Source organism: Xanthocytophaga flava (assembly GCF_030068545.1).
In the GTDB taxonomy this organism is placed as follows: domain Bacteria; phylum Bacteroidota; class Bacteroidia; order Cytophagales; family 172606-1; genus Xanthocytophaga; species Xanthocytophaga flava.
In genome coordinates this window covers 1-51,631 of the sequence record NZ_JASJOR010000045.1, presented here as the reverse complement: position 1 = coordinate 51,631, position 51,631 = coordinate 1, and the positions used below count along the sequence as shown (strand labels likewise).

The window sequence follows — 51,631 nt, the reverse complement described above, 5'->3', positions numbered from 1 at the left end:
TTTGTCTAAAATTTTAATAACTTGCTCACTGATGATTGTTTTCATCCTCAAAGGTTGGTTTGGTGGCTTGGTCGCTCCAAATTTCAACCTTTTTGTTTTCTATTGCTACTTTTCCTCGGGTAGAGTAGTCTCAATCTACTTCAAAATCCATAAAAAAAACAAAGAATACAAGATTTGCGTTTTTGCACAATCCTGTATTCTTAAAAAATTACTATCTAACCAAGTATTACTTAGAATCTCTTCTTCGCAGAAAGTTTTCCAGTCCCAATCGATACCCTTCCAGGCCAAATCCACAGATAACACCCGCACAATTGCGGCTGATATAACTGTGATGACGAAACTCCTCCCTCGCAAATACATTGGAGATATGCACTTCTATAACAGGGGTAGTAATAGCAGCTACTGCATCAGAAAGTGCGATAGAAGTATGTGCATACCCGCCAGGGTTAAACAGAATGCCATCTATAGAGAATCCGACCTCATGTAATTTATCAATCAGTGCACCTTCTGTATTAGACTGAAAGTAAGTAAGCTTTATATCCGGATATTGACTTTGCAAAATTTCATAGAAAGTCTCAAAAGACATGTTTCCATAAATGCTACGTTCACGACGCCCCAGAAGATTCATATTGGGCCCATTCAGAATCAGAATTTCCATAATTAATACATAAATAGAATTGAAAAAATAACTTTACGAATCAGGCTGGCAATATAAAAGAGATTTTGAAAACAGGGAGATTTTGCCTCAGAAAAAGATTGTACTTTCGTGTTTTGAATACAGAAGCTGTTTAACATTCCATTTGCAAGCACAATTCCCTACAATTCTATGTGGTCATCGGCAATAAAAGAATATAAAAACTATCTCCATCTGGAACGAGGTCTCTCTGAAAACTCAATTGAGGCATATATACATGATATAGAGAAACTACACCAGTTTCTGGAGATCAAAGAAATGAAGGTTGGCCCTACCGAGGTTACCGACCGACACATCCGAGAATTTCTGCAATATCTGGGAGAGTTAGGTATGACACCGTCCTCCCAATCCCGTTTTTTGTCAGGGCTCAAGGGCTTTTTCAAATACATGTTTGCCGAAGATTTGATCAAAGACGATCCTACCCAGCTAGTCGAAGCACCACGGCTGTCTCGCAAACTTCCTGATACACTATCCGTACAAGAAATTGACCAGTTGCTGGCAGCCATCGATCATTCTACTCCGGAAGGAACCCGCAACCGGGCTATGCTCGAAATACTGTATGGATCAGGACTACGTGTAAGCGAACTAATCGAACTGACTTTGTCCAATGTGTATACAGAACTGGGATTTTTACGGATTGTAGGAAAAGGAAATAAAGAAAGACTGGTTCCGATGGGAAGCGAAGCTACCAAATACCTGACTATCTATCTGGAACAGGTGCGCTGCCATGTTACCCCTCAGAAAGATCACGAAAACTATGTCTTTCTGAATGCCAGAGGTAAAGGATTGTCAAGAGTGTGGGTGTTTCTGATCATCAAGGAACTGGCTCAGATCATTAACCTCCAAAAAAATATCAGTCCACATACATTCCGTCATTCCTTTGCTACCCATCTGATAGAAGGCGGAGCCGACTTACGGGCTGTACAGGAAATGTTAGGACACGAATCGATTACTACTACTGAAATATATACCCACCTGGACCGGGATTATCTCAAGCAAATCATGCACGATTTTCATCCGCGTAGTTAACAAAAAATCCTCTGCTGTATTGCAGAGGATTTTTTGTTATATAAAATCAAGAACTTTTATCTATTTCTATTAGTCAATAAAAATCTGGAATCCAAAGCTAACACCTACACTTCCCTGGCTATCAGCACCTTGGTAGAATAATAGATTATAATTTATAATTCCATCTACCGATACATGATCATTGATAAAATAAGCTGCACCAGCCCCTAACTTAACATTGCTGTAATTGCTTTTAGTTTCGATCACTCCATTGGAAGTATCATCTTTGCTTTTAGAACTTTGATAAGAATAACCCGCATGAACAAGTGGCTTCACCGTGCCATCACCAAAATAATACCGGGCAAATGGCCCAATACCCCAAGTTGTTGTTTTATATTTTTCACCAGGGATAATGGATTCTGTAGAGCTGTAAGCAATAGTAGGTGTTAATCCTATAGCCAGATTATCAATGACAAAATAGCCAACCGTAGGGCTAAAAGAAATACTGGTATTGCTATCATCAAAGTTCAAGTTTGCAATTGAACTTCCTACCATAAAATTACCCTGATCAGTTTGTGCAAATGATCTTTCTGTTGTTAACACTAAAAAGCTAAAAATGGCAATGATTAAAATAAACGTTTTTTTCATTGTAAAATGAATAGAGTGGAAAATTAAACAAACTTTTACTCTCACTTTTATTAGAATTGAGAATAAAACAAGTATTAGTATTGGATATTTGAAGAGGTAAACATTCTTATAGGCATATTTGCATAATTTCTACAGTCAAAGCATAGTAAGTACATATTCCACTGAAAATCTTCAGGCTGAGACCTTGTTATCGCTTTTAAAAATCCTTCAATGTGACAAAGGACTTTTAAAAAACCAAAGTTTTTTTAATCAAGAAAAATCTGAAAACCCAAACTTACAGCCACTTCATTACTTTTATTACTACCTAGTATATCATAATCCATATAATGTCCATAATTTACAATGCCCTCTAATGCAATTGACTTACTCAGAAAATAGGCAATACCACCGCCTAGTTGGATAAACTTATAGCCTTGCTTTACTTTGTGGTCACCCTCTAAAACAGGATCATTAGGATCAATAGGTAAATCACCAAGCTTTACAGTATTTCTATAATACAAGAAACTGGCATTGAGCAACGGTTTCAGCTTGCCTTCTCCAAAATAATATCTCACAAATGGGCCAATACCGAATGATGTACTTTTGGTTTTGCTATCATTCATAAGAGTGAATGTTTTATATTCAAAAGCAGGTGTTAAACCTACTACTAAATTAGTAACAACAAAGTAGCCAACTGTAGGACTGAATGAAACACCCAAATAATCACTTTGAAAACTTAAGTTTCCAATGCTTCCACCAACCATAAAGGTTCCCTTATCTGTCTGACAGTAGCATAAACTTCCTGTTGCCACCCAAACAGTAAAAACAGCAAGAAATAAGGCAACGTTTTTTCTCATATTTCTACACTTTAAAATTAACACGATTACACTATAAGTTTTTATTCTAGTTATGCTCAGTAATATAACACTTACTTCCCAATAAAAAACTGCACACCAAGATTAATGCTTATTTCTCCTTTTTTATCATAAGTCCCTTCATAATCCATATAACGTCCATAATTTAACAATCCTTCGATAGCTATTCGATCATCTATAAAATAAGAAACTCCGCCTCCTATTTGTAGAAGTTTATATTCGCTCTTAATCTCATGGCTCCCCTTTTGGAAAAACCCCGGATATATATAAGCTTCAGAAGTTGTTTTTACACTATACTTGTAATACAGAAAACTTGCATTAACTAAAGGTTTAAGTTTATGTTCACTAAAGTAATAACGAACGAAGGGTCCAATACCCCACTGCTTTCCTTTTTGTGTACTTTTGGAATAAGAGTTCGGATAACTTTCAGATTGATTGTAAGACATATAGCCAAAGGAAGGAGTCACCCCAACAACTAGATTATCTATCAGAAAATATCCCCCTTTTACATCCAGTAATAAATCTGTATTATTTTTTCCAAATTTAAATTCACCAGCAGAAGTACCTACCATAAATCTGCCTTTTTGTGTTTGAGCCAGGGAATCAGTTAATGAGAGAAGAGAAATAATGAAAAAAGAAAGGGTAATGTAGAATAATTTTGTCATAAGTTACTGATAAGAAATACTTGAATAGTTTGACTGCACAAATATAATACAGATTTAACATAATCGGATTAATGCCATTTCCTTCAAAAATGTAAACACATAATAGATTACTTACTGAAAGATTTTTCAGGTATACTTATTGTCCAATGAAAATCTGCACACCCAAACCAATGTTAACTTCACCTAATTTAACATCAGTATTTTCATTATAATCTATATAACGTCCATAATTTACAATCCCTTCCAGAGAGATATTATCATTCAGAAAATAAGCAATACCTCCTCCTGCTTGAAGTAATTTATATCCCCTTTGAATTCATATGCATATCCCTCAATAGGCCCTTCTGGTGTCATTATAGTCGAATATGTAACATTAGATTTACGGGAATGATACAAAAAACTGGCATTGAGCAACGGTTTCAGCTTACCTTCTCCAAAATAATATCTCACAAATGGACCCATGCCTAATACATTAATTTTTTCTTTAAAACGGACATTATCAGTAGCCCAACTATAGGAATAAGAAGGAGTTATCCCAATAACCAGGTTATCTACAATAAAGTAGCCAGCCTTGATGTCAAAAGCAAGGTCTGTGTAATTCTTACCAAAATTAAATTTTCCAATTGAAGGTCCTGCCATAAACCTTCCTTTTTGCGTTTGAGCAGAAATTGTGTTAAAGGAAAGAATAGAAGTAATAAAAGTGTAGAAGGTAAAGTAGAATAAGTTTTTCAAGGTCGGTAGCGGTAAAATTAGTTTAACAGTAACTATATATATTTCCTATACAGATAAAGAATGAATTTATTATACCCGTTCTACGCAAAAATTGGGCCACTTATGTTATATATGATTGCTATTTAACCACAAGCTACCTTCATAATTTATAATAGATTTTCTTTTAAATAGGTTTTGAGGGAGTTAATGCTGAAATGCTGCCTCTTATCCTAAAAACAGATGGATGATCCTCATAAAATCAACATATTTAACTTATACTAAATATGTAATCGATTATAAGAAAGCTGATAAGCAACATGAAGTTACACTAACAGTACAAGCAGAAAAACTTCGGGCAGATAGTACAGGTAATGAGAAAAATATCGCGATCAACGACTGGATAGATGTGGGCGTTTACCACAAGGATGATCAGGGTAAGGACAAACTCATTTATCTGAAAAAACACAAGGTTAACAAAAAAGAAAACACCTTTGTGATTACAGTTTCAGAAGAACCTTCCAAAGCAGGCATTGATCCTCTTAATAAGCTAATTGACCGTCATGCTGAGGATAATGTAAAATCAGCAGAGGAAAAAACTGCTAGTTAACATAGCTAACGCCCTTTATGTACTTTCATAAAGGGCGTTCTTGTACTATCAGATTATTTACGTTTCTTTTCCAGTGCCACAGAGAACGTCAGATTATTAGAATATAAAAAGGTATCAAAAGAGCTATTAGTACGGTGAAGAGAGGTTTCATACATACGATAATCCAAGGCATACTCTCTATGCGGGCGTTTCCATTTTAGGCCTGCACCTAGTATTACCTGTGCTCCAATTTTCCGATTTACACATTCCTTACTCAAACTTCTGGCAGGATAATTTACTTTCATTGTTGATGAAAAATTAAGGCTCATTCCCACGCCAGCATAAATATAAGGTGTAATGGCCCCTCGCAACAAGTCATATTTTAATGTCACTGGAATGTAAATCAGGTTATTGCGAATTTCACTTATATCAACATTAGGTTTTACCTGTTTAAAATTTCCAATCTTCATCATTACAAACTGAAGTTCAGGTTGCAGGTATAATTTCCTATCCATATCTACCAGCTGAAAGGAACCAAATACAGAAATCATTGGCATAGATGAGGTAGGAACACCTTTTATAGCCACATTACTGGCTATAAAATTTACATACCCTATATTTGTTCCAACCCGAACCCCAAAAAAATGTTTTCCTTTTGGTTCCAGATACTGATAGGTTTGATTCCGGATCTCACTGCACTTGTTATACGTTACCACAAACTTTGTCATATCTGTACGAATGTAACGCAGTTCGGCCAAAGCCCCTTGGTCTATCACACACTTAGTCATAATGGAATTTAACTGTTTCTGATATTTCCCATCTGCACGATATCGCTGTCCGTTGATATAGGTATCCTTTTGTCCTTCCAGTTCCAGCATCCCATCAGGTGGAACTTCGGCAAAATAACGATCTTTACCCTGACTACCTCTCCAGAAATACAGATTCACCTCTCCTCCTACCAACTTTTGCAGAAATACATGAATAGAATCTTTAGACTCGGCATCGGCTATTTTCCTGGATACATAAATCTTTCCACTTTCAAGAATATACGCGCGAATATCTATAGGAGCATAAGTAACAACCTTTTTACCAGGGAAAGCTTTAACCATACAGCCAGAAGAATTAGATTTATCTGTCCTGTCTTTGATCAGAACAGCTATTGTATCTCCTTTGGATGTTATGATCTTTCCAGGATTAAATAAGCTTTGTGCCTGAATATTTATTGAGAAAATAATAAATAAAATAATAGATATACTTTTTAACTTGAGCATGGTAGAGTTGGGAATTCGGGTTATACTATAAAAGAAGAAAATTTGTATAAAAACTACAAACAAACAATTTATCGATTAATAATTATATCCTATTCATTGTAAACATGACTGTGAAGAATAGGGCTGGTAGCTTCTATAAGTAGGAAACTATTTTCTTCCACTCTGACTTAGCAATAACAGAACCAAATACAATTTTATGAGAACCATTAAACAGATTCATACAGCAACGTACGCCCCTATTGCGGATTTGATCACCTATTCACCTTTGCCCTCCCGGACACTCCAGCAGATAGATCCGTTTTTGTTTTTAAACCATCATGGACCACAGATATATCCAGCCAATAATCGAGGGCTTCCGTTTGGTCCTCACCCACACAGAGGAATGGAAACAGTAACATTTATCATAGATGGCGACATCATGCATAAGGATTCCGGAGGACACGAAAGTGTAATCAATGCTGGGGGTGTCCAATGGATGACAGCCGGACGAGGCCTGATCCATGCAGAAGTGTCCTCTTCAGAGTTTAAAAAGAATGGAGGTAATCTGGAGATTTTACAGTTATGGCTTAATCTGCCTTCTCGCCTGAAGATGACAGAACCATTCTACAAAGGCTTGCAAAAAGAAGAGATCCCTACCATTACTCATGATAATGGAAATATTGTATCTCATCTAGTATCGGGTACATGGGAAGGTCACAAAGGTGCATTCGAATCGCATATTGATGTTTCTTTATGTACAATGGAATACAAAGCGGGAAGTCAGTATTCACTATCGATTCCAGCCTCTCACACTATCTTTTTCTATGTAATCAGAGGCCAGTTCATAGTGAATGGACAGAAAGCCGCAATGCACAATTTAGTTGAATTCAATCATGATGCAGAACAACTTACTATCCAGGCACAGGAAGATAGTATATTGCTTCTTGGGCATGCCGAGCCAATAGGAGAACCAGTAGTAGCACAAGGCCCTTTTGTGATGAATACGCAACAGGAAATTATGGAAGCATACAATGACTACCGAATGGGAAAATTTGGTAGCTGGTCACACTAACAAATTAAACAGCCCTGTACACACTCATGTATACAGGGCTGTTTTTAGCTAAATGGCTAATACTTCACAATCTTCTTCACAGACACATGATCTGAGAACACAGCCCGCACAATGTATACCCCAGATGCATATTGACTGATATCAAATGTATAAGCATTGGCTGGTGTACTACTCGAAATACTTGTTTCAGCTATTTTCTGACCAAGTCCATTCAGAATCTGAATACGCTGCAACCCTTCTGGTTGTGGATAAAACTGAACATCAACATTACCATCCGTAGGATTAGGCATTACAAGAAACCCTTTTTCCTTCAGATTTTTATTGATTATGACCGTTCTCAGGTTTACATCATCCAGATAAATATTATTTTCATATTCTGTTGTATTCCGGAAAGCAATCCACAACTCACCCACACCTATATAGTCTCCCAGATTTACAGAATCTTTACGCCATTCACTGGCAGTTGGTTTAAAAGCTTCTGTTGTTGGTTCTGTTCGGGTCACCAGGGTGCTGCCATATTTCTTGTATAGACTGGTGTAGGTCTTTCCACAATCCGTACTTACCATTACCTGCAATGTATCCCATACCAAACCCCTGGAATTACTGGATACAGACGTATAGGTAGCAGCTGCTACATAGAATGAAAGATAAACAGAATCTACCTCGGCAATACTCAGAACAGGAAGCAGTAAATCATCCGTTTCATCATTGCTTGCATAGTCATAATTATTGACTCTTACACTGGAGTTACCTGTTTTAGCAATGCCAGTTACTTTTTCCCAGGTAATACCACCATCATTATTTACTATATTCCATCCCGTTGGTGGAAACGTACTTCCTTCAAAACTTTCGTTGATTGTTGCAACAGGACCATAATATTGATAGGTTGTACTTAGCGTGTCATTACTTATTTCCTCATCTGTTTTAGCATTAGGAGACGAAAGACTAATGGTTAATGTATGCTCTCCTTCTGAGGTTGTAATTGTCTGTAAAGTAATACTGGTAGTATTCGCTTTAGCCAAAGATCCAGTCCAGTTAGAGGTCGCTACTACTATATCATCTACTTTTACTGTAATAGTTAATGAAGTCAGTGTCTGACTGCCCCGATTGCGAATCGTAATGACAGGAGAAAAAGAATTAGTACAAAGGCGACTATCCATATTATCGATGGATTTTAGTTCTGCATTATTGGTAGTAGCTATAGCTTCCTGAGTACCATCAGAAGTCAATAATGAAGATCGGTAGGCAATGACAGCAGCTTCCATACGAGAAATCTGTCCAGCCGTAAACATCACTAAACAAGCATCATAGCTATAATCCATATAGTTCTGATACATAATACCATTACCATCTGAAGTACAGTTATCGTGTATCACCCCCGAATTGCATTTGCTGGAAGCATCGGCTTGATCAGGGGTATCTTCTACATAATCTGAGCCAGTACATGCCCCATCATCATCCCCCCAGATATGAAATAAGTTAAAGTAATGTCCGGTTTCATGAGTTAGGGTTCTACCACCTTCAAAATCTGTATATCCTGTATAGCTTTTACCAGGTAAAGTTCTGTAATCAATTACAACACCTTGTTCTACGGCAGGCAGGTCACCCGGAAAGGTAGCGTATCCCAGTATACTGCCACTAGTTGTTGCAGTAATCGCACAAATCCACACATTAAAATATTTATCTGGATCCCAGCTGTCAACACCTTTGCTGGCGGTATATTTCACATCATTGGTATTAGAGGAGAAAGAACTTTTGGTAGTTGTGACTCTCTCTATTCCAGTAGTTGGATCGCCGGATTCTGTTCGCTGCGCTAAACTGAATTGGATACTGGATTTTCCAAACAAGGATTTAAAGTATTCAGGAATCTTAGTGGAATCTGAGTTTTCTCCGGCAAAATCTGCATTTAATATATCCAACTGCTGCTGTATCTGAGCATCCGTTACCTGATTAGGATTTGACATTACAATATGAAATACAACGGGTATGGTATACACTGTTTTTGCATTGCTGGCCTCACTTCCTGTTCGTGCAGATGACAACCGATAAGAACCCTTTCGCACATTCTGATTAAATTTCTCTGTATTTTGTTCAAACTGCAATTTAAACTTGGAATCCAGGGCAAACTTCTGTTTTAATCGTTCCATTGTTATACAACGTTGTACACTACCTGTACTCACAGATTGTCCTGAAACCTGCATTGTTACTCCCACTAGTAAAAGTAAAATAGAAAAGTATATACACCTCATGGTCTTCTGTTTAGCTAAAATAAATCTCTTCGTTTGTTTTGTCTGTATGACAACTGATACTGCTTTTACTCCCGTCTGATGTTTGCTGATTTTTTAAATATTTTAGAGTAGCCTACATCTTTCCGCTATGCATGGTCAGTTTTTAGGAGTTTACATTAAAAGTAAAGATAACATAAGCGAAAACGAAAGACGTTATCTGATAAAGCCTGACTCATTCAGACTTTGTGAATGAGTCAATATTATAGTACAATAGATCGGAACAGGGTTTCTAATTGACAATAATATTACATACTACTTTTTGATAGTCAATTAGTTGCAGACATGAATAAATCTATTTACTATTGAGCTTTCGGTATCACTCAAACAACATTCTTCATTTTAACTATTTTTTCCTATCGGTCTTACGTGGTGCTTTTATTGACCAAAATACATCTTCGACGTCACAATGAAGTACTACAGGTAATTCAATAATGAAGCTCTTTAGTAGGTTGTCTTGTATGTTCTGTTTACAGAATGGTACCAGACAACTTTTGTGTGTAAGTAATAACCAATCTTCCTATCGCTTACCAGAGACCTGGAGGTAATGTACAAAATGCGTAAAGTTTATCTAAGCATCTCATACCCAACACACATTTAGGAATAGAATAGTTTAATAAAACATAAAGTCTGTAGCACTCATTTTTTGCATTCTATTTTTCATTACTTTGCGACTTTTAGTAGTCATGTCAATCTACCTTTGGCTACACGTGTGAACACAATTTGTTGTATTTTTATCCATCGCACATTTTCTAGTATAGTTAATTTTTTTCATGCAACCGTTTGACTTTAATTTATTCAGACAACAAGTAAAAGAAGCAACTCAAAACGCATTGATAGAAGCTACCAGACAATATACTGGTGAGGTTTGCGCCTTTGCGTTGTACTCAGATGAAGGGGTGCTTACACTTTCACCAGCGGTAAATACCCTCTCGTATTTGCAAAAACAACAAGCAGAAGACCCGGACAATACAGAGTATTATCAGTGGAGTCCGGCAGAATGGAAAAACGAAGGAAATCTCGCTATTGAAGACTTTAATCAACTGTCTGCGCTACTGCGAAACACAGTGCTAGGCAAAACGTATACAGAAAGCTTTCCCCGTTTTCGGGAAAATGTATTTGAGACGGTACTATCTGTACTGGAAGAAATGAGAAAGGAAAACTGGTTTCAGAATATGATCCTTGTCTTTACACTCACAGACTATGATAATCCCAGACAGGAATCTAACTGGATCAAACGGTTAAACGACGCTGTACATGCGGAAAATTTCAGGCTATGGCGTCATAGTTGGGGCTAAAACAGACAGGAGCTGGTGTTGAGCTTTAAAAAAAGTACTTAATAACAGCTCCTGTCTGTTTTGATTTTCCGGAAATCAGGATATTGTATAAATATAGATAGAAAGCAAGGTTCCTAATGTACCCAGTGCAATCATTAGTCCAAAGAAGGTCCACTTGGTAGTTGGTTTGTGAATCACCAATGCCACCCCACCCATTACCAGACATAACTGTAAAAACAACGAAGCCAGATCAAACTGGTCACCAATATAGCCAGCTTTATCTGCCAGCTTTTCCCATTCCTGTGCTCCGGTAATCTGGCCCATCTTTCCATCTTTCTCCTGTACCCAGTTGGCTTCGCCTACCTCTATAGACCCACGTAGTATTTCATCTTTCTCCTTTTCATAACGTGTTATCTTCTGCTGCATTTTATGAATGTTCTCATATAAGGCAGCTGTATCCTTACCCTGAATGGAATTTGACTTCAACAATGTTTCCAACAATCCAATCTGACCTTCCAGCAAACTTTCTTTGATACTCTTAGATTGATACCATTGATAGGCAGAAGACTTTTCATTAATAGCTTTTAACTCATCTCCACCTGCCTGTCCTGACCCAATCTGAACAACGGCCAGTATAGAGGCAAATATTGCCAGTACCAAGCCACAAATTACTTCAAAACGATTTTGCAAAATGTCTTTATTCATATGATCTGGTTAAATTTTTGCCCGTAAATATAGAGATAAGTTTATTTTAGACTATCCCATTTGAGCTTTTCTTCGGTTAAAGTATCCTATTTATTCAGTATGATGTATTTCGGTTTTAGAAAGTATACCTCCTGCTTAAAGCCACTAATTCAAAAAGAATCATATAAAAACACAAGAGCTTCAGTGATGATACCACTATTCATCACTGGAGCTCTTGTACTATAACTATCTATAAGGGAAATTAATGGGTATGAATGTGTTCTTTCTGTTTTTTCTCGTATACAGCCTCTGCAAGCCACAAAAACTCCTTTGCAAAATGATCCAGATTTTTCAGATAATGTTCGTCTATCAGATTTCCTTCTTCATCAAACTTTTGTGTCATATGAGGAACCAGTAACATATGAGGAGCTGCAATAGCGAACAAAGCAGGTATTAATTGTTGCATCTGCATAGCAGCCCGCATCCCGCCTAAACCGCCGGTAGTGACTGTGACAATGCCAATAGCCTTCCTTGCGAACTCTGTTTTGTTATAGGTGTCCACCATGTTTTTCAGAGCAGGTGTATAACTTCCATTGTATTCAGGTGTCACAAACAAAAAAGCATCTGACTGATGAAGTATCTTACCCAATTCAATAACGGAAGGTTGCGGATTGGGATGTCGCTGAGCTACCTCTTCAAACAAGGGAATAGGATAATCTGCCAGATCAGCAATAGTCAGGTTCACATGGCTGAATTGTGCAAAATAGTTCTTCAGCCCCAGTGCTACCCGATGTGATTGTCTGCCAATACGGGTACTGGCAGATACAATGGTTAAGTTCATGTTCTATAGGTCAGAAAAGTGTCAGAATTCATAGTTTATGACTATGATATAGAACTACGAACTCTGAACCCTATAAAAAAGTTTCCAACATCTGTTTCTCACAAGTCAATGCATCGGTTACCTACACTGTAGGCTTTACAGCATTGCTTGAATTCAGAATAGTATTCACAATTTTGATTTCATCTTCAATAATCGTATGAGGCATATTAGGATACAGCTTGGTAGTCACCTGTGCTCCCATTCTCTCAAATACCTCCGCACTTTCCAGCACTCTGTCTTTTGGAATATGTGAATCGACATCACTGCATCCCAGAAATATAGGTGTACCCTCCAAAGAACCTGTATAGTCTCTGGGTGTTCCGGAAGGGCCAATCAATCCCCCACTCAAACCGAATACACCGCCATACTGACGGGCATTCCGAGCAACAAACTCCAGTGCCAGACAGGCTCCCTGTGAGAATCCAAGTAAGTAAATATTTTCCGAACGAATTCCATTTGCCAGTGCCTGTTCTACAATCCCACCTACAGACTCCAGAGCAGAAGACAGGTAAGGTTCATTTTGTTCAATGGGCATCAGAAAGGAATAGGGATACCAGGTATTATCCGTTGCCTGTGGAGCCAGAAAACTCATATGAGGCTGGGAAAAATAAGAAGATAAACTCATAATATTCTGTGCAGTAGACCCACGTCCGTGTATCATAATCATTACTTTTTCTGCATCCAGTAATGAAGCCCCACTTTTCAGATAGTTTTTGGTTTGATGAATCATAGTACTATAAATTTGAAATAAGAGAGTATATCACCAGAAACGCATTTCTGATAACATATATAAAAATGTATATTCGTTTATCACTGCGAAAACGCAATGCCATCTGTAGCTATCTTTAAAAGGAAAACACTGCAATGGCAGGCTTTGTTTCTGGGCTGCCATAACAAGCAGCAGTCAATACGATTGCCCTGCTCTTTACCAGTAAACCTCTGTTTATGTTTTTCAGGAATAAGTTTTGATCTCTATCGGGTCCAGATGCTTCTCAATTTCTGAGCGTCTGGGCTCATACCACTCCGGCAGCTTCAAGTGTTGCCCTAAAGCCGTCACGTCCTCATCTACTGCAAAGCCTGGTACATTGGTAGCCACTTCAAATAATACACCACCGGGTTCACGAAAATAGATAGACCGGAAATAGTTTCTGTCCTGAACCGTAGTAGGATGTATATTCGCTGCAAGAAGTTTTTCTCTGATTTCCAGCTGAGTAGCTTCGTTATCTGTACTGAATGCCACATGGTGTACAGTTCCTGCTCCCTGTAAACCTTTCAGATCTGTTGGACTAAACAATATATCTACCAGATTACCAGATCCTCCTTTTCCAGCTTCCAACCGTATCCTATTCCCCTCCTGCACAACCAACTGATGCTGCATGGTTTCGGTAAGTAATTCCACTGTTTTATCAACCTGGTTTTCATGCAATGTAACTGTATGAAAGCCTCTGATCGATTTATCCAATGGAATACTACCATTTGACCATCCGGGTCGGGTATCATTTTTAGTTGCTACCAGCTCTATGCCTGTTCCGTCCGGATCTTCAAACTGAATGTACGTTTCATCAAAACGACTGGCAGGCTTCTCGAATGTGATATGAAACCGATTCAGGCGATTCATCCAGAAATCCAATGCATTTTCTGGAATAGAGAAAGAAGTATATGTTAACTGATGAGCTCCTTTTCTACCACGCACCATACCCTTGTACGGAAAGAAAGTCATAATAGTGCCCGCATGACCTATCTCATCTCCGTAATACAAATGATACACTTCTGGTGCATCAAAATTGATGGTTTTTTTTACCAGCCTCAATCCCAGAACACCTACATAAAAATCTACATTTTTTTGTGCACTACTGGCAAATGCAGTTACATGGTGTAAGCCATTTATAAGCGTTTTCATATTCGTTATCTTCGATTCAATGTTGTATAAACATTCTATGTATATACAATTAATAAGCCCTTTTGTAACTTTTCCGATGTCTCTGCCAAACTCGGGTTTATCCCAGATAAAAGCGTATTTATCCGTGATTTCCGGACACACCTATCTGACAAAGCGACAGGTCATAGACTCTTTGCCTATTTTCAGGCTTCCAGCGCCTGCTTGAGATCTTCAATCAGATCATCCGGATGCTCTAGCCCAACAGACACTCTTAGCAGATTTTCAGGAGACGTGCTGGCAGCACCTTCTACAGACCTGCGATGTTCTATCAGACTCTCTACTCCTCCCAGGCTGGTGGCCTGTATAAAAAGCCGGGTATGATTAGCTACCTTCAAAGCCTCTGCACTTCCACCTTTTACCTGAAAGGAAAACATTCCTCCAAATCCACTTTTCATCTGGCGTTTGGCAATTTCATGTCCGGCATGGGTTTCCAGACCCGGATAGTGAACCTGCTCTACTTTTGGATGAGCACTCAGAAATCTGGCTAACGTAAAAGCACTTTCAGAATGGGCTTTCACCCGTAATGGCATGGTTTTGATCCCTCTGGTTGTTAGCCAGCATTCAAAAGGAGAAGGCACAGCCCCACCCAGCGATTGTACTTTTTTAAGCCGGTCGGCCAGTTGTGAATCTTTTACAATCAGCGCACCACCCAGCACATCACTATGTCCTCCAAAGTATTTGGTAGTGGAATAATGTACTATATCAGCTCCCAGTTCCAGTGGGCGCTGCAGCACAGAAGTTGCCCAGGTATTATCAACTGCACACAATGCCCCATGCTGATGAGCTATTTCTGTCAGAGCCGCAATGTCGGTTATCTTTAGTAATGGATTAGAAGGAGTTTCCAGCCAGAGTAGTTTTGTGTTAGCCTGAAATGCATTTCGAACCGCCGACAAATCAGTCATATCCACACGAGTGATCGTCAATCCCCACGGGCCAAAAACCTCAGTCATCAAAACACCAGCAGCAAAATAGGCGTCATCGCCCAGAATGACATGATCGCCAGTCTGTAAAATCTGGAGCGCAGCCGTAATACCAGCCAGACCAGATGCAAAGGCAAATCCATGTGTCCCTCCTTCCAGTGTTGCCATACTGTTCTCGAGCAACTGACGGTTAGGATTATTTACCCGTGAATACACATAATTTTTAGGATAAGAACCATCCTCTCCCCGTTCAAAAGTGGTAGAGAGATAAATAGGTGCTGAAACCGCAGCCGCATTTTCATCCGGAAAGTGCGTACTCTGAATAGCTAGTGTTTCAAGATGCATACTAAATTACCCGTATATAGTTTATAAGTAACATGTCAAATCAGGCTGGAATATACCAAATTACTTTTCTCTTCCAGCAAAATCCGTATGAATGGTCAATACCTTGTATTAAAATAGTACCAATCAGCCAGAATACTATAACATACTTTAATAGTTCAATTTTGTGGTATATAAACCCTGTATAACATAGTATAAGAATTAAAATACAAATGATAGATTTGCAGTATGAAAAACAAAGTTGTCATCATCACAGGTGCTTCTTCCGGGATAGGCAAAGCACTAGCAGAAATATTTGGCCGTGCCGGCGCTAAGATCGTTATCACAGGTCGCAATGAAACCAACCTACAGGAAACGTCCCGTCTACTTTCCTCACAAGGATTTGAAAACTTTCCCATTGTTGCAGATGTAAGCATTGAAAAAGACAATCAGCGTATGGTCGACGAAACGATACGTAAATATGGTCAGATTGATGTGCTGATTAACAACGCTGGGATTTCCATGCGTTCGCTCTTTGAAGATGTAGACCTGGATGTAATCCGAAAAGTAATGGACATCAACTTTTACGGAACGGTATATGCTACCAAATATTGTTTACCTTATCTGTTAAAAAGTAAAGGCTCTGTGGTAGGCATCTCTTCTATTGCAGGTTTCAGAGGGTTGCCAGCTCGTGCAGGCTATTCAGCCTCCAAGTTTGCGGTAAATGGATTTCTGGAAGTTTTACGCACTGAAATGCTGCACAAAGGTGTTCATGTGCTCACTGCCAGTCCAGGCTTTACGGCATCAAATATCCGCAATACAGCACTTACCAGTGACGGTTCTGTACAGGGAGAGTCACCGAGAGAAGAGGAAAAGATGATGAGTGCGGAAGAATGTGCGGAACATATTCTAAAGGCAGTTCAAAAACGTAAAAAATATCTTATTCTTACCGGACAGGGTAAACTTACTGTTTTTCTGAATAAGTGGTTTCCAGGTTGGATGGATAAGATTGTCTACAATGTTATGGCAAAAGAAAAGGATTCTCCCTTCAAGAAGGAGTAAGTAGCTTTCCGGTTCATACATGAGTCATCCCGAATTTTGAGTAAAAAGTTGTCATTGAAAAAGTAAGCATAGATGTACAAAGAGAATTGCGCTCACTTCAATCGTGTGCGGTGGTGTAGGTGCGCTGGCAATCCTTTTCCCGCGAGGTTGGCCTTTGGCCTTGCGGGCAGGAGGATCGGGAAAAGGTGCCCTTTTTTGCTAACGCACAGATCTGGCTCACCAAACTCTCGTTTGGTGCCCTGTTTTTTGGGCAAGCAAAAAATGAAGGAGCCTGTGGAAGAAGAATGTTTGGAGCAATAAACAAACGCAACTAAAGAAATTTCTCAGAAATTACCCCAAGCCCGCACTTGTCAAAGGAATAGGCTTGGGTTTTGCTCTCATCCAATATTCGGGATGACTCATGTTCGTTACTTCAGGCATGTAACACTAATAGTGGCACCTTGGTATGATAAGCCATTTGTTTGGTCTGGCTAGTCGTAAAAAGCTGATCCCAGAATGTACGTCGATAGTTTATCATCACAACAATATCTGCTGCCATTTTTTCTGTAAAGGATCGTATGCCTTCTTCAATATTTCTTCCCTGCTGTATATGAAACGAAATCTTATCGTAGTTTAATTGCTGATAAAAATTCTTCCAGTCCTCATCTGAAACTTCCTTCGTTCCATTAACAGGAATATAGACAAATGAAATTTCCGCCTTAAACATCCGGGCTATTTCCACAACCATCCGGATATCTGGAGAAGGTTCTTCCCACAGATCCGTTGCAAACACGATTTGTTCTATCCCTCTGAAATGAGCTTCTGCCGGAATAATCAACACAGGACAAGTGGCTTCTGTCAGCACTTCCACACTATTAGTACCCAGAAACACCTGTTTTAACCCATATGCCCCGTCCGTTCCCATAATAATCAGATCCGCATTCATCTCTTTAGCCAGGTTTGGCAGCACATCAACCAGAAAACCATTCAGCACTTTTGCTTCATAGGTTACATTGGGATAATTATGCCGGAGCTTTGTACATGTCTCCTTAAGCTTTGTTTCCAATTCCTCTTCCATATAGTCTAGTGAGGCAGCTTGTGCGTATCCTGCTTCAGGAGCGGCAATAACCGGCAGATAATAGGTATGTACTAAAACAACCCGGGTCTGTTTGCGGCTGGCAATGGCATTGACAAAACTCATCGCATTTTCAGCTATGGTACTGAAGTCGGTAGGGATGATGATTGTTTTCATGGTACAAAGGCTTGTGGTATACTCAAATTTGCTATATATTCTTCAGCTTTGCGAATTTACTCCTCACAAAAAAAGATGATTTTTCTCACCACAAATTCGCTGATACCTTCACTCTGTTTTTATAGTTCTGCCAGAATGAACTGTTTTCTAATAGAAGCAGTTAGCCCAACAATACAACCCAAACCACTATCCCAATGCGAATACTTGCTATACCTGGAAGTCCGCGTAAAAACTCTTCCAACAAAGCTATTTTGCAGTTCACCAGAACATTATTTCCTTCAGACAGCACATTTATCCTTTACGAAGGTTTGGCAGATCTGCCTCATTTTAATCCGGACCTTGATGGTGGGCAGGTAGAAGATAGCGTGGCCCAGCTACGTCATGAACTCAAAATAGCAGATGCAGTGATTATTTGTACACCAGAATATGCGTATGGTGTACCAGGATCGCTAAAAAATGCACTCGACTGGATTGTCTCTTCAGGAGAATTTATGAAAAAACCTACCTCTGTAATCAGTGCCTCACCCTCATTTATGGGTGGAGACAAAGCGTTTGCCTCCCTGACTCTGACATTAACAGTCATGGATGCCCATCTGGTAGAGGGATCTTCCCTGATGATCGGGTCTGTTGCACAAAAATTATCCGCGACTGGAGTAGTTACAGATTCAGATACTATTACCGCACTCAAACAAGTGGTGAAAAATCTGACTCAGGCGGCACTGGCACAGGTTTAGTTAGTATACGAGCATAACACTCTTACTTACAACAAAACGCATAACAACATCTATGGATTTTAAAGAAGTCGCAGAACAATTACACAAACCAGAAGGCGAATTGGGCAAACAAGTTGGGGAGAAGATGAATCATACCAACGAAATCATGAATCTCTCCTGCATCAGATTATTACCCCCTGAGTCAAATGATACTATTCTGGAAATAGGTATGGGTAATGGACTTTTTTGTAAATACCTGCTGGGTAGTGCACCGGGCATCCGGTACACAGGCTGTGATTTCTCAGAAACCATGATTCAGGAAGCCACTCAGGTCAATCAATCATTTGTAGAAACAGGTCAGGCTCACTTTCTGCTGGGAGATGCAATGGCATTACCCCTGGCAGATAACCTGTTCACCAAAGCATTTACTGTCAATACACTGTACTTCTGGCAAGATCCGCCGAAGGTACTGGCAGAGATACGAAGGGTATTACAACCCGGTGGCAAGTTGTTAATAGCCATACGCAGCAAAGAAGTTATGCAGCATCTCCCCTTTGTCTCTTTTGGCTTTCACTTGTATTCCCCGGATGAAGTCAGTGAGTTGTTGTCCCAAAATGGGTTTGCAGCCATTTCCATCCACGAAATACCCGAACCTGAGCAAACGATCCATGGCCAGGTACTAAAAATGGATTCTGTAATTATCAGTGGTGTTAGAGCATCCTAAATTTTAAAACAACTCCGGGCGGTACTCAAAGTGCATTGTATCATAATGATACCACTTTCCGCCCCAGATAAAATCATATTTTTCAAAGATCTTCACGATTTCCATGGGAATCCGGTTCTTGTATTGAATTCTGGCAGTAGAGTCTTTTACTTCCCATTGCCAGTAGTTGGAGTGTTTTACATTGATATCGATAGCAATGGCATAGCTATGATTACTCATACGGGTAGTGGCCGCAATTTTTCGCCAGCTGAATGTACCACCCGGATCAATCAGGTATTTGTGTAAATGTGGAAGAGCCTCCAACTCTTTAGAAATAGCCTGTAGCTTTTCAGCTACTCCATTTACCTTTGTTACCTTTAGTTTTGTATGGGAAGTTTTTGGCAGCCAGTCGATCTCTACCAGATTTTTCTCTACTTCGTCTTTGGAACCACCATACATCTTTAGAAAGAACGGTTCATATCGGATACGGCCAGGATCCTGATCTATAGTTGGTATAGTGTATTTTTCGCCTGGTGTATACGGCTGTGCCATCTGGTCTTCCAGATCGGGATTGTTCAAGGCGTGGTTAAACGTTTTCGTTTTGCCATCATCCCATAGCATACGCGCTCCATCTTTCCAAACAATATAGTTTCCATCTACTTCTTTCAGATAGGCAGGATATGCTTTCACTAACTTCTGAGCCAAAGGCAGGTTTGTCTGCGCCTTTATCCCAAAAGAGATAAGCAGCATTCCATAAAACCAATATCGTTTTATCATATATTTTATGTATTTATACTTCCAGAAAGGTTATGGGATCGGTCAGTAACTTCTCAACCTCTCGCCAATCCATTCGTAAACGCCATTCATTGGGGAAGTAGTTATTGGCCCGGTGTCCGATCTGTTTTACCCATCCCAGTGGAATATTCTGATAAACAATCAGTTTCCAGCCTTTCCCAGTTTCCAGCGCAATATCCTCTTTCTTCAGGAAGCGTAAGGCCTTTTCCAGATCTACTTCTTCGACAGCAAAATGGCGCGGATTCATATCATCAAACAAGGCCAGAGCTGGCAATGGGTTTGCCTGATCTCTGATGATTTCGGCCACATCTACTCCGGCATAGACAATACGTGTATGTTGTGCCAGTTGTTCGGCATGGTCATACATACCTGCAGGTAGAATCACCATTTTTTCCTGCCAGCGTAGCCATTCCCAGTCATCTCGTTCCTGAATCCATCCGGACACTATCTCTACCTCTTTCCGTGGGGCTTTCAGCCAGGTAGGCTTCTTAGGTTTCCGGAAGCTTCTTTCCTGCCCTTCTGTTTTCTGCAAAATAGCCATAAACAACCCCTCTCCTTCTGTCCGATGCGGATAAAAGCGATAGCCATTGATATCACAGGTACTGGAAACCGTAATATTCCATTGATCCGGAACTACTACCTCCACTCCTTTTACCTCATAGTTCTCTGTTAACCACTGTAGTACCTGTTCGTTTTCATTTGCATTATATGTACAGGTACTATAGATAAGAAAGCCATCTGGCTTCAAGGCATTCCATACATCTGCCAGAATCCGGTGTTGCCGCTCAGCACATAGTTGTACATTGGCCTCTGACCATTCTTTTACAGCATCCGGATCTTTGCGAAACATTCCTTCACCAGAACAGGGTGCATCAATTACAATTACATCAAAAAAGCTTTCCAGATCCCCAAAATCCTGAGGATCGCTATTGGTCACAATGATATTGCCTCTTCCCCACTTGGTACTATTTTCTGTCAGGATCTGTGCCCGTGAACGAATCACTTCATTGGAAACCAGCAAACTACCCTGAGGCAATAAAGAAGCCAGATGGGTACTTTTCCCTCCCGGCGCTGCACACAAATCCAGCACAACAGGCTTTGCATCCAGTGACCCGGCAATAGTCTTCCAGGCTTGCTCCAGAAACATCGAACTAGCCTCCTGTACATAATAAGCTCCCGCATGCCAGCGTGGGTCCAGCGCAAACACAGGACGCTGTGGAATATATAACCCCCTTTCAGCCCAGGGCACAGCCGAATACGTAGCTGGCGAGTGAAGACCTTTCTGAGGGTTTAGCCGAATACTGACAGGCGGCTCTTTTTCCAAAGCACTCACAAAAGATACATACTCCGAACCGAGGGTGGCCTGCATTCGGGACAAAAAAACTTCCGGTAGATGATTAGACGTCAGCACAAGCGTAACAGCAAGAGATTTGAAAGATAATACCTGTTAGGTACATCATTTTTCTTTGTGGTGCGAAAGTACAAAATAAAAGGTAACCACATTTTTTTCCTCTATCTGTTTACTAATTGCGTATGAAAAGGTATTAATATTCAAAAGCACAGGCAGTAATGATTTAGAATGGCTACCGAACTTACACAGGAGTTAGCAGAAAAAATAAAAAAATACGCTTAAACTATTGTTCGCTTGTGTTTTTTTTTGGTTATTTGAAGTAAAACTTACATTTGTAATTTTTTGACCCATGCGCAGCACGAAAATATTCAAAGACTTGATGGAGTATCAGCGGCTTCCTCTGCTCAAACAGCTACAACAGTTAAACTCAGAAGGAACAATTTTATGTGAACGGTATTTTTTTAGCCGGAGGGTTTCTTTGTTGTATCTTCGCGGTTTCTATGTAGAGGTGTGGTATGATACGATTCGCGAAGAAGTAGTGAAGGTATTGCCATTCAGTTCTTTGCAATGTTTACAGCCTTACCTGGACCTCATCAACATTGATGATGCTCTGCGGAAAGCTTACTAAGTCTTCTAACAAACCCTTACATACATCTTAGCCCTGCCTATAGGTAGGGTTTTTCTTTTATAGTTGTTTTACAGATTTGAGATGGAAGGTTAGCAAGAGACGCCGCAAGAAGAGATAAGATATAGGCATAAAAAAATAGCCCATTTCCGGGCTATTAAACTCATCTATCAGGACTTCATATTTACAAATTGTAACGGCAGGCCAATGTCTGACGCGCGGAGTTTTGCTATTACCGCCTGAAGATCATCTATCTTTTTGGCGGTGACCCGGATTTGATCATCCATCTGGGCAGGCTGTACTTTTAAGCCACTGTCTTTGATAATCTTTACAATCTTTCGGGCAGTATCCTTATCAATCCCCTGTCTCACCTGAATTTTGCGTCTCACCATATTTCCGGAAGCAGCTTCCAGTTCACCCATATCCAGCGACTTCGGATCAAGTCCCTGTTTAGCCATCCGTACCATAATAGCATCCTGAATAGCTTTCATACGCATTTCGTTTTCGGTCAGTACCTGAATCGTATTTTCCTTTTTATCCAGCTCTATTTCAGATTTAGAGCCATGGAAGTCATAGCGGTTCAGTATCTCTTTCTTGGCAGTATTAATCGAGTTGTCCAGAGTCTGACCATCAATTTTGCTAACAATATCAAAAGAAGGCATAAGCGGAATAGAAAAAAATGAGACATACATTAGGCATTTGCCATTCTGGACAAGTCAGCAAGCTGAATGGTTCCTTCATAAATGGCTTTTCCTATAATCACCCCAAAAATATTCATTTCTGCCAATCTTTCCACATCCCCTATGTTACTAACCCCGCCACTGGCAACCAGTTTTAGCTCGGGTGTCTTGTCCTGAATATTTTTATATAGCTCAAAGGAAGGGCCTTGTAGCAGCCCATCTTTGGCTACGTCAGTGCTGATCACATATTTGACTCCTTTGCGTGAGTACTCTTCCAGAAAATCATAGATCCATACTTCGGTAGTCTCTTCCCATCCGCTTACAGCAATGCGTTCATTTTTAGCATCAGCGCCCAGAATAATTTTCTCATTGCCATACTGCTTTAACCAGCTTTCAAACAATTCGGGTTTACGAATAGCAATGCTGCCTCCTGTCACCTGTTGGGCACCGCTTTCAAAGGCAATGCGTATGTCCTCATCTGACTGAATGCCTCCGCCAAAATCGATATGCAGGGAAGTATGGGTTGCTAGCTTTTCCAGCACCTTATGGTTTACCAAACGCTTTTGTTTTGCCCCGTCCAGGTCTACCAGGTGCAACCGTTTCAGTCCGGCATCGGCAAACATCTGTGCTACTTCCAGCGGGTTTGAGTTGTATTCTTTCTTCTGAGAATAATCACCTTGTGTAAGGCGAACACATTTGCCATCTATCAGGTCTATGGCGGGAATTATATGCATGGGCTTGTATAGGATTGGTGCTACAGTTTATGACAGAACGGCAGCAGAGACAAAAAGAATTTAGCCCGCAAAGGTACTCAATTCTGTCTCCTATGCAATAATCAGCCTATGGGCATTGCTTTTAGAAAATACAACCATTTATAAAATACAAAGACCTCCTTAAAAAAGAGGCCTTGTAAATGCACACTATTAGTTATACTACAACTAATATTTTCTAAATTCATCCTAGTGTATTTTTAATGCATATAGCTATATCTCCTGTGGAATAAAAATGGAGAAAATGCTTCCTTTATTCATTTCACTTTTTACTTCTAAACGCCCCTTGTGTTCTTCAATAAACGCCCGACACATCATTAGTCCAAATCCCAAGCCCTTCTCACCTTGTGTACCACGGCTGGTCTGATGCCGCTCAAACACACCCTCCATAAACTCCTGACTCATACCTTTTCCGGTATCTGTTACCTCTATCTGTATAGCAGCCTCCAGTTGACTTGCCTGAATGGTGATCTCTCCTGAGTCCGTAAACTTGTTGGCATTGCCTACCAGGTTACGCAACACAAACCGGAGCATTTCTTTATCAGCCTGTATCTGTATTTTCTTATCTACCCGGTTTGTAATCTGGTTGTCCTTGGCTTCAGCCATAGGCAGTTGTTCCTGACGTACCTTGTCTACCAGTTCCCACAGAGTAAAAACAACTTTTGTAACCTCGTTTCCTTCCTGCTGGGCAAATCCCCACTGTACCAGACTGGTTAGCATCTGGTCTGTGATATAGAGCATGCGGGATGTTTTGTCTATGATAGATTTGAGATCGTCCTCTATACGTTCCTCTTCTGACAAAAGCGAAAGCATACCACTGATCAGGTTTAGCGGGCTACGCAGATCATGGGAAATAACGGACAGAATACGGCTATTGATTTCATGCAAATGGTAGATCTTCTGTGCCTGCTCGTGTGCCTGATCCAGCAATGCTATCAGACTTTCGTTACGTTGTTTTAGTTCCAGCTTTTTTACAATTTGTCCGGCCAGCACCTGTAATATCATTTCCTGCTCTTCAATAATGGCATGTTCTTCATAATCCATGATGCATAAAGAACCAATCTGATGTTTTTCGGAATCAACCAGAGGAATATCGGCATAAAAACAAATACGGGAATCATTTTTAAGCAGATGGTTGCCACACAAAAGCTTTTCTTTTTTTATGTCATTGGTTAGAAACAATCCTTCCTGACGAATCAATTGGGTACAGAAAGGTATTTCATAGGGTAACTCAGACAAATTCAATCCTTTCTCCGCCTTCACCCATTGTTTCTCGCCCTCTATCGTTATCATCAACACAATTGGCACTCCGCATATCAAAGACACAAGCTGGAGTATTTCTTCAAAATTTTTATCCATAGAGCTGATATCCAATGAAGAATAAGCAGCAGCAGTTTGTAGAAGACTTGCATCCTGGTCAGGATTCCTGGAAATTATCATATCATTAGCTGGCAAAGTAAAAACATAGCATCCCGGAATTTATCTGAAGTGATACTCCTTTTAGCAGTGCTATCTATTCTTAGATACCCAATCACAGAATTGGGTAAGTGGCAAAATACCAGAAAAAAGACAAATCGAAATAAATATCCTATGAATCAGCTTTGTATGTCTACGAACTTTAACATCAGTAAAATGAGAAAGTATAGAGTAAATTTACTTACGAAAAAAGGCGAACACATGTATGAATCAACTTAAAGAAGTACAAGAAGTGAAAACACTTTTGCTACTTTTTATATGTTTAATCTCTCTCAGTCAACAGAGTCTATGTACCTTTTTTATAGTATACACAAAGCTCCTTATTGTAGAAATACTCCGAACACAACACAAAATGTTTAATTTTACAATCGATCAATAGTAATATAAATAAGAAATCAATCCATCAGCAGTACATTTATCTCTAACTGATTCCAAATGGCAATAACAGTGAAAACCTTCATTTTACAGGTATATTCACTACTTTATACTCTTCGCATATTGCAGATGGGGATCAGCAAAGATATTCCCTTTCATTTGCTATTTTGTAGAATTCCTATTCCTTATCCTGAACGCTTATTCCAAAACCGGTAGCATGATTATGAGTGTAGCCATGCTTGAGATCTCCATCTACACATATAAATTATGACCTATCCATAATATTGTAAGTTTTTCATTCTGAAGCAATTGACTAATTACTTGTGTTTTTAATTTCTTTGTAGTATCATTTTGAAATAGCACACTTTGTATTTTCAGAATACACCAGCATCCTATGAAAGAGATAGTAAAAACACCACAGTACGAAATTGCCATAGACGAAACAAAGAACAGAGTATATCTGAAGGTGATTGGATATTGGAGAAACCCGGAGTCTGTAGCCAATTATGTTTCAGACTGGCGCAAGACATTGGCCTTACTAAAACCCAACTTTACACTACTGACAGATTTAAGCACCATGCTTACACATCCGGCAGAGGTATTAGGCATTCATAAACAGGCACAGGAGCTGCTTACAGAAAATGGTTTACGCCATACGGCAGAGGTTGCCCCTAAGGATTTTGTAACGGCATTTCAGCTCAGCAAGGTAGCCAAGTCCAGCCAGATGCCCGTACGGCAGTTTCCGACAGTTGCCGAAGCAGAAGCATTTCTGGATACGTTGATTTAAGGAATAGCACTAGAGGAGAATACTGTATAGCTCCTCTGGTACTATTTATGCCTGAATAGTTCAGTGAGGACTATTTGTCTATTTATTTTTATTACCTACCTCACAAATAGATGTATTCTCATAATATCCAGGCGTAAAATTAATGCGTATAATTAGTTCAGCTGGTATATTACGAACAACTCCACCTATTCTTTCTCCCTTTGCAGGTATCCAGGTGGGCATTTGTTGCACTAACCGGAGTGCTTCTATATCGCAAGTTGCACAATTGGGCAGGTGTTGTATAATTTTATACTTTATTATTTTTCCTGCAGAGTCTAAGTTTGATTCAATAGAGATGTTATTGAATTCCGATAGAGAATCTGGTGTAAAATTGGCAGGTATCTGAATTCTTTCCTTGATAAAGTTATCCAGACAACCTTTTCCACCTGGAAATTGTGGCCTTGTACCTAAGACTTTGGGCACGTACGAAGAATCCATCGAACATAGATCAATTTCATAGACAACCTCTTTAGATCTGTTTAGTGTTCTAAGAGTCTTCCTCTTCTTCCTTTCAGACTTTTGATTTTGTGCATATGTATGCAAGGAAAAGATAACTAAAAGCAGACACCAGAATGCTTTCATATAGACTCTGATTAAAATGTTAATGTTATTTGATCTACCTTCTTTTCTTAAAAATCTTCCTGTATGTGTATATAGCACTCAACGTTATAATTATAACTAAAAGAATAAGAACCAGAATGATGATAGGGTCAAAGCTTACTGTTACAAATTCCATTATGTTAGATTACAAGTAGTATGACATCGCAAAACCTCTCTGATTGACGAAATACTTTGCAAAGGAAGTTTATTTTATGGAATTAGGAAAAGGATTGCATCTAGTTGAAAAGCCTTCGAAGAAAAGTAGAATTTACCTTTTTTTCACCTGCAAGTGATTTATTTTCCCTAAAGTAGACCACCTCATTATGTACTTCTTAACCAGGTACTATTTTCTAAAGTTAACACTGTACTACAATGAAAAATATAAAGATTATTTCTGTGAGTAGATTCTTAACTATCTGTTCTCTACTGGTGATTTCAATATCCTGTTCATCCAAAAAACAGAATGCGATAATTACTATTGCCCGAATTAATCAAATGAAAGATTCTATACAGCGAAAAGCTAAGCCTACACTGCCTATAAAACGCAATGTAGAGGCTGACACCTGTGATCTCTGTACAGATTGGAAGACGGCTCTTGCCTGCAAAAAATATGTAACTACATTAATGGTTCGTGAAAATCTTTCTCTTTCTCAGTTAAAAATGATCAAAACACTTACCCATCTGGAATATTTGAGTCTGGAAGAAATTAAAAATCTAAACCTAAAGGTGTTGATTAAAAGTTTGAGTAAACTGAAGAAACTTAAAGAAATTCATATAGCAGAATGTAATATAAGAAGCCTTCCTGAGAATATATATACATTGAAACGGTTGAAAGAATTACGAATTACTGATTCCTGCCTGACTTATGTTTCCCCTACTATTCAATTACCGGATTCATTGGAAACCTTGTCTATAGGAAAAGGTATTTCAACGCTTGTCTTTAATCAATCCTACCAGAACCTGAAAGTACTGGATCTTTCCAATAACAGACACTATGCATCAATAGATAAGAGTATTTCCTACCTGAAGAATCTATCTGAATTAAACCTTCAATATACCCCGATTCTTTATATCCCACATGAGATGGAACAATTATCCAATTTAAAATTATTGCGATTAGGAGCTACTTATCTGGTTCCAAATGCTCAGGATCGCCTACGGAAGTTTCGTTTAGCTAATCCTATCTGCGAAATATACCTGGATATTCCCATGACAATAGAATAGATGAGCCAAGTAATCATTTTAAATTACATTTCCTGTGCTCAAAATAGCCTACTACAGAACTCTATCTTACTATTTTCTTCTTCAAGTTGGTTTTGTTACCACTCTGAATAATAGCAAACAAAATCTCGGAAGCTATCAGAGATATTTTCAATACAACTTATCCAGCAATAATCCTCGTGAAGAAGTGATGTGTATAAAACTATCCGGTTTTTGTATTTTCAACTGTGCATGCCTACCTACCAGCTTTGATATAAATAGGTTGATAAGCATAAAAATGTACTAGATATGTCGAAAGCCTGTTAACATATATGTAAAATCCCCAAGGGACTATAATAAGTTATCCCCTGGGTATAATAACAGAATGCATTAGAGTGACAGATTCCTAAACTATCTCCTCTCAATTACTATCATACATCTAGCCAGATGTACTAAAACAATCTTTAATGAACAAATGATCGTATAAAATCCAGGCTGGTTGTCCAGGTAAGGCTTTTATAGCGGTCGTTGGCTAATTGCGTATGGTGGGTTGTGAACATTGAATACATATACTGCCCTTGTTGCCATTTTGCATATAACTCATTTTCTCCTGCCGGATAATCGGCTCTTTGCTTTTTGATAAACTGTGCAAAGTCTTCAAGACTGGATAGTTGATACAATCGGAATTCCTGATTTGTTGCCTGTTTTACATCCTGCCATAACATCCTGGGGCTAACTTGAAAACTGGCAATCTGTAGGTTTCTGGGTGCGGTTTCATCCAACGCGACTTCTGCTGTGAAGGCAGCAGTATCATCCATTGTTGTAAAATCCAGTTTCCAGTCAGCCTTGTCTCCCCAATACCCAATACTCTTCTCCTTCAGGTTTAGAATTGGTGTATTGTATTGTAATATATCAGCAAAAGCCCCATTGAAAATAGACGTGGCCTGTATAGGTTTACTGTCGAGATACATTCTAAATTCTCGCCGCAAATCAAAATTTCTGTTTTCCCCAGGTACCAAATCTGTGTAATCAGTACAAAAGTCAGAGGGAATAAATCTGGGCACACCCGCTTGTATAGCTCCATCTATAATTCGCTTCTGTAAGTCCACAATTACATCGCCCAGGCCAGCCAGAGCCGACACAATGCAACTGCCACCTGCACTTGCTTTGGCAATAGCATCCACGTTAGCCAAATCTACTTCCTGAACAGTGGCTCCCATTTGTTTGAGGGTATTCATTTTTTGCGGATCAGTAGATGTTCGGATAATAGTACGCACTTCTACATCTCTTTTCAGTAGTTCACGGACAATCCTATTTCCCAAATTGCCGGTAGCACCAAATACTATTATTATTTTTTTCATTTCAGTTCGTTTTTAAATAGGTATGTGAGTTAATTTATCAGGATTTGTGTGATAAGAAGTTCCGCACCGCATCCACTACTTGTGCAGGTTGCTCTTCGAACAGGTAATGTCCACTATCCAAAATTCCGATCATTTGTAAATTATTGGCCACATAAGGCAATCCCATTTTCATGTAGTTGTAACTTATATAGCTTCCAATTCCTAACACAGGCATGGCAAGAGGCTCATAAGTTTTGGCATCTTCTATATCCTGCAGAAATGTCTGATACCAGGCATTGGCAGCCCGGATACTCTCCGTATCATTATAGAAAGAAGCATATACCTCTCGTTCAAAAGAGGACATGTGGCGATCATCAATCATAACATAGGGAAAAAGCCAGTCCAGCAGGTACTGAAAGCGTCCCTCCAGTAGCTTTTCCGGCAGTCCTTTTACCTGATTAAATCCCATCCACCAGGCATACGGCATGGCAGCATCCATCTTTTCGGTAAACGTACCCGGAGCGGGTATCAAAGGCATCTGCAACATCCCTTCGGCTGGGTGTGAGCCATCCAGTACAATCAGCTTTTCTGTGAATTGAGGATAATTAAAGGCAAAACTCATAGCAACCATTCCGCCAATGTCATGCCCCATGATATGCACCTTTGCCAATCCCAGCTGTTGTACCAAGGCTACAATATCAGCCGCCATTGTTTTCTTATCGTAGCCGGAAAGGGGTTTGTCTGAGCTACCCATCCCTCGTATGTCTATAATGATGACACGGTATGTTTTGGCGAGTTCTGCTGCCACAGGGTGATACGAATACCAGGTTTGTGGCCATCCTGGCAAACAAACCAGCGGCATGCCAGTCCCCCCTTCTACATAATGCAACCGCACTCCATTAACGGTTGCATAGTGGTTGGTAAAACCTGGGAGATTTTTAAGTAAATCCTCATCAGAATATGCATTCTGAGATACCATTGTGTTGTGCTTAGGTTGAGTCATTGCTTTCATTATTTAGTGACTCAAAAGTACAATGGTTGTGAAGCGTTAAAACTACCAAATGGTAGATAATGCCACTACCGGATTTTTTTACGAATTCGACTCAATGCATTGGGCGTGATCCCAAGCACTGCTGCCAGCTGCTTAACCGGAACTTTCTGTATAAGTTCCGGATTGGTCATAAAAGACTGATACCGTTCCTGAGCAGATAACGTTTGGAAGTTTAGAATCTGGTCTATCATTCGTACGGCCATCCCTTCCCATATCTTTCTACCAAATGATTCCCAGGCAGCAATCTGGCTATATAAAAAATCCATATCTTTTTTATCAATCACAATGAGTTTCGTTTCTTCTACGGCTTCAATATTAAATCGGGAGGGTACTTGGGGATGGAGGCTTGAAATTTCGGTAAAAAACTCATTTTTAAACATCACCCAGCTTGTCACTTCCTGGTCATGGGCTTCATAAAAAAACCGGACACCCCCTGATACAATGAAAAAGTACTGATTGGCAATCTGTCCTTTTCGTAAGATGCGTTTGCCTTTGGGAATTTGTCGTTCGCTGCATCTGGAAAGCACCAGTTGCAAATCCAGATCATCGATCCAGACGATTCCTTTGATAAATTGGATAAGTTCTTCCATTAAACTATCTGTAACGAGTTGTTTTGTCTACTCTCAGAGATAGTAACCTAAACATACGGCTATTGTTTAGAAAACATTGTTACAAACAACAGAAAAGACGTCTTTCTGAAAAGAAAAATCACATGAATGGGTATAGTTTACCGGCATAGAATCTGTGATAACACATATCCGATCAAGACCAGGCTGTTGTCGGGACAAGCGTGGTGGGAAGTTTATTTAAGGAGGACAGGATGATAGAAAGTATACTTTTGAGAGCACTCAAAAGAGATAGAACCCATGATTTAACTGTATGACCAACTTCTTCTTTATAGCCTGCATACCCTATGCAGTGAATTCAAATGGGTTAATGACAGGATATTGAAAGGTATTTCCCAAACCTGTTACAATATAGGATTATCAATGAGAGGTAAAATACTTATACACTATTTTTCTTAATTGATAATTCTATCGCATCTAATTTCGTTCTGATATCAGTAATAGTCTTCAAGGCTTCCTCACGCATTAAGGACACCATCAAAGAAGAATTTCCGCCAATAGGATTCAGGTCATAGCCCAGAAACTCCACCAGCTCTTGTACTTCTTCCCATAATTTTTCCCTTTCTTTTATGGACTCTATAAACCTGAGATCCGATTTACTTAATTCTGACATGGATACAATCGTTTAGTTTAGAAGATGGCGTTTACTTATCTACTTTTCCTTTTATAACCATCCATACAGTCCTGTCCACCTATTCCTGCGCCATATTCAAGCACAACATTGTCTTTATAAAAAGAAAACCGGCAACTATTACTATAAACAGTCTTTAAACTATCTGTTAAAGGAGCATCGAATAAATTGTATAGATACATTCCCCTTCCACTTCTCTGAAAACCGATTGTTGCAGGTTCTCCACTTTCAATGGAGATACAATTGGCTTCCTCCAACTTTGTTTTTATAGTCTGGACTGTTTGTTGAGTCCATCCTACCAGAGTGAGCAAGGAATCTACGTGTAGTGAGTTACTATCCAGTTCCCAGTTAGTGAAGTATTTACCATTTTGCTCTATAGTAAAGTTACTCAGTTCATCGTCTTCAAATTCAATATGTACAGAGGTATTGGCTGGGAGCTGGGTTTTAACATACTCTTTCACCGCCTGAATTTCCCTGTGTTTTAATTCATAGTTATCTATCAGGTCCTCCTTATCGTAACTAGGTTCGAACAGTCCAATAATCAATCCAAACATGATAAATATACCGATAAAAAAAAGAACGATCCCTGTTCCTACTGTAATTGCGATTATTTTTATTATTTTCTGTTTCATTTATTTTAGTCGCATCTGATAAGTAAAGACATGACAGCAGCTATGTTACCAGGTGTATTTTAGATTTATCTATAGTTGCCAAAAATACACAAGAAAACGAAAGAAAGGGCAGAAATAGTCATCCATCTAAAAATCCAATTCTACACAGAAAAAGAGCTTCCTGCATCTTCCTCTATAGCATGCCTCTCACCTCTTACGTGAAACCGAATGGGTTGATGACCAGTGCCAGGATCATATAAAAACGTAAGTTTAAAGGCATTCTTATAGCTTATTTCCTTGGTTTCTAAGAGCTATTATAGTTAAAATGCTATATAAAATCCTTTCCTAAGGACTAAATCTTCAGAAAATCCCAAAACATTGTATTTCCTTTCTTTGTAAGAAAGAAACCTAATCTGTCATAAATAGATTACAGACAACCCAATACCTTTACAGGAATACATATTATTTTATTTGTTTCTTGTGCGTCTCTCATTTTCAACTATTTATATATATCGTCTGATACTACTGGCAGGTTTCTTTCTTGTTTTCAAAGTTACCCAGGGCCAGTCTTTACGTTCATTAAACCGGGATGCAATTAACACGCAGCATATCACTATTTCGCATGGCGACAGCGTAGAAAACTTTACGATTGCGGCAACCTCTTCCAAGCAAAAAGCAGATCTGAAACGTACCTACCATTGGTATACCAGTGGAAGTCTCAAACAAACACAGGGTGGATATAGTGGCAAGCTTGTTCATGGAAAATACCAGCTTTTTAATCATAAAAAAGACCTGCTGGCACAAGGGCAGCTATCCTATGGCTTGAAGGTAGATTTCTGGAAATACTGGTATGCAGATGGCACACTACAAAAAACAGAAAACTGGAAACATGGGCTCCAGCATGGAAAGTATGTGCTATATAGTCCGGAGGGAGCGATACAGGAAGAAGGTATATTAAAACATGGATTGTTACATGGTCGCAGAAGAATCTATCCAACAGCCAACCCTGATTCTGTCGTTGTTGAAAAATATAAAAAAGGCAAACTGATTGTGCCTAAGAAAAAGAAGGAATCTGCCCGCAAAATGCGCAAAAAGGCAAAGAAGGGAGAACGAAAGGCGAAAAAAACAGAGCTGAAAGCAAAGAAAAAAGCGGCAAAAGAGCAATCGGTTTCTGAAAAGAAAAAGTGGACAGAAAAACTTCTTTTCTGGAAGAAGAAAAAAACGGATTCTTCTCAGCCTGCAGAGAAAAAGCAAAAGTCTGCTAAAAAGCCGAAGACAGAGAAGAAAAATAAAGAGCCCAAAGAGAAGAAAAGCAGGAAAAAAACGGATACTTCAACCGGGCAGCAACCATAAAGTGTGTAAACATGCGATTACTACGGGTACAGTTACAAGCAGGAATGTTGCCAACAGTACTTTTTGTCAGTACCATCATCACGCTTTTGTGTAGTGCATTAGTAGGCATTGTCTATTACCGCAATCTACTTCTATCCAGAGATCGGATACAGGAAGAATTGATACGAAATATACACTCTGGCATTCAGATACTACAAGGGAGTAATTCGTTCCCACTAAATACACCTGTGCAGTTTGATCTTTTTCAGAAAGGAAACGATAGTGTGGAACTTACCCGAAAACCATGGGGAGTATATACCCTTGCATCTGTGAAGGCCTTTCGGGGACGTCATCAGGAACAGCAGGCGGCTCTGCTAGCTAGCCTGCCGGATTCAACCACAAAGGCAGCACTCTATTTAACAGACGAGAAGCGTCCATTAACGCTGACTGGCGATACTCGTCTAAAGGGAATTTGTTATCTGCCAGAGGCCGGAATCCGAACTTCGTATATTGATGGCAAAGGGTTTAGTGGCGATATGCCGAAGGCGGCCATGCAACGAAAAAGTACCGGACAGTTGCCTGATCTATCTGAAGAATACCAGGAACGCTTTGCCCTTTATACCACTATAGCAGCCTCACCGCAGGCTCTACCAATACAACAACTTCACACCCCTGCCCTGCATTCATTTCTGGAAGCACCACGGGTATATACAAGTCCGGAAAACATTGAGTTATCAGGCCGATTACAAGGCAATATCATTTTGCATACCAGCCAGACGTTGGTGCTTTCATCCACTGCCCAGCTGGAAAATGTATTGATTGTAGCCCGACGGGTTATTATCCGTTCGGGATTTAAGGGACAGGTACAAGTGCTGGCTCAGGATACGGTAGAGATTGAAAACAATGTACAGCTTACCTACCCTAGTGCGGTTTGTGTAAGCAACACCAAGGGGTGTTATATGCGAATAGATGAGAAGTCGGTTATAGAAGGATTGGTTATAGTGAATAACCCCACTAAAAATCTATCTACCCTGGAAGCATTCAAGGATCGGTTAGACATTGAGCCAAAATGCCTTATCATGGGATATGTGTATTGTGATGGATTAACAGAATTCAAGGGCATACTTTATGGTACGCTGGTGAGCCGGAGACTGTTTCTCAGAACACCGTCAGCCTTATATGAAAACTACCTTATGGATGTAGAAATCGATGTTGACAAACGGCCTAAGGTATTTCTAACAAGTCCCTTACTCAGTAAAGCCCCCACCCGTATTCTGATGTGGCTGGACTGAACAGCGAACCAGCGTTTAAACGTATGATCAATAGAAAGAAACTTCACTGGCTATCTACAACCCGTTTGCTGCTATTCAAACGTCTCGAAGCGTCGTCGATGGTGGAGCTTACCGTAGCCATGGTTGTATTGACTCTGGTAACCGGAGCCGCATTACTGTTATATATGCAGGTGACCCGCTCGGGTACCACGATTCAGGGACAGCGATGGCAGCTATGGCTGAATCATTATGCTCAGCAAACCAAACAACAGTCGGCCTACCAGAATACGCAGCTTGCGTTTCCGGAAGGAACCGTAACACGAGAGATAGCTCTGTATCAAAACAATCCGAATCTTCTACTGTTAACCCTAACCTTTACCCCAATACCAGAAGCGGATCAGTCTCTAGCCAGTTCCTCAACTAATACAGAAACAGGCTTACTTACTATCCCTAAACAGAAAGCCTATATACATCAGGAAATAATTTATCTGGATCATGCCATTACTACCAAATAAGCCAACGAACAGAAGAGTCACGGAAACTACTCTCCCAGCCTTTACCATTAGTGAGATGGTGACGGTGATGGCTGTGAGTGCCTTGCTGCTGGTCATTGTGTATGCAGCAATGGCAGCCATTGAACATCGTTACCATCTGTTTTTCGCACAAGCCAAACGACAAACACAGATTAGTTTACTGGAGAATACGTTGCAGAAAGATATCGAACAGGCAGAAGGCTTGTACTGGAATACAAACCGACTAACCGTAACCTACAAACAAGATGCATACACGACTCAAACCAGAACAGCCACCGAATATGCGTTTCGGGATACGGTAATTATTCGTACGCAGCAAACGGTAATGGATACGTTTTATGTGAGTCCTGATTCGCTGATCTGTCACTGGCAGGGAAAGAATCTGGTACGGACCACTGACCCGGCAGATGAATTATTCTTTAAAGGACTGGTGAATGGCGAAACCTATCTGTTTCACTTTCACAAATCCTATGATTACCAGACACTCTGGAAACTCGAACAACAGACACAATCCTATTAAGTATATACTCTATAATCGTCAGGCTAAAAATAGAACTCTGATAATGAAATATTTACTAACACTGCAACTGTTGTTTTTTGGAGTATTCTACTTTCAAGGAGTTTTAAGGAAGTGTTCCACTCCCAATTGTTTCCCATCAGTCTTCCCGTCGTTGGTGTTATCACCAACGAGCTCTCTCCCATCATTCATGTTGGTGATAACACCAACCTGGGGAGGGAAGAACGAAAAAGGCTTAGAAAGGAAACAACCACCTTCATCTTATCAATTAATTAATAACCAAACTATTAGCTCTTAGCCTTACAACTATTAAGAATATACCTCATGGCGGGATTAGACATAAGCAAACTGGCATTGCCCCAAAACCAGACAGGAGCCAAAAATCCAGAAGAGAAAGACCCATTGGCCTTTCTCAAAAAGGATATTACCCTCTTTAGCCCTATAAACGATAAGTTTAAGGAATCGTTTTACCTGGAACTATCGGTGTTGTTATCGGCTGGGGTAGATATTAAAGGCTCACTGGAACTACTGGAAGACCAGCAAAGCAAGGGTAAGCTAAAAGACTTGATACGCAACATTCGTGAAAGCATTATCAGTGGGGCCAGTGTGTCGGAAGCGGTGCGGCAGACAGAACATTTCTCAGCGTATGAGTTTTACAGTTTACAGATTGGGGAAGAAACAGGCAAGCTAACACAGGTACTTACCGAACTGGCGGCCTATTATACCAAAAAGCTAAAACAACGCCGCCAGATGATGCAGGCTCTCTCCTATCCTATCATTGTATTGTCTACTTCTATTGGAGCGGTAGGGTTTATGCTTCGCTTTATCGTGCCCATGTTCTCGGATGTGTTCAAACGGTTTGGCGGCGAACTCCCTTACCTGACAGCCCAGATCATCAAACTATCCAAAGCGTTGGAATCGTATGGATGGACATTGCTGGTGCTGATTGCAATGATTGTAGCCTTTGTGCGTATGAACAAGCAGAAGGAATGGTTTCAGCGCCACAGCACTCGCCTAATTCTGAAACTCCCGATTGTAGGTGAAATTGTACGGAGGGTATATCTGGCCCGTTTGTGTTCCTCCTTTGCCTTGCTGATTGGGGCACGGGTGCCCTTGCTGCAGGCGATAGGCTTGGTCCGTAAGATGATCAACTTTTATCCGATAGCTACTTCCCTGGAACAGGTAGAAAAAGACATCCTCCAAGGGGAGCTGTTTCACAAAAGCTTGTCCCGCTTTCCTGTTTACGATGCCAAAATGATAGCCTTGCTCAAGGTAGGTGAAGAGGTAAATCAGCTCGACTTCTTCTTTGATAAGCTGGCCGTTCAGAATAACGAAGAGGTAGAACACCGCAGTGCCCTATTAAGCAGCGCTCTGGAACCAATGATTATTATCTTTCTGGGTTTAATTGTGGGAGTGATTCTGGTAGCCATGTATCTGCCGTTATTTCAACTAAGTACCAATATCGGGTAGCGTCAGCATTTTGTATTTGTTAATTTATTTTTGGCACGGGAAATCTCTGTGCCTTTTACTTTAAATTTCATTCAACTACTACATCCTTGCAATAATATAAAAAAACTATAGAAGTATCTTTTTGAATTAAAGTAACATGAGTCTTACCCTTTATTTTTACCAGAGTATCACCAATGGTAGCTTTATCAAAGAGTTCCTGCCAACCAACTCTACGAAGTTCTCCTTTATTTGGATTCTCAGCTTCTAAAACCAAATATCTTCCTTCTTTATATTTTTTCATAATTTTAAATTTAAAAGAATCCGGTCTAAATTCCTCAGCCCAATCTTGACAAGAATGTCCACAAGAATTTAACATAGCAACAAGTATATACAAGCTTATTATTTTTATAACTCTCATTTTGAAAAACCAATGATTATTATTTTTCTTGGGATTGATTGTAGGAGTGATTCTGGTAGCCATGTATCTGCCGTTATTTCAACTAAGTACCAATATTGGGTAAGCATTCAATCATTTTCTGTATGAAATGGAAAAATGTAAAGTAGGAAGTGAGGTGTACATACTTTATTAGTCCTGAATCACTGTTTTAGAAAAGTTTCTAAAATTGTGGTCAAAAAATCAACCAAAGTACTTAGGGCAAGGTATTTAGCTGCTCCACTTAGCTTTCGATCATATTCAGTTTTTAAAGCATCCGGATCCGATCTTATCCCTTTAACTTTTCTAACGTAACGAGCCGCCAGTAAGCCCATAACTATAAGGTAGATAATGGCTAATATGATAAACCACATACAAAACGTTTTCTATTTGGAGTTAATTTCCTATAAAAAATCTAAAATAAAAACTCCCTGAGAGTTTTTATAAACGATAAGATAACCAGTTCTAAGTTATTAGAATAAGAAAATACATATCCGGCTATTTATATCTTTTGGTAAATAGCCGGTTGTATCTGTTCAAGCGGAAGATTCATGCCAGAAGTAGACTCGGAATGCCCAAGCAACAACAAACCACCTTCTCTTAGTTTGGCACACAAACGTGTAATCACCTTTTCCTGGGTAGGTTTGTCAAAGTAGATCAGCACATTGCGACAAAACACAATATCACAATGTCCGGGTATGTCATAGGTACTGTTCATGAAATTAAGCTGCCGGAAGCTTACCGTCTCTCGTAATTCAGGTACAATCCGGTAAGTGACTGGCTTTTGGGGGTCTTTACTGCGTAGAAAATATTTCTGTTGCAGCGGTAAAGGAATTGGTGCAACCTGTTCAGGTGTATAGACAGCAGTCATTGCCAATTCGAGTACTCGAGGAGATAAATCTGTTCCCAGAATAGAATAATGCAAGGCAGAAGGACAATGCCTGGCAAACTCATGCATCACCATAGCCATCGTGTAAGGCTCTTCGCCGGAAGAGCAACCCGCACTCCAGATCCGTAAAGGTTGCTGACTGGATGCCTGAGGGCATACCTGTGGCAGAAAATACCGGGTTAGAAAATCAAAATGGGCAGCTTCACGAAAGAAATCAGTTTTATTGGTAGTGACTACATTAACAAGCGGAATCAGCTCATTCGCTTGTCCCTGCGAACTAAACAGATAGTTACAATACTGATGGTAAGAAGACATACCTAATGCCTGTAGCCGCTTTTGCAGTCGGCTTTCCAGCATAGGTTTCTTCAAAGGATTCATTCTAATGCCATACTGACCAAAGATAAAATGACTTAACTTGTCAAATTCTTTTTCGCTTAGTCTGGCAATCTTCCATGCTTCCATAGTAGTAAAAAGGAAACACCAACAGGCTTATTTCGTAAGACAAAAGATATTTTTTGAGTAATTGGAGGCTCAGTACCTTTATCAGCAACTGGCCTCCAACTGGAAATTATTGTTTAAAACCGTTCGTAATCTGCATCTGAAACCTCGCTATGCTCATGCATATCCAGCGTTACACCTTTGGATTTGCCTTTTTTAGGTAACGTTGCATGAGAACTAACTTTAGCCTTACTGGTACTACGTGGCGTATTATGATGTTTTACCGAACCAATATCAAAGAATGCGATAGCTTCTCTTAATTGCTCGGCCTGTACAGATAATTCTTCGGAAGCAGCAGCATTGGACTGCACTACCTGGCTTAGCTGCTGAATAGCATTATTGACTTGCTCTGCACCTGAGTTTTGTTCCATACTGGAAGCTGAGATTTCCTGCACCAGACGAGATGTCTTTTGTATATCCGGTACAATCTGTTCAAGCACGTTGCCTGATCTTTCAGCAATCGCTACACTGGATTTGGATAAAACGTCAATTTCTATCGCTGCCAGTTGACTTCTTTCGGCCAGCTTACGTACTTCTGCGGCTACGACCGCAAATCCTTTTCCATGTTCACCCGCACGGGCTGCCTCAACGGCGGCATTCAGGGCCAGCAGATTAGTCTGACGGGCAATCTCTCCAATAATGGAAATCTTATCCGCAATCTGTTTCATAGAATTTACCGTCTGATTCACCGCCTGGCTTCCTTCGCGGATGTCTTCCGAAGCTTTCTGAGCAATTTTTTCAGTTTGCTGCGCATTGTCTGTGTTCTGATCAATATTGGAAGCCATTTGTTCCATAGAAGAAGAAACCTCTTCTGCCGATGCAGCCTGTTCTGATGCACCTGCAGCAATCTGCTGGCTGGCCGAAGCAATACTTTCAGAGGCAGTAGAAACATAAGACAATACGTCTTTCAGTTTGCTGGTCATAACCCGTAGGTATTCAATCAGTTCGCCAAGTTCGTCTTTACCCGTTTGCTTAATCTGAATAGTAAGGTCTCCTTCCGAAAGCGCTTTGATGGCTTCTTTGGCGGTGTTAACCGACATGGAGATCGATATAATAATCCATAAAGAAAGTCCAACAGAAGCAATTGTGCTCAATACAAGCAGATATGTCATGTTGCTCTGTCCTTCTTCATAAATCTGATTGGTATCCGCATCAATCTTGGCTAACTCCGCTTCATTATTTCTAACCAATTTATTCATCACAGCGATGGCTTCATTGGCGGTAGTATTGGCAATACCATTGGAAAGCTCAAGGGCCGCCTTGTTGCTGGAGTCTGTATTAATGACTACTGCCAGTGTTTTCACTCTGCCATAAATTTTCCGGTATTCATGCCATTTTACCATGAAGTTATCTACATCCTCTTTGCCTTGCTGATCTACCAGTCCCTTTAACTCGTCCAGGCGTTGTTCCATCTCCTCTATTCTTTCTTCTCCCTCTTTTGCCGTTTCCTGTAAAACTTCAGGCTTGGTAATGATGATCAGATTTTTTTCATTTTTGGTTATGTACTGAAGATCTTCTGACAGTTTTCCTGCCAGTTTGATTCGGTTTGCATGTGTTTTTATAATAATCGTTACCCAGCTATTAAGGGCATTGGCATTGCGGTTTCCCAGGTAGAAAATAAAACCACTTGCTGCAATTAACAGTGTAAAGGCAATAATCAACCGGGCTTTGATAGAAATTTGCATAGAGTAGATATATAATATGTCAGATGATTATAATTTAGGAGTATGTGATGACTCGGACTTCTGTATGGAAAGCCCCCTACCCGTTAGTTATTGATAGATAAGCTAAATAGAAATAATACCATTATTTTTATGGAGATAATTTTACAACTATCAAAGTGGCTGTTTAGATACAGGTTAAGATCATTGTCAGGAGAATTTAGACAACTTCTTACAGATGTTTTTTAGCTACTCTTTTTGTTTCTACTTTTACAGTTAGGACTTTCCATGTAATCCTTATATCATGTATTTGTATCGGGGAAAAGAGTATCAGGTACTTTTTTCTGCTATTTTCCCCTGTTTAATGTGCTGATTTCGTTATGAAATTACAACTCTCCGGAAAAGATCAAAAATACAGGCAGGAAGAAGAATACAGCTTTAATGTAAGAAGGATATATATATATCATAATGTATTCCCCGCAATACTAAACGGCTTATACAGGGGAGACATTACCTACATTTCAGTAATTAAGTTGTGAAGTAAAAGTTAGAGAACAACTACAGGTGTAAAACAAAAATAGATAGTTACAATCATGCAGAAATGCCTAAGCAATCTTCTATCCTGCATATATCACACTAAAAGTCAGACAATTAGGCCAGAGGCTTTATCTTGCCAAATAACATTACAAACTATACCTGTAGATGCAAGTTACAAACAACCCTTCCAAATATCATATCTAAACCTACCAGGTAAGTTTTCATCCTTCATTTTACAAAAGAGTATAACACAAGGTGGATAACGATAAGAAACAGACAGGCTGCAGGAGTGTTAGAAATGTAATGGAAGCATCTTTTGATATATGAGCAGTATTACCGATTTACCACCAAATCTGTATGTTCTTCTCGTAAGAAAAGATTCTTTCCTTATATCCCTTTGTTAAGTTTTTTAATCGATACAATCCATTTTCAGGTCCATTGTTATATACTAATTCTTCATATACTGCATTTTTCTTTCCCAGAGACTTCCAACCATCATCCCAATAAAATAATTCATATAAATCTCCAACCTCAACAGAATTGCCATCATTAGGAGGATAAAATTCAATCTTTGTTATTCTGGCAAAACAGTTTCTCCCTAAGTCCACACCAACAAATCCACCTTTTTCCTGAGTAGAAACAAAATAGGTTAGTACATTTTTGTCTATAATATTTTTTGGTTCATACCCAGGTTTAAATTCTCCACTAATCAAATTTCCAGTTAATAAGACTTCTTTTGAGGAAGTATTTCCTTTACTATCTCTGGGTATACCATAAAATTGCAATTGAGCCACTCTGCATACCTGATCAGGTAGTATAAATCGTAAATAGCGAAAATAACTTTGGTCTGTTATTTTATATGTATTGGTCTTGGGAACAGGTTTAGATTCTATTTTAAAAATAGCCTTAGAGTCGGCAAAGTCCTTTTGGGTCGCTCCCTGAAATATACCGCCTATCATTTTAGTTAAAGCGATTTTAAGTTCATAATCTTCAAAGGACTTACGATTAATTTTTAGTATAGTACAATTGTTGGTATCAGGCTTAAACCTTCTTATAGTATTGTTCTCCAGTAAGAGAAAAGGATAAGATATAGGGATAATTGACCGATTTTTATAGATTACAGGCAAATAAACAATATCACTCCCCAGGTTCTGAAAAACGTACTCCCCTTTGGTATTTCTTTTTCCATATGCAGCTATTTTCCAATCATTTGTATTATAAACACATAGATAGGTATATTCACTCTCTATGACTGAATCCGGCTTAAATGAAAAATCTGTAATAGATACATTGTATTCAGATGTGACATCAATTCTGTTCACATCAAAAAAAATAGCTGGAATTTGATTAATTTTCAGCCACCTTACAGGATGTTCGTCTGTAGTATGAGTGCTATAGTTCTTTCTGTAGATTTTTGGAGTTTTCCTGTTTCGTAATATCCCTTCAGGGATTATATTCGTAATTGAGTTTTGTTCTGAATCTGGTTGAGGATAGAGAGCATCAAATGTAAATAATACTCCATTCTCAGCTTTTACCGCGCCCCAGGAGTGTCCTGAACTATTATTACCCCATAAAGGCACATAATCAATCATTGCCGGGATACCCATTGCTCTCAATATGTAGGTATTATAGGTCATTAGATGTTCACATTTGCCAACCCTCCCCTTTTTAAGGTTTGAATAGCTGAACGCAAGCGGGAGATTTTTCATGGCAGGACTATAAACCATTTGATTGTTAACTGCCTTATTGATAAGTAAAGTGACCTGTTTTAGGCTGACAGGATACTGAATCGAATCTTTAATCCATGCAAACTCTTTCATTATTTCTTTTCTCCATGATTGCAAGGGCTCATTATAAACTTTGTATGGAAGAATATATTCGCAAAAGTCATCAAAGCTAACATTCTTTGACCATGGGTATGTCTGCCATGCCTGAAAAGCCAGATCTATATTTTCAATCAGATAATCAGCTTTTATAATTTCAATATCTTCTACTACCTGAAGTTTCTCCAATCTTTTGCCCATGTTCAATGTGTAGACTATATTTTTGATTAAGTTCTCCCTTTCATCTTCGGACTTAATTTCTATTATATTTTCAGGCTTCCACATAGAATGCAGCGAATCTGAAAACACATCTACATATTTCAGCTCATCTCCTGCAAAAGAAGCATGTCCTTTCATGTTCTCAATTAGAAACTTAGCTGCTTTTAACTTTAAACTGTCTGCTGGTTTTTGATAATGATTTATTACTTTTAGCAATTCTTTCTTATTTTCTCCTGCATATTCCGCTACTTCTTTCAGCTTTTCCTCTGGCGCTTTCTGGCACGCATTTACTATCAGCAAAACTAAGGTTAGTATAAAATAAAAGGAAGATCTGTCTAAGTTTAAACACATACCAAAATACGTAGTTGAGAATGTTGATCTTCCCTTAAAACAAGCGTTAGGAAGAGGAAATGGAATAGTTATTTAGGATTTAATGAATAGAGTTCTTTATGAGTGGTGCTCCATTAACAGATAGTAGTAAGTATAGTTTACAGCCTTAATTTTTTCCTTTAGTTTTATATAAATCTTTCATTTGTTGCAACATCATGGTTGTCTCGATAGTATTTACTTTAACATTACTACTTAAAGCATGTAGAAGAATTGAGTCACCCTCATTATATCTTTTCATTTTATAATAGGTCTTTGCTATTAAAAATCTCGGATATAGTTTTACAGGAATAGCAGAATTAGCACTTTTAAATGCGGATAATGCATCCTTATACTCATTTTTGGCATAATAACACTGTCCCATAGTAAGATAAAAATAAATATTATTATTCCATTGTAACACATTGGAACTCATTGCTATACAACTATCATATTTTCCTTGTGCAAACAAAAAATTGATAAATTCCATTTGATAATTCATATCCTTATGTAAATACGGATATGAATTATAGAAACACTTCTCAATTTTTTTAGTATTGCGTTCTTTTATCAACTCATGTAAGGATAGATAAGAAGAAAATTGATGGTATGTATTGAAGGAGAAATAGACAGGTACAACCAGAAACAATAGCCTAGTCCATCGATTCATTTTTAGTATAAAGACAGCTTCTGAGTCGTCTTTGCTAATCAGGGATAAAAGTAGAACAAAAATGATGGTGATAGGAAATATCTTCAAAATGCTCCATCCTAGAAGTATAGGAATAAAGGATAGCAGAGATATAAAATAAAAAATCTTACCACTTCTTAAACTTATTGTCGCTGCAACTATCAGAAGCAACAGTAAAATAGCCAATCCAGGAATACCTTGCTCTACACATGTTTCCAAAAACTGGTTGTAAGCCTGCTCTGTATAATCAGCCAGACTAGTTTCATAAACGGAACGTGATGTTGAAAAATAGGCTCTCTGGTACTCATTATATACATAAGCAAAATTGGTATATCCAGTTCCTAACCATGGGTTTTGTGAAATAATATCGATACACTTTTTCCAGATATATAGTCTGCCATCGCTTGAGTGTCGTTTTCCAAAGTAAGTGACAACAAGGATTATAATGAGTCCGAACAAGTAGCCTATGTATTGACTAATTCTGTTTTTAGGGAATATATTCTGTGTCTTTGTCTTTCTCAACAGGATATATAAAATACACACAAGGACAAATGATAGTATAGATGCCCTAGATTGATAGAAAATTAAAAGAAACACACTTATGCCAAGGCACAGCAATGTAGTTATTCTAAGAAAAGTTTTCTCCTGGTGTTCAAGTAGATAATGTAAAAAGAAAGGAGTTATAATAACTAGGGAAGCTGAAGTTAAGGAAGGATGACCAAAGCTTCCACCAATCAAATAGTTTGGGTTGGAATTGGTCAGAATCTGGTTGTACTGTAATATAAATACTACCAGCTCTAGTACTACAATGCTATTAAATGCAAGAATAATTGTCTTGATATCATTGATTGATTTACAGGAAAAGTATAAAAACAGTAACATGATGATTTCAAATAATTCTTTATCAGAGATATTATTTGAAAAAATAACATAGTTTACGAACTGATACAGTGCATAAACAAGAAAAATACTATCTAACTTATGTAGACGGATAGGATGCTCATCACTTAGATAACTGTCGAAAATTAGAAGAAAGGATATAAAAAGTATAACGCCGTTATATACAATATATGAGGGAAATGGGAGTGAAAAGTAGAAAGTATTAAAGTGAGTAAAAATAATCAGACAACTGATAAAAATTGAAATAAACCTCTTTAGTTTTCTTTCCCTTATGGTATTGCTTATCACAGAAACAATATATTCTTTCACTTTGACTTTCTTGTTTTGTAAGCTCCGTTAAAAACAGTAGACGTCCCCAGTAAATGATAATCATCAGATAAGGTATTTTTCTTATGAGAGAGAGTAGTAGCTCCTTTGCCATTTTCCGATATTTCTATATCAGCTATAATAGCTTTGATACATTCTTCTTTCTCATTAAATTCATTCAACAGATCGTCACTTTGATAAATATCAGGGTTTAGTCCCATAAAGTTATCATGTTGCCCTAACGAATTAAATACCATAAATGAAACAGGTATGAGTGTATACCTATGAAGAGGAATCGTATACATACCCATAAGCTTTCCATAGGTAGGCTTCCCTACTTTTTTTATATTCATATAAGGGCTCAGAGAATGAATTAACATCTCGCTGGCAGAGGCAGTATTTCTTGTAGTAATAAAGTAAATCTTCTTTACATTTAGTTTTATATCGGAGCCTGCAAATAATGTATTCGCGTTAAATTCTTTATAATTTTCATTATGTTTTATAGAGTACATCACTTTAAACTGTGCACTTGCAGGGGCCAGAACATTAGCTAATTCTTCCATGGCAGATATCAATCCTCCACCATTGTATCTTAGATCAATAATTAGCGCATCTATATTTTGTTTTTGAAATCCTGTAATCTTTTCTTTAAAAACACGAACTGTAGAGCTCATAAAGGATTGAATATGTAAGTATCCTATTGTATGATTAACTGTTCTAAACAGGTTTGAAGAAATTATTGGATTAAAATCATAAAGTGTTCTATTGAGTGTTACCAAAGAATCTTTTCCGTTATAGTCTAAAGAAAGGCGAATTGTTCTCTGGCTTCCTATCTCTGTCTCCAGTTGTACTCCATACGTATCATTTGCTGGTATGCCATTTATTGAATAAACCTTACTACCTCGTCGCAGGCCAGCTTGTCCTGCTACTGAATTAGGCTGTACTAAAGCAATTCTTAAATCGTCTTTTGAATAAAATCTGAAAATACAACCAAAATCATCAAACTTTCCTTCTACCGAATTACTCCAGTCAGCAAGAGAAATGATTGTGCTCCATTTATCAATATTTTTGTCAGTAGCTGGATTTTTAGGACTATACGTTCTGGCTTTCAGAACAATATCTGCTGGTGTAATCACATCAGATGTAAAAAAACTTGTTTTTGGGGGTAGAGAGCTTTCCCAAAAATAAGTTTCTTTGATTAATGCAAATAAACTATCATTAAAACTCTCATTTTGATTATTAGTAAGTTGAGGTTCATTGCTCTCGTTTCTGCAAGAAATTATTGCCAGACAAACTATGATCAAATACTGACTAAACTTATACATATTTCTTTTAGCAGAGTTGAAAACAAAAACGATGTAAATCAAAAAACAACAAAAAGTTGCATAATCAAGATCAAGTGTTTTTTCTGGTACTATTCAGTCTGTTCAAGACCTGTGTTAAATCATCAGACTTCTGAGTTCCTAACAAGACCTTATTGCCATCATTTAATATCAATTGCAGACCCTGATTTCCTGAGACATTGAATGCCCGGCCGGATGGTCCCCTTTTAGGTCCCCAACCTCCATATTCTGTTATAGGATTGTATTTCCGCAGGTATATATCCTTGATTTCTTTCCAGTCAATTTTTCTAAATTCCTTGTGAAAAGGAAAAAACTTATAATAGATTCCATCTTCTCTAATAATCGTATCAAGTCTCATAATAATAAACAATGCACTCACCACAAAGACCAATATAGAAGAGAAAATCAACGCAATATTTCCCATGGGCTTTGTCCCAACTTCACTGTGAAAAATCAACTGACTGACCAGTGAGTAAATAAAAAAGATATTTATAGGGATCAGTAATATCCAGACAAGAGCTTGTCTAAACTTTTGCCGCTCAAAAAACAAATAGTCATTCATTGATAGTATTAGTTAGTAAGTAGTCTTTTAGTTAAGTTGCTTGTTGATCAGGCTGCTTCTTCCTGAATGATAGCAGGCTGATATATTTTTGATTTACTCTTCAGAGATATCTGCGGAAACTTTAGCGGAACATTTATAGGTAGTAAATACAGAATAAGACCGCCTACCATAGCAAAATAAAAAGAAACCAATCCATGGACCAGAACGATCATAAAGTGAAATAAAACCGCCATCCAGAACAATACTCTCTTCTTTCTGGGATCTTCCATAAAGAAGGCAGCAAATAATATACACTCAAAGCCAATCACGCCCCAGGTAATTAAGGGAACAATATATTCATTAGACACAATCGGTTCAAAAAGGGTCTTTATAAAACCCGAAGCGCCAAAAGGTACATGACTAAACCAATAGTAAAAGGCATTACCATTCATCCATTCCGGGCTTTTCATTTTTCCTCCTCCTGCAATCAGATAAACTATAGCCATTTGTATCTGAATAACGACAAAGAATGTATAACAAATATATTCTATGGCTTTACTTCGCTTATAGGTAAAAAATTCTTTAGAGCTCCAGTGGTTCAGTCTTTTATCAAAAATGGTAATAGGAATAAGAAGAAAAGTAATGATTTGGGTAATCTGATCTCCCCCTTCTACAAGTATTGCTCCTGTAAAAAAGCTATAGGATATCCAGGCCTGAAGAATTCCTGTAATTTGGGGCAGATAGCCACTGATAACAGAGCATAATATCAGAATACTAATAAAAATACTTGTGTGAAGATTTTCATACCCCATAATCTGATAAAAATTAGGAATTATGTTATTCCTTAACAGACCGGTTGTAATTGCTTCATGAGGAAAAAAGTCTGAAGATGAAGTGAAACTCAGACTTATAATGGTCCCAAATGCAAGGATAGATCGTGCCAGTCCATACACATTCGTAAAAACGTATTTTTCTTTCAAAAACATATCAGTAGATGACTCGTACTTTTGCGATTAAATATGGTCTGTATTGTTCCTGTTTCTGATGAGCCCACTCTAGTGGAATAGGTTTATATTGATAGACAACATATACTCCAGCAGGAAAATAGGTAAGTTTCTTCTTTAATTTAATATCAAACACTTTGCTTTCTTTATCTACATTTAACTCGCCTATTCCATTTATCCAGGCTTCCCGAGGTATGCTTGACACAAGAGGTGACAACTGATAAGCGATGGCTCTGCTTCTTCTAGAGATCCCAAAATAGTTCAAATGAGAAGTATTATTGTATGTTACTAATTCAAGACGGTTATCAGGTGATAATCTATAAATCTCTACCAAAGCTTCTTTAGGATCTTTCGTAAAAAAAGCCCATCCTTGAGGTACCATATAGGTAAAATGTTTTTTAAACTCATACGATAAGAGAGTAGAGTTATCTATATAGCAAAGGGCTGATATATAAAAAACCAGAGCCCATCCAATCCATATTGCTATTTTGAATGTTGCATTCATTCTATAGGCGGTTTAAGCTTTGGGTAAGAAGCCATATGACTCCCTACCCAAATGTTCTTATTTTTTGTTCTGATACAGTAAACGTTAGAACGTCTGTGCGATCTCTTTAATCAGATAGTTATTTTCCAGATATGCATCTCCTACAGTACCACTTCCACCAAAACCTTCCGATGGTCCCCATAGAAAGGCACCAGCATATACTTCAAGCAATACCGCTGCAACAGTAACAGCAACAACAGCACCTATCAATAGAGCAACACATATAGCCATAGGAGGAGTACAGGCAACTTTGTAGTCTTCATCATCTAGATTTATAGAATACTTTTCACTCAACAATGCCTTAAATTTTTTCATATCCTCTTCTTTTGTCGTATTGAGGCTTTTGAAATCTTCTGTACTAAGGTCTACCTTTTTCTCATCCAGTTGATCAGCTAATCTAAAAATACCATTGTATTTTTCTGAGGCTAATCCACCCAGTTTAATCATCTTAGCACCATTGGTTAATGCCAACTGAATTTTGTAAAGATTCTTGGTTTGAATCTGAGCTTTAAACTGTTTGAAATAAGAAGGTTCTATCTTTTTTATCTGACTTATAATTTCATCAGAAAACTCTGCATATGCCTTTTGCATCTCAGGATAAGTGGCATACATTGCTTTTCGCTTAGCAAGTTGTGGTTGTAAGGACTCTAGCTGAGAAGCAGAGTCTCCCTGAAGAAAAAAGATTCCTTTAAAAAGTTCTTCACCAGAGTAGTCTCGAGAGATCTCTTCTGCATTGGAAGTAGAACAGCTTGCAAAGATAAAAATAGATAATAGAGGAAAGATTACGTATGATTTAAGTACGTACTTATGAATAAAGTTGATCATAAAGTTAATAGAGTTTTAATTGTTAAAAATATAGAACATAGCAATAAGTAACAGGCATATAAAAAGTATCCATACTACTTATTGGTAAGTACAGTTCTTCTGTAAAGATCAACTAAGCTACTTTCTCTATTTATATCAACATTAAATCAACTTCTAATAAAGTATATAGCAAGTACGCCTTATAGATAAAGCAAAAAACTAATAGAACAACCTAAAAAATCCAATAGTATTAAAAATCTGTTATTACTGCTTTGTGTTGTGAAATAAAGGAAAGTACTTTCTTTTTAAGGAAATTATTCGTTTCAAGAAAGATTACGAGTTAAATTACGTTTCTGAGATAAAAATGAACGCTTTTCTGTGCAAAAAATAATATATGTATTTACTAAGACAATAGTACATACTATTATTTATTTTACATATATATAATCAGTTAAAAATAGAAATCTTAACAATAAAATAACATAGCTATCGATTAGCTGTTTTTTAGTACTATTACAGTTTTTCTGGAAGAATGTGCTGGTAACTATTTTGAATAATTTGTGAAGTAAGCTAATCGCAAATAGAAAATACCTGTCTGCATTTTATTAGGCTTTTTTTAACTTATTTTCACACGAAATGAACATGAAACAGACCCAAGAGCAAAAGCCATTCGACTAACCTCAGCGAGTGAAGTGGTTTTACAAAAATCACTCATTGAAATCGAAAACGCAGACCTGGAATTTTTTGCTGTATTAGATAGCAACCTTTCATCCTTTAATAAAAATATGGTAAGCCTCATTGACAAAAACAACAGGTAAAAGCAAGTCCCTCTATGCTGTCAAGATAAAGAAAAGGCTCAGATACCCTTTCTGCCCTTCTGGAAGACAGTACGGATGTCTTTTTCTTTAGTAGAGAACTCATTTCCGAAAAACATAGCGGCTAACACTTATCTTGTCGCATAACTTTTTCACAAACAAGTTTTAAGGGAAGACGAAACCGGTTAAAATAGAAAGACGCTGGTTCGAACGTCCGTTCGGACCTATATTGAAAGCAACGTCCGTTGCGTTGGGACAAATTGAGCCAAGTTCAGTTGTGTGATAGTACTTAAACAGGGCCTTACCTACCAACGCAGCTTCCACTCAATGCAGTCAAGGTAAGGAAATTTATTTCTTTTTTTCATATTTCTTTATTGTCCTTCTGAAAGAATCTTGTGACAAATAGTGCCACATTTCCTTTATGAGAGAAAAAATCATCTCTAGTCGGAGAGGCCGCCGGTCTTGCCACGAGATTCTTCCAGAAGGACAGGTGAGGTAGTTTGAGTGGTTTTCTTACCTTGACAGCATTTAGCGGACGCTCAATGCTGTCAACTTAAGAGTTAAGTATTGGGTTAAGTATTGGGTTAAGTAAGTATGGAAACGAAAATACAAACCCTCTTTTCTACGGTTCATACTTTGCTAATGAGCCAACAGTTCAAGATTGAACATCGAGCGAATCCTCAAAATTTCATCCGACA

At 38.6% G+C, this 51,631-nt stretch carries 48 protein-coding genes and 1 pseudogene; 15 read left to right on the top strand and 34 right to left on the bottom strand.

Annotated elements, in window-relative coordinates; genetic code table 11:
* Positions 1-226: 226 nt before the first annotated feature.
* On the bottom strand, positions 227-658 hold the full coding sequence (aroQ, locus tag QNI15_RS36100) for a type II 3-dehydroquinate dehydratase (protein ID WP_313989410.1): 432 nt from the start codon (positions 656-658) through the stop codon (positions 227-229).
* 168 nt (positions 659-826) lie between these two features.
* Here aroQ and xerD point away from each other — a divergent pair, with 168 nt between their 5' ends.
* On the top strand, positions 827-1,723 hold the full coding sequence (xerD, locus tag QNI15_RS36095) for a site-specific tyrosine recombinase XerD (RefSeq protein WP_313989411.1): 897 nt from the start codon (positions 827-829) through the stop codon (positions 1,721-1,723).
* Positions 1,724-1,792: 69 nt separating this feature from the next.
* Here the strand turns inward: xerD and QNI15_RS36090 are convergent, their stop codons facing one another.
* The 4 genes from QNI15_RS36090 to QNI15_RS36075 all read right to left on the bottom strand — a co-directional run bounded on the left by QNI15_RS36090 (position 1,793) and on the right by QNI15_RS36075 (position 4,508).
* Positions 1,793-2,350, bottom strand: a complete 558-nt coding sequence (locus QNI15_RS36090) for an outer membrane beta-barrel protein (protein ID WP_314003511.1) — start codon at positions 2,348-2,350, stop codon at positions 1,793-1,795.
* A 245-nt stretch (positions 2,351-2,595) separates the two neighbouring features.
* Positions 2,596-3,186 carry an outer membrane beta-barrel protein gene (locus QNI15_RS36085; protein ID WP_314003513.1) on the bottom strand — a complete coding sequence of 197 codons (591 nt, stop codon included), beginning with the start codon at positions 3,184-3,186 and terminating at the stop codon, positions 2,596-2,598.
* A 71-nt stretch (positions 3,187-3,257) separates the two neighbouring features.
* The gene (locus QNI15_RS36080) at positions 3,258-3,869 is read right to left on the bottom strand and encodes an outer membrane beta-barrel protein (protein ID WP_314036803.1); all 612 of its coding nucleotides are present in this window, start codon (positions 3,867-3,869) and stop codon (positions 3,258-3,260) included.
* Positions 3,870-4,130: 261 nt separating this feature from the next.
* Complete coding sequence (locus QNI15_RS36075) at positions 4,131-4,508, bottom strand: hypothetical protein (protein ID WP_314036801.1); 378 nt, start codon at positions 4,506-4,508, stop codon at positions 4,131-4,133.
* A gap of 316 nt (positions 4,509-4,824) precedes the next feature.
* On the opposite strand from QNI15_RS36075, the gene QNI15_RS36070 reads away from it, so the two are divergent.
* A complete protein-coding gene (locus QNI15_RS36070) occupies positions 4,825-5,187 on the top strand; it encodes a hypothetical protein (RefSeq protein WP_314003519.1) in 363 nt (120 codons plus the stop codon).
* A gap of 53 nt (positions 5,188-5,240) precedes the next feature.
* Here the strand turns inward: QNI15_RS36070 and QNI15_RS36065 are convergent, their stop codons facing one another.
* Complete coding sequence (locus tag QNI15_RS36065) at positions 5,241-6,437, bottom strand: outer membrane beta-barrel protein (protein WP_314003521.1); 1,197 nt, start codon at positions 6,435-6,437, stop codon at positions 5,241-5,243.
* Between the two features lie 196 nt (positions 6,438-6,633).
* Between QNI15_RS36065 and QNI15_RS36060 the strand changes: the two genes are divergently transcribed.
* Positions 6,634-7,488 carry a pirin family protein gene (locus QNI15_RS36060; protein WP_314003523.1) on the top strand — a complete coding sequence of 285 codons (855 nt, stop codon included), beginning with the start codon at positions 6,634-6,636 and terminating at the stop codon, positions 7,486-7,488.
* Between the two features lie 56 nt (positions 7,489-7,544).
* On the opposite strand, the gene QNI15_RS36055 is transcribed toward QNI15_RS36060, so the two are convergent.
* Positions 7,545-9,737 (bottom strand): M43 family zinc metalloprotease, encoded by a 2,193-nt coding sequence (locus QNI15_RS36055; RefSeq protein ID WP_314036799.1) that lies wholly within the window; start codon positions 9,735-9,737, stop codon positions 7,545-7,547.
* An 809-nt stretch (positions 9,738-10,546) separates the two neighbouring features.
* On the opposite strand from QNI15_RS36055, the gene QNI15_RS36050 reads away from it, so the two are divergent.
* Complete coding sequence (locus QNI15_RS36050) at positions 10,547-11,071, top strand: DUF4303 domain-containing protein (protein WP_314036796.1); 525 nt, start codon at positions 10,547-10,549, stop codon at positions 11,069-11,071.
* A 75-nt stretch (positions 11,072-11,146) separates the two neighbouring features.
* Here QNI15_RS36050 and QNI15_RS36045 read toward each other — a convergent pair whose 3' ends face one another.
* The 5 genes from QNI15_RS36045 to QNI15_RS36025 form a co-directional block, all read right to left on the bottom strand.
* Entirely contained in the window at positions 11,147-11,755 is a 609-nt protein-coding gene (locus QNI15_RS36045) for a DUF4337 domain-containing protein (RefSeq protein ID WP_314036794.1), read from the bottom strand.
* A gap of 241 nt (positions 11,756-11,996) precedes the next feature.
* Positions 11,997-12,575, bottom strand: coding sequence for an NADPH-dependent FMN reductase (locus QNI15_RS36040; protein WP_314003531.1), 579 nt, complete (start codon positions 12,573-12,575; stop codon positions 11,997-11,999).
* Between the two features lie 121 nt (positions 12,576-12,696).
* Positions 12,697-13,344 carry an alpha/beta hydrolase gene (locus tag QNI15_RS36035; RefSeq protein ID WP_314003533.1) on the bottom strand — a complete coding sequence of 216 codons (648 nt, stop codon included), beginning with the start codon at positions 13,342-13,344 and terminating at the stop codon, positions 12,697-12,699.
* A 222-nt stretch (positions 13,345-13,566) separates the two neighbouring features.
* Positions 13,567-14,514, bottom strand: coding sequence for a ring-cleaving dioxygenase (locus tag QNI15_RS36030; protein WP_314003535.1), 948 nt, complete (start codon positions 14,512-14,514; stop codon positions 13,567-13,569).
* Positions 14,515-14,696: 182 nt separating this feature from the next.
* On the bottom strand, positions 14,697-15,818 hold the full coding sequence (locus QNI15_RS36025; RefSeq protein ID WP_314036792.1) for a trans-sulfuration enzyme family protein: 1,122 nt from the start codon (positions 15,816-15,818) through the stop codon (positions 14,697-14,699).
* A gap of 225 nt (positions 15,819-16,043) precedes the next feature.
* Here QNI15_RS36025 and QNI15_RS36020 point away from each other — a divergent pair, with 225 nt between their 5' ends.
* The gene (locus QNI15_RS36020) at positions 16,044-16,856 is read left to right on the top strand and encodes an SDR family oxidoreductase (RefSeq protein ID WP_314036790.1); all 813 of its coding nucleotides are present in this window, start codon (positions 16,044-16,046) and stop codon (positions 16,854-16,856) included.
* A 412-nt stretch (positions 16,857-17,268) separates the two neighbouring features.
* Here QNI15_RS36020 and QNI15_RS36015 read toward each other — a convergent pair whose 3' ends face one another.
* Positions 17,269-18,087, bottom strand: a complete 819-nt coding sequence (locus QNI15_RS36015) for a universal stress protein (RefSeq protein WP_314003541.1) — start codon at positions 18,085-18,087, stop codon at positions 17,269-17,271.
* 194 nt (positions 18,088-18,281) lie between these two features.
* On the opposite strand from QNI15_RS36015, the gene QNI15_RS36010 reads away from it, so the two are divergent.
* Together QNI15_RS36010 and QNI15_RS36005 are read left to right on the top strand one after the other, a co-directional pair.
* A complete protein-coding gene (locus QNI15_RS36010; RefSeq protein WP_314036788.1) occupies positions 18,282-18,821 on the top strand; it encodes an NADPH-dependent FMN reductase in 540 nt (179 codons plus the stop codon).
* Between the two features lie 52 nt (positions 18,822-18,873).
* Positions 18,874-19,524: a class I SAM-dependent methyltransferase gene (locus QNI15_RS36005; RefSeq protein WP_314036786.1), complete on the top strand. Its 651-nt coding sequence runs from the start codon at positions 18,874-18,876 to the stop codon at positions 19,522-19,524.
* Between the two features lie 3 nt (positions 19,525-19,527).
* Here QNI15_RS36005 and QNI15_RS36000 read toward each other — a convergent pair whose 3' ends face one another.
* Both QNI15_RS36000 and QNI15_RS35995 read right to left on the bottom strand, forming a co-directional pair.
* Complete coding sequence (locus QNI15_RS36000) at positions 19,528-20,280, bottom strand: M15 family metallopeptidase (protein ID WP_314036784.1); 753 nt, start codon at positions 20,278-20,280, stop codon at positions 19,528-19,530.
* Between the two features lie 13 nt (positions 20,281-20,293).
* A complete protein-coding gene (locus QNI15_RS35995) occupies positions 20,294-21,709 on the bottom strand; it encodes a methyltransferase RsmF C-terminal domain-like protein (protein WP_449360021.1) in 1,416 nt (471 codons plus the stop codon).
* A gap of 289 nt (positions 21,710-21,998) precedes the next feature.
* On the opposite strand from QNI15_RS35995, the gene QNI15_RS35990 reads away from it, so the two are divergent.
* The gene (locus tag QNI15_RS35990) at positions 21,999-22,277 is read left to right on the top strand and encodes a hypothetical protein (RefSeq protein WP_313989442.1); all 279 of its coding nucleotides are present in this window, start codon (positions 21,999-22,001) and stop codon (positions 22,275-22,277) included.
* A gap of 167 nt (positions 22,278-22,444) precedes the next feature.
* Here QNI15_RS35990 and QNI15_RS35985 read toward each other — a convergent pair whose 3' ends face one another.
* The 3 genes from QNI15_RS35985 to QNI15_RS35975 form a co-directional block, all read right to left on the bottom strand.
* Complete coding sequence (locus QNI15_RS35985) at positions 22,445-22,936, bottom strand: YajQ family cyclic di-GMP-binding protein (RefSeq protein ID WP_313989470.1); 492 nt, start codon at positions 22,934-22,936, stop codon at positions 22,445-22,447.
* A gap of 29 nt (positions 22,937-22,965) precedes the next feature.
* Positions 22,966-23,688 carry a 1-(5-phosphoribosyl)-5-[(5-phosphoribosylamino)methylideneamino]imidazole-4-carboxamide isomerase gene (hisA, locus tag QNI15_RS35980; RefSeq protein WP_313989444.1) on the bottom strand — a complete coding sequence of 241 codons (723 nt, stop codon included), beginning with the start codon at positions 23,686-23,688 and terminating at the stop codon, positions 22,966-22,968.
* Between the two features lie 249 nt (positions 23,689-23,937).
* Positions 23,938-25,164 carry a sensor histidine kinase gene (locus QNI15_RS35975; RefSeq protein WP_314036780.1) on the bottom strand — a complete coding sequence of 409 codons (1,227 nt, stop codon included), beginning with the start codon at positions 25,162-25,164 and terminating at the stop codon, positions 23,938-23,940.
* Between the two features lie 805 nt (positions 25,165-25,969).
* Between QNI15_RS35975 and QNI15_RS35970 the strand changes: the two genes are divergently transcribed.
* Positions 25,970-26,362, top strand: a complete 393-nt coding sequence (locus QNI15_RS35970; RefSeq protein WP_314003555.1) for a hypothetical protein — start codon at positions 25,970-25,972, stop codon at positions 26,360-26,362.
* Positions 26,363-26,440: 78 nt separating this feature from the next.
* On the opposite strand, the gene QNI15_RS35965 is transcribed toward QNI15_RS35970, so the two are convergent.
* The gene (locus QNI15_RS35965) at positions 26,441-26,839 is read right to left on the bottom strand and encodes a hypothetical protein (protein WP_314036778.1); all 399 of its coding nucleotides are present in this window, start codon (positions 26,837-26,839) and stop codon (positions 26,441-26,443) included.
* Positions 26,840-27,373: 534 nt separating this feature from the next.
* Here QNI15_RS35965 and QNI15_RS35960 point away from each other — a divergent pair.
* A complete protein-coding gene (locus QNI15_RS35960; RefSeq protein ID WP_314003559.1) occupies positions 27,374-28,225 on the top strand; it encodes a leucine-rich repeat domain-containing protein in 852 nt (283 codons plus the stop codon).
* A gap of 440 nt (positions 28,226-28,665) precedes the next feature.
* Here the strand turns inward: QNI15_RS35960 and QNI15_RS35955 are convergent, their stop codons facing one another.
* From QNI15_RS35955 to QNI15_RS35935, 5 genes are all read right to left on the bottom strand, one after another.
* Positions 28,666-29,562 (bottom strand): NmrA family NAD(P)-binding protein, encoded by an 897-nt coding sequence (locus tag QNI15_RS35955; RefSeq protein ID WP_314036777.1) that lies wholly within the window; start codon positions 29,560-29,562, stop codon positions 28,666-28,668.
* Positions 29,563-29,599: 37 nt separating this feature from the next.
* Positions 29,600-30,544: an alpha/beta fold hydrolase gene (locus tag QNI15_RS35950; protein WP_314036776.1), complete on the bottom strand. Its 945-nt coding sequence runs from the start codon at positions 30,542-30,544 to the stop codon at positions 29,600-29,602.
* A 74-nt stretch (positions 30,545-30,618) separates the two neighbouring features.
* The gene (locus tag QNI15_RS35945) at positions 30,619-31,182 is read right to left on the bottom strand and encodes a Crp/Fnr family transcriptional regulator (protein ID WP_314036774.1); all 564 of its coding nucleotides are present in this window, start codon (positions 31,180-31,182) and stop codon (positions 30,619-30,621) included.
* A gap of 415 nt (positions 31,183-31,597) precedes the next feature.
* Positions 31,598-31,831, bottom strand: a complete 234-nt coding sequence (locus tag QNI15_RS35940; RefSeq protein ID WP_314036772.1) for a hypothetical protein — start codon at positions 31,829-31,831, stop codon at positions 31,598-31,600.
* 35 nt (positions 31,832-31,866) lie between these two features.
* Positions 31,867-32,481, bottom strand: coding sequence for a hypothetical protein (locus QNI15_RS35935; protein WP_314036770.1), 615 nt, complete (start codon positions 32,479-32,481; stop codon positions 31,867-31,869).
* 459 nt (positions 32,482-32,940) lie between these two features.
* Between QNI15_RS35935 and QNI15_RS35930 the strand changes: the two genes are divergently transcribed.
* From QNI15_RS35930 to QNI15_RS35910, 5 genes are all read left to right on the top strand, one after another.
* A complete protein-coding gene (locus tag QNI15_RS35930) occupies positions 32,941-33,813 on the top strand; it encodes a toxin-antitoxin system YwqK family antitoxin (protein ID WP_314036768.1) in 873 nt (290 codons plus the stop codon).
* A gap of 11 nt (positions 33,814-33,824) precedes the next feature.
* Positions 33,825-35,084 (top strand): hypothetical protein, encoded by a 1,260-nt coding sequence (locus QNI15_RS35925; RefSeq protein ID WP_314036766.1) that lies wholly within the window; start codon positions 33,825-33,827, stop codon positions 35,082-35,084.
* A gap of 23 nt (positions 35,085-35,107) precedes the next feature.
* Entirely contained in the window at positions 35,108-35,578 is a 471-nt protein-coding gene (locus tag QNI15_RS35920; protein ID WP_314036764.1) for a hypothetical protein, read from the top strand.
* Positions 35,559-36,116: a PulJ/GspJ family protein gene (locus QNI15_RS35915; RefSeq protein ID WP_314036762.1), complete on the top strand. Its 558-nt coding sequence runs from the start codon at positions 35,559-35,561 to the stop codon at positions 36,114-36,116. The genes QNI15_RS35920 and QNI15_RS35915 overlap by 20 nt, the downstream gene beginning before the upstream one ends.
* 321 nt (positions 36,117-36,437) lie before the next feature.
* Positions 36,438-37,583, top strand: coding sequence for a type II secretion system F family protein (locus tag QNI15_RS35910; protein WP_314036760.1), 1,146 nt, complete (start codon positions 36,438-36,440; stop codon positions 37,581-37,583).
* Between the two features lie 67 nt (positions 37,584-37,650).
* Here QNI15_RS35910 and QNI15_RS35905 read toward each other — a convergent pair whose 3' ends face one another.
* The 10 genes and pseudogenes from QNI15_RS35905 to QNI15_RS35860 all read right to left on the bottom strand — a co-directional run bounded on the left by QNI15_RS35905 (position 37,651) and on the right by QNI15_RS35860 (position 50,139).
* Positions 37,651-38,043, bottom strand: a complete 393-nt coding sequence (locus tag QNI15_RS35905; protein WP_314036758.1) for a hypothetical protein — start codon at positions 38,041-38,043, stop codon at positions 37,651-37,653.
* A 454-nt stretch (positions 38,044-38,497) separates the two neighbouring features.
* Positions 38,498-39,346 (bottom strand): CheR family methyltransferase, encoded by an 849-nt coding sequence (locus QNI15_RS35900; RefSeq protein WP_314036756.1) that lies wholly within the window; start codon positions 39,344-39,346, stop codon positions 38,498-38,500.
* A 113-nt stretch (positions 39,347-39,459) separates the two neighbouring features.
* Positions 39,460-41,049, bottom strand: a pseudogene (locus tag QNI15_RS35895) (methyl-accepting chemotaxis protein); the annotation flags it as partial.
* Between the two features lie 872 nt (positions 41,050-41,921).
* Positions 41,922-43,973 (bottom strand): discoidin domain-containing protein, encoded by a 2,052-nt coding sequence (locus tag QNI15_RS35890; protein WP_314036752.1) that lies wholly within the window; start codon positions 43,971-43,973, stop codon positions 41,922-41,924.
* Positions 43,974-44,118: 145 nt separating this feature from the next.
* A complete protein-coding gene (locus tag QNI15_RS35885; RefSeq protein WP_314036750.1) occupies positions 44,119-45,558 on the bottom strand; it encodes an O-antigen ligase family protein in 1,440 nt (479 codons plus the stop codon).
* 323 nt (positions 45,559-45,881) lie between these two features.
* Complete coding sequence (locus QNI15_RS35880) at positions 45,882-47,207, bottom strand: S41 family peptidase (protein WP_314036748.1); 1,326 nt, start codon at positions 47,205-47,207, stop codon at positions 45,882-45,884.
* A gap of 70 nt (positions 47,208-47,277) precedes the next feature.
* On the bottom strand, positions 47,278-47,787 hold the full coding sequence (locus QNI15_RS35875) for a DUF6141 family protein (RefSeq protein WP_314036746.1): 510 nt from the start codon (positions 47,785-47,787) through the stop codon (positions 47,278-47,280).
* 47 nt (positions 47,788-47,834) lie between these two features.
* Positions 47,835-48,746: a sporulation-delaying protein SdpB family protein gene (locus QNI15_RS35870; RefSeq protein ID WP_314003591.1), complete on the bottom strand. Its 912-nt coding sequence runs from the start codon at positions 48,744-48,746 to the stop codon at positions 47,835-47,837.
* Positions 48,747-48,753: 7 nt separating this feature from the next.
* Complete coding sequence (locus QNI15_RS35865; RefSeq protein WP_314003593.1) at positions 48,754-49,275, bottom strand: SdpA family antimicrobial peptide system protein; 522 nt, start codon at positions 49,273-49,275, stop codon at positions 48,754-48,756.
* Positions 49,276-49,359: 84 nt separating this feature from the next.
* Complete coding sequence (locus tag QNI15_RS35860; RefSeq protein ID WP_314003595.1) at positions 49,360-50,139, bottom strand: hypothetical protein; 780 nt, start codon at positions 50,137-50,139, stop codon at positions 49,360-49,362.
* Between the last annotated feature and the right edge of the window lie 1,492 nt (positions 50,140-51,631).

What these genes read in the sequence shown, in the direction of transcription:
- QNI15_RS35910 (WP_314036760.1), top strand. Translation starts at nt 36,438, where the DNA reads ATGGCGGGATTAGACATAAGCAAACTGGCATTGCCCCAAAACCAGACA.
- QNI15_RS35940 (WP_314036772.1), bottom strand. Translation starts at nt 31,831, where the DNA reads ATGTCAGAATTAAGTAAATCGGATCTCAGGTTTATAGAGTCCATAAAA.
- QNI15_RS36090 (WP_314003511.1), bottom strand. Translation starts at nt 2,350, where the DNA reads ATGAAAAAAACGTTTATTTTAATCATTGCCATTTTTAGCTTTTTAGTG.
- QNI15_RS35875 (WP_314036746.1), bottom strand. Translation starts at nt 47,787, where the DNA reads ATGAATGACTATTTGTTTTTTGAGCGGCAAAAGTTTAGACAAGCTCTT.
- aroQ (WP_313989410.1), bottom strand. Translation starts at nt 658, where the DNA reads ATGGAAATTCTGATTCTGAATGGGCCCAATATGAATCTTCTGGGGCGT.
- QNI15_RS36080 (WP_314036803.1), bottom strand. Translation starts at nt 3,869, where the DNA reads ATGACAAAATTATTCTACATTACCCTTTCTTTTTTCATTATTTCTCTT.
- QNI15_RS35950 (WP_314036776.1), bottom strand. Translation starts at nt 30,544, where the DNA reads ATGACTCAACCTAAGCACAACACAATGGTATCTCAGAATGCATATTCT.
- QNI15_RS36060 (WP_314003523.1), top strand. Translation starts at nt 6,634, where the DNA reads ATGAGAACCATTAAACAGATTCATACAGCAACGTACGCCCCTATTGCG.
- QNI15_RS35915 (WP_314036762.1), top strand. Translation starts at nt 35,559, where the DNA reads ATGCCATTACTACCAAATAAGCCAACGAACAGAAGAGTCACGGAAACT.
- QNI15_RS36000 (WP_314036784.1), bottom strand. Translation starts at nt 20,280, where the DNA reads ATGATAAAACGATATTGGTTTTATGGAATGCTGCTTATCTCTTTTGGG.
- QNI15_RS35860 (WP_314003595.1), bottom strand. Translation starts at nt 50,139, where the DNA reads ATGATCAACTTTATTCATAAGTACGTACTTAAATCATACGTAATCTTT.
- QNI15_RS36035 (WP_314003533.1), bottom strand. Translation starts at nt 13,344, where the DNA reads ATGATTCATCAAACCAAAAACTATCTGAAAAGTGGGGCTTCATTACTG.
- QNI15_RS36055 (WP_314036799.1), bottom strand. Translation starts at nt 9,737, where the DNA reads ATGAGGTGTATATACTTTTCTATTTTACTTTTACTAGTGGGAGTAACA.
- QNI15_RS35905 (WP_314036758.1), bottom strand. Translation starts at nt 38,043, where the DNA reads ATGGCTACCAGAATCACTCCTACAATCAATCCCAAGAAAAATAATAAT.
- QNI15_RS36015 (WP_314003541.1), bottom strand. Translation starts at nt 18,087, where the DNA reads ATGAAAACAATCATCATCCCTACCGACTTCAGTACCATAGCTGAAAAT.
- QNI15_RS35965 (WP_314036778.1), bottom strand. Translation starts at nt 26,839, where the DNA reads ATGGATTCTTCGTACGTGCCCAAAGTCTTAGGTACAAGGCCACAATTT.
- QNI15_RS35970 (WP_314003555.1), top strand. Translation starts at nt 25,970, where the DNA reads ATGAAAGAGATAGTAAAAACACCACAGTACGAAATTGCCATAGACGAA.
- QNI15_RS35885 (WP_314036750.1), bottom strand. Translation starts at nt 45,558, where the DNA reads ATGTTACTGTTTTTATACTTTTCCTGTAAATCAATCAATGATATCAAG.
- QNI15_RS36030 (WP_314003535.1), bottom strand. Translation starts at nt 14,514, where the DNA reads ATGAAAACGCTTATAAATGGCTTACACCATGTAACTGCATTTGCCAGT.
- QNI15_RS35880 (WP_314036748.1), bottom strand. Translation starts at nt 47,207, where the DNA reads ATGTATAAGTTTAGTCAGTATTTGATCATAGTTTGTCTGGCAATAATT.
- QNI15_RS35890 (WP_314036752.1), bottom strand. Translation starts at nt 43,973, where the DNA reads ATGTGTTTAAACTTAGACAGATCTTCCTTTTATTTTATACTAACCTTA.
- QNI15_RS36005 (WP_314036786.1), top strand. Translation starts at nt 18,874, where the DNA reads ATGGATTTTAAAGAAGTCGCAGAACAATTACACAAACCAGAAGGCGAA.
- QNI15_RS36085 (WP_314003513.1), bottom strand. Translation starts at nt 3,186, where the DNA reads ATGAGAAAAAACGTTGCCTTATTTCTTGCTGTTTTTACTGTTTGGGTG.
- QNI15_RS35975 (WP_314036780.1), bottom strand. Translation starts at nt 25,164, where the DNA reads ATGATAATTTCCAGGAATCCTGACCAGGATGCAAGTCTTCTACAAACT.
- QNI15_RS36045 (WP_314036794.1), bottom strand. Translation starts at nt 11,755, where the DNA reads ATGAATAAAGACATTTTGCAAAATCGTTTTGAAGTAATTTGTGGCTTG.
- QNI15_RS36050 (WP_314036796.1), top strand. Translation starts at nt 10,547, where the DNA reads ATGCAACCGTTTGACTTTAATTTATTCAGACAACAAGTAAAAGAAGCA.
- QNI15_RS36025 (WP_314036792.1), bottom strand. Translation starts at nt 15,818, where the DNA reads ATGCATCTTGAAACACTAGCTATTCAGAGTACGCACTTTCCGGATGAA.
- QNI15_RS35960 (WP_314003559.1), top strand. Translation starts at nt 27,374, where the DNA reads ATGAAAAATATAAAGATTATTTCTGTGAGTAGATTCTTAACTATCTGT.
- QNI15_RS35935 (WP_314036770.1), bottom strand. Translation starts at nt 32,481, where the DNA reads ATGAAACAGAAAATAATAAAAATAATCGCAATTACAGTAGGAACAGGG.
- QNI15_RS35990 (WP_313989442.1), top strand. Translation starts at nt 21,999, where the DNA reads ATGCGCAGCACGAAAATATTCAAAGACTTGATGGAGTATCAGCGGCTT.
- QNI15_RS35985 (WP_313989470.1), bottom strand. Translation starts at nt 22,936, where the DNA reads ATGCCTTCTTTTGATATTGTTAGCAAAATTGATGGTCAGACTCTGGAC.
- QNI15_RS35925 (WP_314036766.1), top strand. Translation starts at nt 33,825, where the DNA reads ATGCGATTACTACGGGTACAGTTACAAGCAGGAATGTTGCCAACAGTA.
- QNI15_RS35865 (WP_314003593.1), bottom strand. Translation starts at nt 49,275, where the DNA reads ATGAATGCAACATTCAAAATAGCAATATGGATTGGATGGGCTCTGGTT.
- QNI15_RS36065 (WP_314003521.1), bottom strand. Translation starts at nt 6,437, where the DNA reads ATGCTCAAGTTAAAAAGTATATCTATTATTTTATTTATTATTTTCTCA.
- QNI15_RS35920 (WP_314036764.1), top strand. Translation starts at nt 35,108, where the DNA reads ATGATCAATAGAAAGAAACTTCACTGGCTATCTACAACCCGTTTGCTG.
- QNI15_RS36075 (WP_314036801.1), bottom strand. Translation starts at nt 4,508, where the DNA reads ATGGCAGGACCTTCAATTGGAAAATTTAATTTTGGTAAGAATTACACA.
- QNI15_RS35945 (WP_314036774.1), bottom strand. Translation starts at nt 31,182, where the DNA reads ATGGAAGAACTTATCCAATTTATCAAAGGAATCGTCTGGATCGATGAT.
- QNI15_RS35955 (WP_314036777.1), bottom strand. Translation starts at nt 29,562, where the DNA reads ATGAAAAAAATAATAATAGTATTTGGTGCTACCGGCAATTTGGGAAAT.
- QNI15_RS36070 (WP_314003519.1), top strand. Translation starts at nt 4,825, where the DNA reads ATGATCCTCATAAAATCAACATATTTAACTTATACTAAATATGTAATC.
- hisA (WP_313989444.1), bottom strand. Translation starts at nt 23,688, where the DNA reads ATGCATATAATTCCCGCCATAGACCTGATAGATGGCAAATGTGTTCGC.
- QNI15_RS35900 (WP_314036756.1), bottom strand. Translation starts at nt 39,346, where the DNA reads ATGGAAGCATGGAAGATTGCCAGACTAAGCGAAAAAGAATTTGACAAG.
- QNI15_RS36040 (WP_314003531.1), bottom strand. Translation starts at nt 12,575, where the DNA reads ATGAACTTAACCATTGTATCTGCCAGTACCCGTATTGGCAGACAATCA.
- QNI15_RS36010 (WP_314036788.1), top strand. Translation starts at nt 18,282, where the DNA reads ATGCGAATACTTGCTATACCTGGAAGTCCGCGTAAAAACTCTTCCAAC.
- QNI15_RS36020 (WP_314036790.1), top strand. Translation starts at nt 16,044, where the DNA reads ATGAAAAACAAAGTTGTCATCATCACAGGTGCTTCTTCCGGGATAGGC.
- xerD (WP_313989411.1), top strand. Translation starts at nt 827, where the DNA reads ATGTGGTCATCGGCAATAAAAGAATATAAAAACTATCTCCATCTGGAA.